This window comes from Pantoea sp. NPDC088449, assembly GCF_044753225.1.
Lineage (GTDB): Bacteria > Pseudomonadota > Gammaproteobacteria > Enterobacterales > Enterobacteriaceae > Pantoea > Pantoea floridensis.
In genome coordinates this window covers 56,065-113,485 of record NZ_JBIVMT010000009.1, presented here as the reverse complement: position 1 = coordinate 113,485, position 57,421 = coordinate 56,065, and the positions used below count along the sequence as shown (strand labels likewise).

Here is a 57,421-nt window from a genome sequence, read left to right as displayed (position 1 = left end):
TAGGGGGAGGGTTACTGGGGCTTGAAGCAGCAAATGCTCTAAAAAACTTAGGCCTTGAGACCCATGTTGTAGAGTTTTCACCAAGACTAATGGCCGTTCAGTTAGATGACATGGGCGCCAGTATGCTGAGGAGTAAAATTGAAGCATTAGGTGTGACGGTTCATACCAGTAAAAATACCCAGAAAATAATCTCGAACAACAAAGGAGGGCTAACCATGTGCTTCTCCAATGATGAAATGCTTGATACTGATCTAATTTTATTTTCTGCAGGTATCAGGCCTGAAGATAAGTTGGCACGCTTAGCTGGTCTCGAACTGGCAGAAAGGGGAGGCATAGCGATTAATGACGCATGCCAGACTTCTGATCCAAGTATTTGGGCGATCGGAGAATGCGCTGCTTGGCAAAGCCGCATTTATGGTCTTGTAGCTCCAGGATACCAAATGGCCAGAACTGTGGCTGCCAACATTATGGGGGGGCAGAGCACATTTACTGGTGCTGACATGAGTACAAAGTTGAAACTCATGGGTGTGGAAGTTGCTTCTATTGGGGATGCTCATGGAACGAGTCTCGGATGCAAAAGCTACCAGTGGATAAATGAACCTGAAGAAGTTTATAAAAAAATTGTGGTTTCCGAAGATGGTAAAACCTTACTCGGTGCGGTGCTTGTTGGGGATGCGAGCGAATACAGCGATTTGCTGCAACTTAAACTAAATGATATTGCGCTGCCAAAGTCTCCGGAGTCATTGATTCTTCCTCAACAGGCAGGCTCACCAACTAAGGCACTTGGAGTTGCTGCATTACCAGATACTGCGCAAATTTGCAGTTGTCACAACGTTACTAAGTTACAAATTTGCAATGCAGTTGGCGACGGCGCGCACACCATGGGGGCTATTAAAGAGTGTACAAAAGCGGCAACAGGTTGCGGCGGATGTACTGCGCTGGTCAAGCAGGTTGTTGAATTCCAACTGGCCGCACAGGGCTTCGAAGTTAAGAAAGATATTTGCGAGCATTTTGGATACTCAAGGCAGGAACTTCACCATCTCATCCGCGTAGGCGAAATCAAAGACTTCCGCACGCTAATTGAACGTTATGGTCAGGGCGATGGATGTGAAGTATGCAAACCGTTGGTAGGTTCTCTACTTGCATCATGCTGGAATGAATATCTGCTCAAGCCTCAGCATTTACCTCTTCAGGATACAAATGACCGTTATTTTGCCAATATTCAGAAAGATGGAACATATTCCATTGTGCCACGCGTGCCAGCAGGTGAAATCACACCCGACCGCCTCATTGTAATTGGCAACGTTGCTAAAAAGTATGGGCTTTATACCAAAATTACCGGTGGCCAGCGCATTGACTTATTTGGTGCACAACTTGCGCAATTGCCTGAAATCTGGCGAACACTTGTCGATGCAGGCTTTGAGACTGGGCATGCTTACGGTAAGTCATTACGAACAGTTAAATCGTGTGTGGGGTCGACGTGGTGCAGGTATGGTGTTCAGGACTCTACCGGTCTTGCCGTACTGCTGGAAAATCGTTACAAAGGTCTCAGATCACCGCATAAGCTTAAAATGGCCGTATCCGGATGTACCCGAGAATGTGCCGAAGCGCAAAGTAAAGATATTGGTGTCATAGCAACGGATAAGGGCTGGAATCTCTACGTTTGTGGTAATGGAGGCATGAAACCTCGTCATGCAGATCTGTTTGCAAGCGATTTAGATGATGAAACTTTGATTTCTTATGTTGACCGAATCCTCATGTTTTATATCCGTACCGGGGACAGATTGCAGCGAACCAGTGTATGGATGGACAATATGGAAGGCGGCCTTGAATATCTCAGGGACGTTGTGATTAATGATAGTCTTGGCATTAATGTTGAATTAGAGGCTGAGATGAACCGTGTGATAGGTACATGGCAGTGCGAGTGGAAAACCACGCTGGAAAGCCCTGACCGTCTGGCATTATTCAGACCTACAGTGAATAGCGATGCACCTGATGAGACAATCCGTTGGGATATCGAACGCGATCAAATTCGGCCATCTAACTCAGCTATCACAAGAAGCACCTCTGAATCGAATAGCGAATGGACTGAAATCTGCGACATTGACGCGGTTCCAGATGATGCAGGAATAGGCGCTCGGGTAGGTGAATCGCGTGTTGCACTATTCCGGCTGCATGGACAATTTTATGCACTTGATGACTATGAGCCGGGAACAAATGCCAGTGTCCTATCTCGTGGTATTTTAGGGGACGTTGCTGGTGATGCCGTAGTTATTTCCCCGTTATACAAATATAAAATTCGTTTATCTGATGGGAAAAGTTTCGACAGCGCAGATATAAGTGTGGGTAGGTGGGACACAAAAGTTGTAGATGGGAAAATTCATGTTTCACGCATTAAAGAACCAGAGATGTCATTAGCTGTTTAATTTAATGCATTCCTGACAAAGCATCATAGTGAAGGAATTCAGAATGAGTTCAGAACATTTACTAAGTACTCATATATTTAATACTCGCACTGATAAGCTTGGCGAAGTCTGGTTGATCGGTGCAGGACCTGGCGATCCAAATCTCTTGACAGTGAAAGCGCACAAACTTCTCTGTCAGGCCCAAATCGTAGTTTATGATCGTTTAGTTGGTCCCGGTGTTATGGCTCTTATTCCTGATGAAGCATTGTGTATCGATGCAGGAAAGGAAGCCGGGGATCATAAGCTTTCACAAGATGAAATTAATCAGTTGCTGGTTGATCTTGCTGGTTGCGGTCAAGATGTAATACGCCTCAAAGGAGGTGACCCTTTCATGTTTGGCCGAGGAGGGGAAGAGTTGATGTTTGTTGAAAATGCAGGCATCACTTGCCACGTTGTCCCTGGAATTACCGCGGCAACAGGATGTGCTGCGAGTAGCGGAATTCCACTGACGCAACGAAACGTGGCTCAATCAGTTCGGTTTATAACAGGGCATGAGAGCGCTGGTGAGCCCGCGTGGAAATCGCTTGAAAGTCTCAGTACCTCAGAAACGCTTGTCATTTATATGGGCGTGAAATGGTTGGCGTCTCTGGTTGCAAAACTAAGGTCTTTAGGATGTTGCGATACTCTCCCGATCGCGCTCATTGAACAGGGTACATTGCCAGAACAACGCACAACGATAACTTCACTGAGGGAGTTAACTGATTTGAAGTTTTTAAGGCGACCGCGCTCCCCATGCCTCATCATCGTTGGAGAGGTCGTGAGGATGTATCGGGGGGAAAAACTTAATAATAATTTTGAACTTCAACCGGAAACACCAAAAATAGCTGCCGCATAATTTTTATATTAAACCAGCATCTTCTTAGAAGTTGCTGGTTTAATTTTTTCTGCCTTTATTAAATTGAATATAAACCCACGTTCTCCCTCCATAAGACGCCCCTTCAGTTGAATAGGCACCTTTAGTCTATGGTCATATGTCTTTCTTATAAGCGGTTGGTGTGCGCTTAAAACATATTCTGAGTTCACTTTAACCCAAGAGTTGGTGTCATTTAACAGGTACTTTTTGTGTAAGAAACTTGTTAAGTTAACCGGAGATAAGTATGAAGAAGCGTCTAATTTTTAACTGCTTTTCAATGAACGTTCTGTCACATATTTGGCATGGATTGTGGCGTCATCCTGAAAGTAAGAGTCTTGGTTATAATGACTTAGATACTTGGGTAGAATTGGCACAAATTGCAGAGAAAGGATGTTTTGACGCACTTTTTTTTGCAGACGTCATTGGAACAGATCCTGGATATAAAAATTCAATGGACATTTACCTCAAAGAAGGTGTCCATCTGCCTTGCAACGATTCAACGACACTCTGTGCAGCTTTGATTGGTTCTACCAAAAATATTGGTCTGGTGCTAACGAGCTCAATTCTTTCTGAACACCCTTTTTCGTTCGCTCGTCGTATAAGCACGCTCGATCATTTAAGCAAAGGTCGTATTGGTTGGAACATTGTTACGAGTGTCACAAACAACGCAGCGCAGAACTTTGGCCTAAATGGCATTGTTCCACATGACGAACGCTATCGTTGGGCAGAAGAATACATGGAAGTTGTTTACAAGTTATGGGAAGGGTCATGGGATGATGGGGCGATCGCGGGAGACAAATCTGCGGGTATCTATGCTCGTCCCGAATTGGTGCATCGTATTTATCATGAGGGTGAGCGTTATAAAGTTGCTGGACCCCATATGTCGGTACCTTCTCCTCAGCGTGTTCCAGTTTTATATCAGGCAGGGTCGTCGAAATCCGGACGTATTTTCGCTTCCCGCCATGCGGAGGGTACATTTGTACTTTTCCCAACTATTGAAGGTGCGCGCAAGGGCATCGCTGATGCTCGTGCCTCTGCTGTTGAAGCTGGCAGGAACCCGGATGATCTCAAGTTCATTCAGGGTTTTAGCTTTGTCGTGGGAAGTACTGAAGAAGAAGCCTGGAAGAAATCACGGGAAATTGATGAGTGGGTTAGCTATGAAGGCCTCGCTGCACATATCGGTAAGGATATGGGTATAGACTTTGGCTTGCATGACCCAGAGGAGAGAATTGAAAATCTCAACATTGATGGTCTTCAGGGCTATGCGCGAATGTTTGAAGAATCAAATAATGGAGAGAAAGCACGTATTCGTGACCTGGTTAACGCTTTGTCTTACAGCAGTCGCATGGTTGGCACACCCGAAACTATTGCCGATCAACTCGAAGCGTGGCAGGAGGCAGGTATCGATGGCGTAAATATGATCTGCCAATTGTTCCCAGGGTCTTACAAAGACTTTATTGAACATGTAATGCCTGTCCTGCAACAACGTGGTCTGGCACAAAGCAGTTATAGCCCAGGGACACTCCGTGAAAAAATGTTCCCTGAAGGTAATGCACTTCTGCCGTTACGCCATAATGCGTCAAGCTATCGCGGTGCATTTAAATAGTTCTCTGTGTTAAGAGATTAAGTAATGTCAATTGAAATAATTATACAGAAGATACTAAAATGAATGCATTTACCCGTGAAGAAGTAACAGAATCTTTTAAAGCTGGAATGAGACAATTTCCTTCAGGTATAACTCTTTTGACTTCTGTTCATCATGAAGAGAAAGGTGGCCTTATTGCTACAGCTTTTAGTTCTGTTTCAATGGATCCTCCAACCTTACTAGCTTGCGTGAATAAAAGTGCCTCGGCCCACAATATAATTGATGGTTCCAACAGAATATGCGTTAACATTCTATCAGAAGATGACATGGATATCGTTCACAGTTTTTCTGATTCTTTAAAAAGAAGTGAACGGTTCATCGCAGGTGATTGGGATAATATGCGATCGGGTTTACCATATGTCAGAAGTTCATTGGCATCATTTGATTGCAAGATTGTTGAGAAAGTGTCCAGTGGCTCACATACAATTTTTATTGCGGAAGTGCAGGAAGTTTACAATAGCTCAGGAAATCCGGACCCCCTAGTATATGCCAATAGAGCATTTCGTTCGTTAAAATAAGTGATGAGATTTGGGTCTATCTTTTCCCGTCCAGGCTGGACGGGATTTTTTACTTTTGATTTTCTTTTCTATAATCCCGAGGGGATTGTCCAAAATGTTGTCTAAATACTTTGCTAAAATGCGATGTATCATTAAAGCCAGCTCGAAAAGCAATAGTCGAAACCGAGTCAGATTTAATATGTTTGAGCTCATTAGCACACCTCTCTAGACGTTCAGTCTGAAGAAAGCGGCTGAACGATTCTGAACCCTGTTCAAATATCTTATGTAAATATCTAGTCGAAATTCTGTAATTATTTGCTACCTTTATTGGGCTGAGGTCAGGATCGCTTAAATTTTCTCTGACGTATTTTTGTATACCTAAATAGAGTTGTTCTTGATAAGTCTGGCTTACTTCATCGTATACATTGGAATTAACACCCAAAGATAGTCCGACCAAACTGACCAAGTTATCCATCAGTTTTTTTTGGGCGATTTTGTGGTAATTAAGATCTGTTGAAGCGATTGTCTTCAAAAAATCAGCTGTGATAGTAATGATTCCACCATCAGGAGAAAATTTTGAAGTCAAAATAGCATCAGGGTGAAGCAGTAATGGTTTTAACAAGGATTGTGGGATCCTGAAAGACAATTGCTTAAATTCGTTGGTAAGGTAATCATTTATATAAGGTCGTGTTGAGTCAACAAGTGAAAACTCACCTGGGCTTATCAGTGCAGCATGACTTCCCTGCTGCATCAGACATTGACCAGAAATCTGAAGATTTAGAAAATAATATTCATTAGGCATTCTACGGATTTCATCATCACCACGAAAAATGCGCTGCGCCTGTGAACTGATATTCGTTACGTCTATGTCTGCAAGCTTCCCTGATGTGACCGTTCCTGAAAATTCTGCAGCTGAGTCTACCTTAGGGTTGAGGGCTGTGTAAGCCTGGCAAAGAACCTCTCTCCAGTAGCTAAACTTTTCCGATGGGGTGACATTGTCAGTTGACCACAGATTCATGGAAGCCTCCTCAATATGAAACTTCAATGATGCAATTTACATGCCTGCTTTGAGATTGATTAAGGTTAAATTCACAACCTTATCTTATTGACTGCATTGGTGTTTTTTTGCGATTTTGAAGCGGTCGTGATAAATGAGAATTTGGAAAAAACTTGCACGAAAAGTGTGTGTTATGCCCCATATTGGGGCATTGTTAAGAAGGGGGGCTAAGAATTTTAACATGTGTTAATTAAAAAATCTTTTAACTACATTCCCGTCATACCGCCATCAACGGTGTAGATACTGCCGGTAATGTAAGAAGCATTTTCAGAAGCAAGGAACAGTGCAACCTGAACAATTTCTTCAGGTTCAGCATATCGATTCATTGCAACTAATCCTGAAAACTGAGTTTGAACGTCTTGAGGATTGCTTTCATTCAAGCCCGATTCAATCTTTCTCATCATTTTTGTATTAACTGGTCCTGGGCAAATAGCATTAACCCTAACGCCATTGCCGGCAACTTCAAGCGCAGCTGCACGAGTCAAGCCGACTACCGCATGTTTAGAGGCAGTATATAAACCAAGTGAAGGAAAACCAATCAGACCCGCCATGGAAGCGGTATTAATGATTTAACCTGAATTTTGTTTTATCATCACTGGCAGGATATGTTTCAAACCCCAGAAAGCGCCTTTAACATTAACATTCATTAGGAGATCAAAATCTGACTCCAAGGCATCCGTTAAAGGCGATACACGCCCAATTACGCCAGCATTGTTAAAAAAAACATCAATTTTACCAAATTTATTTATTGCTTCTTTAACATGTTTTTTTACTTGATCTTCCGAACTCACATCGGCAGAAACGTTCACTACTCTATCAGAGTCAAAATTATATTTTTCAGAGGCTTTAATGATATCATTAACGTTAATATCAACAAGTACCAGATTAGCACCTTGCAAGTAAAAAGAATTAGCAGCAGTCTGACCAACACTGCCTGCGGCACCCGTGATAATAACCACTTTATTTTTAAACATTATAATCCTCATTTTTAAATTTTACTTTTATCGGGGATGTCAACGGATTTCGTTTTATAAACTACATCTCTTCTGCTATATTTCCATTTACTGTTCTCTTTTTCAAGCCAGTCGTTATAGATACAAATTCCGCCTTGTATTGCTCCATTCTTATTGTAGATGAATTGGAGGTAACACTTTTGTTGCGCTTCATTTCCTCCTAGAAGAATGATTTCATTAATGGTTAAATGATGCATTTTTCCAAATGCCTCAACTACAACATCTACAAATTTAATCAGTGCATCTCTTCCTCTAGGGGCTCTGCCAGGCAAAAGCGCGTTGAATACTCCATCTTTTGTAGAGCAATCTGCCCAAGATTCAGCATAATATTCATCTACAGAGAAGTTATACTTGGCATTTAGTTCTTTTATTTCAATTTTGTCTGCAATAGATTCAAGTTTCATTTTTATCTCCAATTAAGATTGTTTTTCATAATAGGACAGTGCTGGAGTGAGTAACTTTATTAAAAGAGAACTATTTCTTGCTTATGAGTGAATTGGTTTTTAAAAGATAAATTCATTAGTTATAGTTACGTTAAGTTATAGTAGTTGGTAACCTCAGAGTAATCTACAGTTTTAAACTCCTTATCGTCGTATTTAAGATAGTTTCATAACTTTACTAGATACAAGTATTGATGAGTTCCAGAGATCGATACAGTGAATTATGTGCTATAAGGCTGGAGTGAAACTTTTTTATTGCGGATTTAATGTTCCAAAAGTGAATAAACGCACTTTGATTTTGAGCGTCATATTATTGTTCTGTTTTATATACAAAAAAAGAAACCACAATTATTTGTGGTTTCTTTCTAATCGACATGTGTCTCGGTGGGTCTGAGTAGCGAAAAGGTTATACCTCACCATCAGTATCGAGACATTGCTGTGTTTACTCTTTAGCTGCTCCCATCCATGCCTGCGCTTTCGTTCCTTCGCGAGCAGATTTTACCTGAGCTTCTGTCACAGGCGTTGCTGCATTTCCCCAACTATTGCGGATGTAGGTCATCGCATCAGCAATATTGCTGTCTGACAGTTTCCAGGCAAACGCCGGCATACCTGCCGCCGTTGGGTTAGCATGGGTAAACGGTCCCTGGCTGCCGTTAAGTACTACATTAATCAGGCTGGAAGGATCGGCTGAGTTGACCTGCGCGTTACCGGCGAGAGTCGGGATCATGTTTCTGATCCCTGAACCGTTAGATACGTGGCAGGCACTGCACTGCGATTCATACACCTTTTTGCCCACCAGCATCGCGTTCTGCTGACTGTCGATCGCCGCAGGGACGGTGGTCTGCGATGCCGGCAGTGAGTGTAAATACTGCGCGATAGCGTGCAGATCGCTGTCACTCATATACTGCGTCGAATTTTCAACCGCTTCGGTCATCGGGCCTGATGAGGCTGTTTTGCTGTTCGCGCCAGAGCGCAGATAGCTCACAATATCTTCGTTGCTCCAGTGACCCAGACCGGTGTGCGGATTCGGCGTCAGGTCCGGCGCATACCAGCCCTGCAACGACCCGCCCTGCAGATAAGCAGAGGAATCGCCGCCAAGCAGGTTCTTGGCCGTGTGGCAGGAGGCACAGTGTCCTGGCCCCTCAACCAGATACGCGCCACGATTGATTTCGGGGCTCACTTGCGCGTTGGGTTGGAAGACCTGATCTTTAAAGAACAGCAGGTTCCAGCCCGCCAGGGTCCAGCGTTGGTTGAACGGGAAGGGCAGTTGGTTCTCCACCACTTTGTTGTTCACCGCCGGAATGGTACGGATGTAGGCCCACAGGTCGGTGAGATCCTGGTCGGTTAATTTGGCATAGGCATTGTAAGGCATTGCGGCGTACAGGTTGCCGTGCGAACCGATACCGTGGCGGACCGCGCGGTCGAACTGCTCCTGCGTCCAGCCGCCGATGCCGGTGTCCTTGTCGGAGGTGATATTCGATGACAGGATGGCACCAAACGGTGTATCCAGCTTATATCCCCCGGCAAAAGGTTGGCCGCCTTCTTTGGTGTGGCAGGCGGTACAGTCAGATAAACGCGCGACGTACTCGCCCCGTTTGATCTGATCCTTTAGGCCCGCACCTTCTTCGATCTGCACCGTTTGCGGATAGCTTTTATGCAAGCCGTACTCGACCAGCGCGGTATAGCCCAACGCTCCGGCCACTGCCACTACGCCCACCGCGAGCGCAACACGTCGTAATTTCTTCGCCATCATGTTCTCCTTAACCGACCAGTGAGCCTGGATTTTTCAGGTATTGATTGACGATGGCGTGCGCCGTCCACAACGTCAGCGCACTGAGCGTGATCGTCGGGTTATAGCCGCCGTTATTCGGATACGATGAGGCACCCAGTACGAACAGGTTGTGCGCATCCCAGTGCTGCTGATAGCGGTTCAGCACCGATGTCGCAGGGTCTGTGCCCATCACCGCGCCACCGATGGTATGCGAGCTGTCATACGCACGGAACGGTGAGTTATGTGCATCCGGGAAGGCTTCAGTCTGCCAGGTGCTGGCACCGGACACTTTGCAGATATCCTCGATGCGGTCGCGTATAAAGCGCGCCATTAAACGGTCATTCTGGTTGTAGTCGAAGGTCAGACGCAGCAGCGGCTGGCCGTTGGCATCGGTGTAGTTCGGATCCAGTGACAGGTACGAGTCACGGTGAGAGTAGGAGGTGCCTTGCCCCTGAATCTTGGCGTAGTTTTGGTAGCTTTTCTGGAAGGTTTTTTTCCAGGCTGAGCCCCACATTTTGCTGTTAGGCGGCAGACGGTCGGTCATGCTCAGCGGCGTGCCCTGATCGGACAGTGCCTGAATGCCTGCGCCGCCGAGGAAGCCCAGGCCGGTATGGTCAAAGTTGTCGCCGTTGAAATCATCAATCTGCGTCGAGAGCGCGCCGGTCGAGATGAACGGGTTCATCTGCTCATTCTCGTAGTAGAGATAGCCCATCGACATGGTTTGGTAGTTGTACGCGCGGCCCAGCGTACCTTCACCGGTGGCGTGATCGTAGGCCTTACCGATTTTCGACAGCAGCAACAGACGCACGTTGTCCAGCTGATAAGCCGACAGGCAGACGATATCCGCTGGCTGGAAACCGGTATTGCCATCGGAATCCAGGAAGGTCACCCCGGTCACCGTTTTGCCGTCTTCCGCTTTGTCGATGTACAGCGCGGTACACTCGGTCAGCAGGGTGAAATTGGTGCGATCCATTAAAGCGGGTACGACACAGATGTTCGGCGATGATTTCGACCAGTTGCCACAGCCATAGAAGCCGCAGTAGCCGCAGTAGGTGCAGGGCGCTAGGTTAATGCCGAGCGGGTTGGTGTAAGCCGCGCCTATGGTGCCAGCCGGGATCGGGAACGGGTGATAGCCCATTTTCTCGGTGATCTGATGGAACTTATCGTTCCAGTGCGAGCGGATCAGCGGTGGCGTCGGGTATTCACTGCTGCGGCTGCCTTCAAACGGGTTACCGCCCGCCTGTTTTTCCCCGTTCAGCACGCCGGCTTTACCGGAGATGCCGGCAATTTTTTCGACGCGATCGTAGAAGGGTTCCAGCTCCGCATAGCTGACGCCCCAGTCCTGGACAATCAGGCCATCGGCCAGTTTCATGTTGTGGTAGCGGTCACGCAGGCGGGTGGCCATTTCGAAATCGGACGGGTTGAAACGCCAGGCGTTCGCTGCCCAGTGTTTACCGGCACCGCCCACGCTGAAGCCCATCTGAAAGGCGTTCCAGTCACGCGCGGGCAGCGCTTTCTGGCTGCTGTCATTACGAAACGTCAGGGTTTCGACGCGAGGCGGTTTGAGGATTTCGCGGCGTACGCCATAGCGCAGTTCGTCAGCGGCAATGGCAGGGGAGAAGTTGGTCTGGGTTTGTTCCCATGGGCCACGTTCAATGGCGACAACGTTTAATCCGGCGCGGGTCAGTTCTTCAGCCATAAGTGAACCGGCCCAGCCGAGGCCGATAATAACGGCATCAGCCTTGGGTCTGGTGTAATTCATGATGTGCCTTTTAATTTAAGCTTTCAGGAGGTCAATAATGCTGATGGGTTCAATATTGAGTTTCTGTCCCTTTAACGGCGCATAGTCGCGATAGTCATAGCGTGCACCGGGGAAACCAATCATTTTCCAGCCCACCATATTACGGTTGCCACCGTATATAGGATCGGCGAGGAAACCTTCCTGAACATTACTCAGCAACTGGCCAAATAATTCTTTTGAGGAAATGGAAGGATACTTAAAGTTATCTTCTTCCATTTTTTCCAGATAGCTGTCTTTGGCGTTATCATCTAATTCAGTGAATGATTTACCCAAAAAGGTCTGGCAATGGGCGTCCACTTCCGCTAACCCTTTGCGATAGATATCGGCAGGGGATAAGGGAGACTGATTCCCTTGGGATGCAGTGCCTTTTTCGAAGGGGCCCACATTGTAGCGCCAGCTGCCACGGCCGTAGTCGCCTGCCAGCTGGTTGTCGATAAACACCACGCACCCCGCCTGCGATGCGCTGACGCTCAGCTCATCTGCGGGGATAAGACGATCAAAAATCGCCGTAACCAGCTGATATTCACTTTCGGTGAAAAACAGCCGTTTGGTGGGATCGGCAGGGGTCGGCGGGGGTGTTTGTTTTGCGCGCCATAATTTCCCACCGGATAAGACATTTTCCGCCGCACCGGCGGGTTTAAATATTGATGCAGCCGTGCCAGTTCCAACCAGAACTAACCCGGTTTTAATAAAATGACGACGTTCCATACGATGCTCCGGACAAATAGAGGCACCGACCTCATGAAATAAACTCACTGATTAAATCTCAGAGAAATGTATCCAATAGGCAGTGTTGTTTGTTATTTGAAAATACCAGTAACAATTTCTAAAAATTTTCTGTTGGTTAATATTCCTTATATCAATGGCGCCACTATCAGAGATAAGTGGCGGAAATTTTTTATTGCCTTATATGGGAATCGCGAAGTCGGAGCTCACCATGTTGCCAGCTCCCATTTTCATCCTTCGTATCGTCAATCAGACGATTGATTGCCTCCGCCAATTGCAAGTCAGCCCTCTGATTCCAGGTTGTCAGGTTCCAGGTGGAAGAATGTGCTTCGTCAACGTCGTCAAATCCCACAACACCGATGTTGAGTTGTGCATCAAAATCACGTATAGCCTGAATGGCACCAAACGCCAGCACATCATTTTCGCAGAACAACGCATCTATTCGATCATCTGGTGGCGTCTTTCGAAGGTAATCAGTCATCGTCTGATAAGAACGGTCACGATCATAATGGCCGGCTACCAAAACGGTGTTGAGCACATTGCTCGATTCATCAAGACTGGACAGATACCCCTCCAGACGAAACAGGTGATTTGACGATGTGTCTGGTCCTTTCATGTAACCAAAACGTTCATAATTCTGCCCAACGAGCACATTTCCGAGTTCAAAACCCGCTCTGAAGCCATCAATGCTGACGACCTCAACATCTGCGCTATCTGTATTACGAAATACGTGTATTGCTTTAATATGATGAAGCGTATTAGCCATAACCAATAACTCGTCACTGACGATTGTAGCCAGATAGATAATGCCATCGACCTGCATCTGTCCGGCCATCTGCAGCACAGACTGATAGTTTTCGTGCGACTCAATATTCAGCAATAACGTCATGTAACCTCGTTCATTAAGCTGACGTGTCGCTTCCTGAATCATGCGCAGAGTGTGAGGATTTCCAAACTCGTCTGCCACCAGTCCAATAATATTCGTTTTACGCTGCTTGAGACCTCGGGCTAACAGGTTTGGCCTGAATCCAAGCTTATCGGCGGCGTTAATAACTCTCTCTCTTGCAGCTGGCGATATTGATGCACCCGATTTAAAAGCCCGCAGTACCGTCCACTTCGATACACCTGCCAGGGCCGCAACATCATCAGCAGTTGCCTGTTGCGCTTTTTTAGCACTCTCGTTTTTTTTCATTCTTACTTTACACCGTGTCCGGATCCTGAATTCCCACAGCATAAAGTAACAGAGCCACATGCCCAAACCATGTTGTCAGGCGTCACCTGAAAATTAACCCACATTAACTGTGCAGATAGCAATGTTGCGATTATGTTGAACCTTGCTACCGTTGGCAATTGGAGTTTGCCAACGGTAGCAAAAAAGGATAAATATGATGTCGGTCACAAATTAGATGGAATACCAATGAAAACAGATGGTTGAGAAGGATGGGGGAGGGGATGAAATATAAGACGGTTAATTGTTAATTTTTGTAACCGGTTTGAGGGTGTGAGTTAAGTCATTGTTAGAATAGGTGGCTCTCAGGAAAGCCACCAAAAAAATGCTTAAACAAGGACCGTTTTGAAAACAACTTCCATGAATTCGTTGAGCGCGGCATCGTTCTTCTCGGCACGCATTCTCACCAAAGCACCTTCCCAGCTGTTCAGCACAAAGCCGGCAAGTAGTGCTGCTGATAAAGTTGTACGAATTTCACCAGACTCTTGCCCTTCGGCGATGCATTCTTCAATCAGTTGCGTCCAGGTACTGAGATGGAATGCGATCCTTAGACGGATGCGCTCGCTGTGGTCGGCGACTTCCAGTGAGAAATTTCCCAGCAGGCAGCCTTGAGAGAATCCGCTTTCGATAAAGCTCTCTTTTCGTGTATTGAAATAAACTTTCAACCGCTCAAGAGGAGGAAGGTCGGGATCTTCAAGTTGTCGCTTTAACTGCGGAAGAGCCTGCTCGAAGTAGTTATTAACGATTTCCTCAGCAAAAGATTCCTTACTATCGAAATGGTTGTAAAAAGAACCTTTTGGAACACCTGCCTCTTCGACAATATCTTTAATGCCGGTTGCTGAGTATCCCATGCGGTGTAGCATGCTCATACCAGCACTGATGAGGTTTTGTTTCGTACCAGGGTTCGGTTTTGGGCCTCGGCGTACTGCCGGTATGGTGCTTGTCATGTTATGGCTCTTTATCATCTCAGCAATGGGTAAAAGGACAGTCAGGCATATCCCTTTCTCAAAATAGAGCGTGTTTACCTCAAAACTGTAAAAAAGAAAACCTCCAACCCGCAAAGCAGACAAAGCGTCTGTTGACTCCTTTAGCGGCAGGAGGTCGTTGTTAGCTGAATCAGTATCCTATGGTAAACCGCTGGCGCTCATGTTCTGGTTTCTCAAGCTCGTCAACTAAAGCGATAGCGTAGTCTTCAAAGGAAATCCAATTCTTACCGTTGCTGTCAAAGATAACATCATCACCCCCCAGCCGGAACTGACCAGTACGCTCACCCAAGTCAATCATCATGGGCGGACTGAAGTAGGTCCAGTTGATTTCCGAAGCGCGCAGGGCTGCGAACGCCTTAACATGCGAACGGGCGATAGCAACATATGGCTCTGGCCAGTAGCCTGAGTCGAGCACTGTCACACCCGGTGAGAAAAAGAGTGAACCCGCACCACCGACAACCAGAAGACGGGGGATACCCGCTTTTTTAACCGCGTCAATTGCATTTTCGGTTACGCCCACCAATTGATCGGTATAGCTCTGGTCAGTTGTATAGCGCGAATCGCTGCTTGATGGCCCAAATGCGCTGACAACAGCATCTGCACCAGCGATGATTTTAGCGATTTGCTCCTGATCGTTCAGATCGGCTTGTACGCGCGTCACACTGGCAGGCAAATCCGCAGGGAGTCGGTCAAGATTGCGAACAACAGCGATAACTTCATGACCACGGCTGATTAGTTCATTAAGAATTGTGCTGCCAGCACGACCAGAGGCGGCGAGAAGGGCAATTTTCATATCTGAAAACTCCTGAGTTCAATTAAAGTAATAGGCAGATTTAAAGCGTTGCTGACAAGGTTATTATCCGCAATTATCCCGGCACATTCTCCAGTGCGGGATAATCCACGTATCCTTCTGCACCACCACCATAAAATGTCGATCGATTGTAATCATTCAGCGGTGCATGCAAGGCAAAGCGAGCGGGCAGGTCAGGATTAGCAATAAATGAACGGCCAAATGCGATCGCCTCGGCACGTCCTTCACGGACAGCTTCATCAGCGCTTTCACTGTTGAAACCACCTGCCAGTATAAGTGGGCGCTTCCAGAATGGACGAAGCTGGTCCACAGACTGTGGAACACCAATCTGCATTCCGCCGCCACCCCGTGCTTCAATGATGCTGACATAGGCAATGTCTAATTTTTCAAGCTCAGGCAGTACATAGCTATACAGAGCGACCGGATCGGAATCTCCAACGTCATTGTAAGTACCGAAAGGTGAGAGACGAACACCCACTCGATCAGCACCCCAAATTGCGGTAACTGCTTCCGTGACTTCAAGCAGTAAGCGTGCGCGGTTTTCAAAAGATCCGCCGTATTTATCGGTACGCTTGTTTGAACTGTCATGCAGGAATTGCTCCAGGAGATAGCCATTCGCACCATGCACTTCTACACCATCAAAGCCAGCAGCCATTGCATTCCGGGCACCCTGACAATAAGCCTCGATAATGCCAGGAATTTCTTCAAGGGTTAATGCATGAGGAGTTTCGTATGCGACTTTTTCCCATTTAGGCGTCAGTGAAATCTCAGTTGTGATAGGGATTGCTGAGGGGGCCACAGGAAGAACATTACCAGGCTGGAAACTGGAGTGAGAAGAGCGGCCAACATGCCATAACTGCAGGAAGATAAGACCACCTTTAGCATGTACGGCATCAGTTACTTTTTTCCACGCGGTAATCTGGTCTGGAGAGTGAATACCAGGGGTGGCCGGATACCCTTGGCCAGTAGGAGTAACTTGGGTTGCTTCAGAAATGATTAAGCCGCCTTCAGAAGCGCGCTGCCCGTAGTATTCTGGTGCAAGAACATTCGGAACGTTGCCGTCACCAGCACGCATGCGGGTTAGCGGAGCCATGACAACTCGATGTTTAAGAGTATAACGTCCCAGCTCAAGCGGGGATAACAGTGAATTTAGAGACATTCAGAAAACCTCAGTTTCTTTAAGAACCCAAGCAGTAACACAGTCGATTACCACACCTGAATTATAATATGACCAGTCGTCTTGAATAAGTCAATTACCATTTTATCCTTGGCCAAGTTCGGATGGATGTGCAGTTAGGATGAAAAACAGTGCAGGACACTTGCGTACTAGCGAAATGAGGGGTCTTGCACTCGAAATGAGCGCTTTCAATTCTCTCCTGATTTATCAGGGTGATGCATGATCGAACGTGTCCCTACTAATACACCTGGCGTTTTATGTCGCCCAGTTGCTTGACAATTTATCTCACTGGAATAATTATAAGACGACCGGTCGCATTTAAATGTCCGACATAGCCGGCGAACCCCATCTTTACGTTGTGAAGTCGCAATGACAGGGAGTCGCGAATCCCGGGTGGTAAACCCCCAGTTTTAAACGGAGTAATTCATGTCTCAATCACTAACCCCATATGCTTCTACACAGCTTTTGATTAACAACGAATGGGTGGATGCTGCAGATGGTAAAACTCAGGATGTGCGTAACCCAGCGACGGGTGAAATTATTGGTAAGGTAGCGCATGCTGGCATCGCGGACCTGGATCGTGCGTTAGATGCTTCTCTGAAAGGCTTTAATGCGTGGCGTCGTATTCCGGCCCATGAACGCGCTGCAACAATGCGACGCGCGGCGAATATTCTGCGAAATCGTGTCGAGTATATAGCCGGCCTCATGACCCAGGAACAGGGTAAACCGTTGGTGGAGTCACGTTCCGAAGTAACTATGTCAGCAGACATCATTGACTGGTTTGCTGATGAAGGCTTACGTATATATGGACGTATTGTTCCTTCACGCAACATCTCTGCGCAGGCACAGGTTCTGAAAGAGCCTATTGGTCCAGTAGCCGCATTTACACCGTGGAACTTCCCCGTTTACCAGGTGGTTCGTAAATTAGCGGCAGCGCTCACTACCGGTTGTTCAATCATTGTTAAAGCACCGGAAGAAACTCCAGCTTCCCCTGCAGAGCTGCTTCGTGCATTTGTAGATGCGGGAGTACCTGCCGGAACGGTTGGCCTGGTTTATGGCAACCCAGCTGAGATTTCTGGCTACCTCATACCTCACCCGGTAATCAGAAAAGTGACTTTCACGGGTTCAACCGGTGTTGGTAAACAGCTTGCTGCGCTGGCCGGCCAGCATATGAAGCGGGCCACAATGGAACTGGGTGGCCATGCGCCGGTGATTATTGCTGAAGATGCAGATATTGATCAGGCAGTTAAAGCATCTGCGAGCTATAAATTCCGCAATGCCGGGCAAATCTGTATTGCGCCAACACGTTTTCTGGTTCACAACAGCATCCGCGCTGAGTTTGTGCAGAAGATTGCTGCATATGCAGAAGGGATCCGTGTTGGCAATGGACTGGAAGAAGGGACGACCTTAGGTGCACTTGCGAACCCACGTCGTCTCGAAGCGATGATCAAAGTTGTTGAAGATGCTGACGCGAGCGGCGCGCGTATTGTGACCGGTGGGCAGCGCGTAGGGAATGTCGGTAACTTCTTCACGCCAACCGTCCTTGATAATGTGCCTCTTACAGCATCGGTGTTCAACGATGAACCATTTGGTCCTGTAGCTGCAGTCCGTGGTTTTGATCGCATTGAAGAGGCAATTTCGGAAGCTAACCGTTTACCGTTTGGCCTGGCTTCTTATGCCTTTACGCGGTCAATTTCAACTCTGCATAAAATTACACAGAGTATTGAGGCGGGGATGTTGTGGGTGAATCAGCCTGCGACAGCATTCCCAGAGTTGCCGTTCGGTGGAGTCAAGGATTCAGGTTATGGCTCTGAAGGTGGCCCTGAAGCCCTTGAAGCCTATCTCAACACGAAAACAGTTTCTGTACTGGCACTGTACTGAGTAATGGAGGGCCTGCGCGGTGTGCGTGGGCCTTACTCTGGATTGTTCAGTAACAGATTAACAGTCTGGCTAGTTCAGAAGTTTAAGAGGTATGAAATATGGCACTTACTCCTTTATCAAACCGGAGAGGACCAAAACCCAAAGTGCAAACGCGGGAAAACTTGCTTCGAGCAGGAACCCAGTTCTTGCATAAAGTGGGTTACAGTGCTGCTGGCGTGCAGGATATAGCGGGTGCGGCACATGTGCCCAAGGGATCATTTTATAATTACTTTGGTAGTAAAGAGGCTTTCGCAAAGGAAAGCGTAGATTTCTATTTCAAAAGTGGATTAAAAGAAATTCAGGAGATACTCGGTGACACACAAGTATCTCCGCTTAAACGCCTGCAAAACTATTTTGAACAACGTATTAATGATTTTGAGAAAGACGATTTCCTTAAAGGTTGCCTGATGGGAAATCTCAGCTTAGAAGTAGCCGATCACAGTGAAACCATACGAAAAACTATCGCTGATCATTTCAAAACCTGAAGTCACTTATTCGAAAGCTGTCTTTTAGACGCGCAGCGTCTTGGAGAAATAAACGAGGAGCTTGACGTTCAACTCTTTTCTGATTTTATAATGAACAGTTGGGAGGGGGCTTTATTGCGGATGAGGACTACAAGGAATGCGCATCCCTTAAATGAGTTTAATGAGATGATTTTCAAAGTCCTTCTTGCCAATTAGTAACTGTGGATGAGAATTTCACTTTCCTTCAATTGTCACTTGTTCGTTAGGTGGTTTTATTATCAATCCCTGTTTAGATAGGAAAATGATTTCTTGGTGGTGATTATGATAATTTATAGCGCGTTGGTGAGAGATCTCCAGATCTGGATAGTGAACCATATCAAGGATGATTTGAATATTCAGAGTGTCGCAGACAGAGCAGGATACTCACGATATCACCTTCAAAGAATATTTTCATCGGAATGTGGTAAGCCTTTAGGAGTTTACTTAAGAGAGTGCAGGTTACATCATGCGGCTCAGGATCTGTTGATTACCGACGATTCTATCTTGTCCGTCGCTGTGAAGTATAATTTCGACTCGCAACAAAATTTTACTCGCACTTTCAAGAAGCTCTATAATACATCCCCTTCTAAATGGCGACAAAAAAATAAAAAGCTAAACTATCTTGCCTATGAATGTGTTTTCCTACCTGAATATGATGATGATGAACTATGATTGCAATTTTCTCAATACTCAAGTGGCTTGAGTTTGGCGCATCATTTTCGAAGTGATATCTTTAGTTTAATAAGAAAAGCCGCTACAGCGGCCTCTCTGTATTACTATCGCGAAGTAGCAGTACGTGCTGCATGCGCAATACCATCAACCCAGTCCTGGTGAGAAAGGAGGGCTGGATTAGGCTTTTGCCGGCTCATTTCTTTTGCTGGCTTGCCCAGTAGAGACTCCTGCCATAGTATACGGGTACGTTCGCTATGCAAATCCTCAATGATCCACGCGCACCACGCATCGACGATCGTTGTACCACCAGTTTCTACCCAACCATGCCACGAAAGACGCCCTGCGACTCCCGGTGATGGAGCCTGTGATTCTGTGACCTCTGCCTGCACCGTCAAGCCCGAAATGTTAAAACTGAAACGGGTCCCTTTACTTAGAACCGGATCACTTTCATCATGAATTTCTATACCAGATAGTTCACTGTAAGCTTCATGCCAACGCCGTGTATCAGCTAAGAATGTCCATGCATTATCTGTGAGAACCCCAGAAATAATTGTTTCATTTGATACAAAGAAATCAGTTTTTCCCGGTAGATAAAGATCAGGCCAGTTTATAATACTCATAAATTTCACCTATGTAATTTATGGCGATAATGCCATGGTTAGTGGTTGTTTTTTAATGGTGTCAAGAGCTGGGTTGCTGTGGCATTAAAAGTTTTTGAATATTAGGGTCTATTTTATGACAAGCATTTTTCACCAAACATAAAAAGAAGCAATCCCATTAGCATTACGCCTAGGCCTGTATATTTCCACCAGTAGACAGGGCGTTGTACCATCTGTATCAATCCAAAACTGTCAATTAACATCCCCGCTGTAAGTTGGCCAACTATAAAAAGAAATATTGCATTTGTAATGCCAATTTTAGGTGCCATGAAAATAGTGGTAAACACAAAAATCGCCCCAATTATTCCGCCTGTCCAGCGCCACCAGGACTGTTGCGCAAATCCTGCTGCTACCTGCTGCCAATCCCCCTGAACTAGCGATACTATTCCGAGGCAGAATGCACCGATGGTGAAAGAGATAAGCGATGCAATAAGAGGCTGTCCACCAAAGCCAGCGCATAATCGACTATTCACTGCAGCCTGCACGGACAAGCCGGCACCGCCCGCAAGTGCCATTAACAGATAGAGAATATTCATTGTTTTTCCTTTTTTTGAGGAAAGTTATAGTCCCGCTTTAGAAAATAACTTAATTGGGGCTAATTGACTAAAATTAGATTTTATTCATCCTGTTTTTTAACTGAATTATGGACTTCACCTCTGTATATAAAATAGAGAGAAGCTGCCAGGCAACAAGCTGCAAAAATACGGTTCCAGGAAAGATCTATGGCATTACTGCCTAGCCAACCAAAAGTGTCAATCAGAATAGACATAAGTAGTTGGCCTAAAATAACGGCTACAGTTGCGATAGCGGTACCGATTCTCTGGACCGCATACACCATCGTCAACACATAGATTAAGCCCAGAAATGAGCCCATTAGCTGCCATTTCGGTACATCAAATACCGTTACAGTATGAGCAGGTTCCAGAAAAATAACTAATAAGCCACTGAGTATTGCGCCTACCAGAAAAGTCACAAACGTTGCACGTAATGAACCTTGAGTTTCAGCCAGTCTGGCATTCACTGCCGCCTGGATACTGAGTAACGCGCCACGGATAATTGATAATATAACCATTAAGGTAATGAACATTATTTACTCTCTGCGATGAAAATAAGGGCAACTGACGCAAAAGCGAGTGCAGCCAGTCTCTCCTTACTGATTTTCCTGCGCGCTGCACCAAACCAACCATAGTGGTCAATCAGTAAACTCTTGCTCACCTGGCCTGCTAAAACGCCAGTCATAAGCAATGTTATGCCGATAACAGGAGTTACAGCCGTCAAAATCAGCACATACAGCGGCCCCCAAATCCCACCGGTCAATTGCCATCCTGGCGATGCAAGAAAAGAAGCGGGGTTTCTTGGCCCGAAAAACAGCATGAGTAGATACGTCAAGCCGGCCTCAATGCCAAAGAGGGAAAAGCTTGCCCAATAGTGTCCGATATTAGCGCCAAGTGTCCCCAGTATTCCTGCTTCAACGGAAAGTCCCATTCCAGCGATGACAACCAAAATTAATGCGATGAGTTTCATAATTTCCCCTGTTAAACGATGCGGGATTTTATGCCTCGACTACTGTTCATAAAAGTCAAAAAAAAGCAAAATACCTATGCGAATTATGCACAGGTGAAGAATATGTATATCAATACAAGAGCTATGCAGTTGTTTGTTGCGGCGGTGAAATCAGGGAACTATTCTGAAGTTGCTCGACGTGAGGGATTGTCTCCCTCTTCGGTCTCACGCAGCATTCAGCAACTTGAGGAAACGTTGGGGCTTCAGTTGTTGTATCGAAATACGAGGGCATTGATCCCTACGGAAGCGGGGCGCATTTACCTAGATACTTTTACTCAGGTTTTTGACATTCTCAATGAGACAATTAGCCGTTTGAGCGACAGCCAGGATGAGCCTGCGGGAATTGTCAGAATCAACGCTCCTGTTGTGTTCGGTCAAAAGCATATTGCCCCTTGGCTTGCAGAATTGTCGAACCGTTTCCCCCTGATCAAAATTGAGTTGACGCAGACAGATGATTTCATCGATCCGATGGATGGAGCGGTTGATTTGTTGTTTCGTATCGGTCCACTTCTTGATTCAGGTTTACATGGGCGGATCATAGGACAAACTAACTTCTTTCTTGCCGCCAGCAAAGATTACCTTGCGCGAAACGGCATTCCTGACAAACCCGAAGATCTACTAACTCATAATTGTCTGGTTTACAGGGGGGTGCTGGGTGCACAGCGGTCCTATTTTACTCAACCGGGCTCAGATCTTCAGATACTTACGTTGAGTGGTTCACTGGTGTCGAACAATGCCGAAACACTACTCAGTGCAGCACTTAATGGCGCTGGGATAGTGATGATGCCTGACTGGTTGATAGGTGAAAAACTTTTGAGCGCGGATTTAATTCGATTACTTCCTGAATACAGAATATCTCCCCGTACTGATGAACTTTATATTGCAATGCTCTATCCACACTCACGCTATATTTCTCAAAGTATACGAAGTGTTATCGATTTTTATGCGGAAAAATTTGGATCTCCCCCCTACTGGGACTTTAATAACTAAAAATGTTCAGGATGAGTGAATTTAATGTTCATGGGAGAATTTTTGACGCCCTGATTGCTTACTCTATCATTATATGAAATTAAAATTTTTCACCTGTACTGTTACCATAAAGGCCCAGTCAGGGCCTTTAGCTGCTTCAAGCTATTTTATATCGAGCCTCTCTCTGAGTAATGTGCGTTCATCTTTATACCAGTATCCTTTTTCTGCAAGGATTGGGAGGATGAGCTGTTTGAAATCCAAAATTACTTCGTTGAGAATAGGTCCTGTGATGATAAAACCGCTGCAGCCTGCTTCTTCGACCCATTTGATTAGATTGGCTGCTACATGCTCCGCACTCCCATAAAACTCACCTTTCGGAACGGCTACCCTGAAAGCAGCCTCTCGCAAGGTAAGTTGCTGCTCTTTTGAATCTCGTTTTATCTGATCTGTAATCGATCTGAATGAATTCTCGCCTATGGTACCCAGTTCTGGGAATAATGAATCCGGGTCGTACTGTGCAAAATCATGATTATCAAAAAATCTTCCCAGATAAGCGAGTGCCTCATCAAGCGTAATTAACGACAGGAGTTTCTGATATTTTTTTTCTGCATCCGCAAATGACTGACCGACTATCGGAGCAATACTCGGAAATATAGGAATACTGCTGCGTCCGTTTTTAATGGTTTCATTTGATAACCTTTTGGCGTAAGACTGAGCTTCGGAAAATGTACGTGCGTTTGCAAATAAGGCGTCTGCTTTATTCGCTGCAAGTTGTAACCCCGCATCTGATGCGCCGGCCTGAAAGATAACCGGCTGTCCTTGAGGTGATCGTTGAATGTTAAGTGGGCCAGAAACTGAGAAGTATTTTCCTTTATGATTTAAAGTATGCATTTTCTCATGGTCAAAGAATATGCCGCTTTTTTTATCACGTATGAACGCACCATCTTCCCAAGAGTTCCAGAGTCCCTGAACAACATCAATGTATTCTGCCGCAATATTATATCGCTCGCTGTGTACCGGATGTTCCTTACCAAAGTTTTGTGCCGATCCTTCAAGAGGTGAGGTAACAACGTTCCATCCAGCCCGTCCTCCGCTCAGTAAGTCCAGTGTGGCCATCTGACGTGCGACGGTAAAAGGGTCACTGTATGATGTTGATATGGTCCCTGCCAGACCTATTTTTTTTGTGACACTCGCCAGAGCAGATAACAGCGCTACAGGTTCAAACCGGTTAAGAAAATGAGGAATAGAATTACGGGTAATATGAAGGCCATCAGCAATAAACAAAAAGTCAAAACCCGAATCTTCCGCCTCTTTAGCCAGAAACTGATACCACTCAAAATTCACGCTGGCATCTGCAGGAACGTTTTCATACCGCCAGGCATTCATATGGCTGCCCGCACCCTGAAGCATTAACCCCAGATTAATCCTCTTTTTTGACTGCCCCATACAGCACTTCTCCATAAATTAAACAGGGCATAGAGATTTTCACAAAAAATCAATGTGTCTAAATATCATAAAATCCCTAATAATTCTGATTTCCAGATAAGGAAATATGATATTTTTATTGACAGGTAAAAACGTAACCATCAAGGTTCAGTTATGGCTGCAAATACAAAAATGGCGACTGCCATTCAAATACTCTGCGTGATTACGTACAGAAAAAATCAGGGAACAACGGCGGAGGACATCGCACGAAGCCTGGAGACAAATCCCGTTGTTGTTCGACGCATGTTGAAGGACATGGAACTCTGTGGTCTTGTCGAACTTCGTCCAGGTAAGTCGGGAGGTGTCAGGCTTATGCTCGATCCCATGGACATTACTCTTGATAAGGTCTACCGTGCCATCGAGACTAACGACAAGATTTTTGCACTTCGACCGCAAGGAAATCCTCTGTGCATTGTTGACAAACACATGGACGCGTTGCTTGTGTCCATCTTTGGTATGACGAACACTGCTGTTGAAACGGTGTTAAGCCAAACTAACATCGCGACGTTAGTCGAAAATATTAAGTGAAAATCACCGTCTTTTTTATTAAATTCATAACATAACAAGTTATGTTATGAATTGGTGTCTTACTGGTTTTAAAAATTTAATCAAGTATACCTTTTTCAGGTTTTGATAAATATCAGGAGTTTACGTATGCAGATTACTGGCCAGCAAGTAGTGCTTGCGTCTCGTCCAGACGGTGCACCTAAAGCCGAAAACTTCCGCCTCGAGAAGGTCACAGTGCGGCCCCCAGGGGAAGGGGAAATACTTCTGGCTAGTCGGTATCTCTCTCTCGACCCCTATATGCGTGGTCGCATGGATGATCGCAAATCATATGCGTCACCTACCCCTGTTGATGGCGTTATGGAAGGGGAGGTCATAGCGGAAGTCATTTATTCGAATCATCCTGACTTTACCGTCGGGATGCATGTTTTATCCCGTTCAGGCTGGAGTTCTCATTGTGTTTCTAATGGAGACGGTCTGATCCCCTTGGATGACCGATTTAAGCCCATTACGACTGCTCTCGGTGTATTAGGTATGCCAGGGTTAACGGCTTACACCGGTTTAATGAACATCGGAAAGCCTGCACCAGGCGAAACGGTCGTGGTAGCCGCTGCTAGTGGACCTGTGGGATCGCTCGTTGGGCAAATTGCAAAAAAGGCAGGTGCGAGGGTAGTCGGTATTGCGGGCGGTAAAGAAAAGTGCCAATACGTCGGTGAAACATTGGGTTTTGACGAAGTCGTCGATCATCGGTCACCAGATTTTGTCAGTGAACTGGCCAAGGCCTGCCCAAACGGAATTGATGTTTACTTGGAGCTTGTGGGGGGAGAAGTATGGAATGCAGTATTTCCTTTGTTGAACCCGTATGCCCGAATTCCTGTATGCGGACTGATTGCGCAATACAACGCTAATGATTCGCAAAAAGGTACAGATCGCCTTCCTGTATTGATGCGGGAAATCCTCTCGCGCAGCATATTGTTCCGCGGGTTCATAGTGAGGGAGTACTGGGACCAAAGGCCAGAATTTCTTGATGAGGTGGCACCTTGGGTTGCCAGTGGAGATGTCAGATTTCAGGAGGATATCGTATTCGGTTTAAAGAATGCACCTGAAGCGTTTATGGGGCTTCTCGAAGGTAAAAATTTCGGAAAGCTCATCGTTCAGTTTGATTAGTGCAGAAAAAAACAAGTACAAAATTTAATAAGGAAACGAGAATGCAGGTACGATTTGTATATGACTACCGCAGTATTTATTCTTATCTGGCAAACTCGCAAATTGACACACTTGCGACGGACGTAGAATACCAACTTGTTGATATCGTGGCGGTGATGCAAGAAGTCCATAATCAACCTACACCAAAGTGCCCTGCGAAATTGACTTATTCAAAACTTGATGCTCAACGTTGGGCTGAAATCTATGGAATTGAATTGTCTCCCAATGACCAGCTCCTTGAAGCAATGAGGTCAGGGGCGATACCCAGTGGATATTTTTCACGGGTAGGTATTTCAGCTCAGCAGTTGGGTATTTTTAAAGAGGTCAATAACGCTTTATTTCGGGCTGTGTGGGCGGGTACTGATGATTTGATTACTCAAAATGGACGCAATCAATTCTCAAGAAAACATGAAATACCGCTCGTCGTTTGGGATCTCGCTGATGCCCCTGAAATACTTCTTGAACTCGCTAAAAACAATAAATCTGCTATTGAGAGCGGTGTATTTGGCGCGCCGACTTTTTATGTAGGTGACGAGATGTATTTTGGCAATGACAGGATCGATTTCGTAAGGCGAAGTATCGAAAATAAACACAAGAGAGAAATCCTATGAATAAAAAACCATCAGCTGTCGTGATTGGTGTCGGAGCAGAAGAGGGGCTGGGTGCTGCTTTATGCCGTAAATTTGCTTCTGAAGGATACCATCTCTATGTAGCGGGAAGAACGTCTCAAAAGATTAATCAGGTTGCAGATTCGATCAGAAATGCTGGTGACAGCGCTGAAGCGATCGTAACAGATACAACTGATGAAAAGAGCGTCAGCCAGCTTTTCGAGCGCGCTTTCACACCCAGCACATTCCATGAGCCTCCCGACCTGATCGTCTTCAATGCTGGAAATAATCGCAAGATAGATTTACTTGAACTGACCGCATCGCAGTTTGAAGATTTCTGGCGCGTGGGATGCTTTGGTGGTTTTCTTGTCGGCAAAGAAGCTGTGCGTAATCTCTTGCCTTTAGGCAGAGGAACAGTGCTTTTCACCGGTGCATCAGGAAGCCTTCGAGGTAAATCTGGATACGCACATTTTGCTGCTGCCAAAGCCGGATTGAGAATGATTACTCAAAGTATGGCTCGTGAGTACGGCCCACAAGGTTTACATATCGCTCACGTGATTATAGATGGCGGGATTAAAGGTGAAAGATTAAAACGTCATTTTCCTGATCGTGTGAAAGAGAGAGGGGAAGCTGGTTTGTTAGGGCTAGAGGGTATCGCCGAGACCTACTGGTTTATTCATAAACAGCAACCTACGACCTGGACACAAGAAATTGATCTGCGACCATCAGGTGAGCCATTTTGAACTGGCATATTCACTGAAAATTTATCGCAAGGTGATAGCTTGCTATCTGAACAATATCTATTTTTTAAGTGAGGCTTAACTGTAGGGGAGGATCAATTTATATTTCTGACTAATCCTTAAAAGATTATTGGGGATTCTATAAGAATATGGAAATCCGGCATCCATTTTAACAGCTGATGCCGGGATTCTTTCTGCTGGTTTAATTATCAATCCATTGATTTTTCCCAAGCTCCGCGTGTATTAACACCTGCTTCACGGGATAGTTGTTCGAGCAGTTCAATTTCATCTTGATTTAGAGTAATTTCAATTGCTTTTGCAGCATCACTGACATGGTAATTTTTCGTAGCACCAATAATAGGTAAAGTTCCTTTGCTGATTGCCCAAGCTATTGCCACTTGGGCAACGCTTCCCCCTTTTTTCTCACCAATAGCTTTCATTGCATCAGTTAATGCCTGTAATTGTGGCAGCACTTTATTGTATGTCTCAGCGCGTTTACTACCTTCAGGCATGGGATTTTCTGGGTTGTATCGACCACTCAAAGCTCCTTGCTCCAGCACCATGTAAGCGAAGAATGTGATGCCATTTTCTTTGCAGTAATCCAGGATACCGGCATCTTCCGAAGAACGATAAAGCAGGCTGTAGTGATTCTGTGCTGCACTGACAGAATAGCCAGCAGCCCCTAGGATCTCATTCGCACGTTTAATTTGTTCAAGATTATGATTAGAGACACCAACACTTTTAACTTTACCAGTCTGTAATAAAGGGATAAGCCCTGGTGTCCATTTTTCAACATCCTTCGGGCTGTGTATCCAGTATATATCGATATTGTTAACACCAAGCCGTTTAAGACTTTCTTCCAGCATTGCACTGACGGGGTGAGCCGCCTGTTCGTCAGCAATGTTTGGTGTAAATTTAGTGGACAGAATCAGGTCTTCGCGAGGGTATCCATGGATAAGCTTGCCAAGGGCATTTTCTGAACTCCCCATACCATAAACAGCCGCAGTATCCCACAAATTGAGACCTGCCTGGATTGCGGTATCAAAAACCGACTTCATTTGATCATCAGACAGGGAGTTACCAAAGACGGCATCTCCTCCATTCGCTCCGGCTCCCCATGACCAGGTTCCCAGCGCAATTTTTGGTAATTTTTTCATCTTTCCATTCCCCGCTTTAACAGTTATATCGTCAGGAAGTTATTTTCTGGCTTAACTTAATGGCGTTTGTGTTTTTTTACCCAGTCCAGAACAAATCCAGCATAGGCATCAGCTGCATCCTCCCACACCAGATGTCCGCTATTTACAATCTCCAGATGTGAAACCGGAACCCGTTCGACGACATACTGCCCATTCGATACCGGAACGAAAGGATCGTGCTGACCTGTGATAACGAGGACAGGGGTCTTAATGTCAGGCAAACGATCCTTGAGAACCTCCAGCTCTTTAGGATAGAGGCGAACGAAACGGGCAGATTCAGCGAATCGTCCTTTTCCACTGTAGGAAGAGATGTAATCCTCACGCACAAAATCAGGAACTTTATAGTGCTGTAGCGTACTCAGAGTGGCATTGATCTTTGCCGGAATGTCGATGTTCTGAAGTGGTTCTAATGTTGGATAATCAATCCACTCTTTTAGGCTGCTTGTGACGTCTAGTGGATAAGCTACGCCCCCACTACCAATAGTTATGGAAGAGAATATCCCCGGATTATTCGCTGCTGCAAAGAGAAGGGTGGAGGTTCCAACATCAGGCCCGACGACATGCGGACGGTTCAGACCGAAGTGTTTCACTACTTTAACAATAAACTCTCCCATTGCCTCTGGTGCAATCACATCAGGGCGTCCTTCAGAATGACCGAAGCCGGGGAGATCGATAGCTATCACATCGTAATTCTTGGCAAACTGGGACCAGGTTGGTAAAAAGGCCATCAGGCTTTCAGGCCAAGGACTGAGGAGCAGAAGTGTTTCTGCTCCAGCACGTTCTGAACGCGCATACCGTATCTTCAGGCCATCAATTTGCGTCGTTTCAATTGAGGCAGGGAACTGCTTATGTGAAGCCGCATCGAGAGCTGGTTTGTGATGAGTCATAAACTATCTCCGGTTAACGTTGATTTTTGCTGTCGGTCCGCTTGGTCTGTTTCAGTTTATGCCCCAAAACGTGGCTCATTGAACCAAGCGACTGGGAAATTAACTACATTACACCCGCTGAATTCATGATGTTTACGAACGGCTTTAACATCTTCAAATGTTCGTTTTCATCATTAGCTCTGCGCACACTGGAGTGCTTTCATTTTAGGAGCTTAGAAGGTATTCATGACTTATTCCTGAGGATGAGGTACCGAATTCGAATCCTACTTGCGGAATATTGACAATAAGCTCCCCAATAAAAATATGACCGGTCGTTTTGTATTCTATGTCTCATGATTACTATGTCAACCAAACTTACGCTTTAGCACACCTTATGTGCATAACCAAAACTGAAGAGGTAAGGGTTGATTTTGAAATTTTGGGTTTTAATTACATAAAAAACATGAAGTTAGTAATCTTTTGACGATTGTCTGTATAACAAAATAAGGTACGTTCTTTACATTCAATTGTATGTAACCGGTACTGGATGGAGTTTTATTAGGCAAATTGGCAACTTTTAGATGGCGCGAACCTGCAATTAAACGGTATGTCAGCGGTGTTGGGCTCTTCCCAGAAAATTGGGATGTGAAGGGATATTTTTAACGCAAAAAACCGGTCAGTTTGGTGACCGGCATCGTAATCAGGACAGTTATCTAATGTGAAAATGTTATTTGTATAGTTCAGCTGTCATGTGCACATGGTTGTTAGTGTTGGCCTCGGTAATTTTATATTGATCACCATGCTGTGCAGCTTGAGCGGCGATTTGTGCTTCTGCACCGTCTAGTGTGTCTGAAGTAACAGATACGCTTTGGGCGAAGCTGGCTGCTGATAATAGTGACAGAGTTGCGGCTGCGGCGATGGTGAGAGCTTTGATAGTTTTCATAGTGTTATTCCTTAGTTTGAACCGGGGAGAGCTTATGCCCTCAATGGAATTAATGATAACCATGGAAACTGTTAGCATGTTAACAATAAATGCTGGGTATATGATCAGGTTAACTATCGTGGCGATAGGCAGGGTTAATCACTCAAAGTTGACATATTGGTAAATGATCGACTTCATCTAACCTAATGGTGTAATCATCAGATGAAGAGCGGCTATACACCAAATAGGTATGTGATAAGATTGATAAAACGTCATTTCCTAACTTAAAGTAGAGGTAAGGTCATACACTTTATATGCAAGCCTTTTATCAATTCGGCTGAAACGGTGTGTTTTATTTGGTTGTTTAACGATAAGTATTGAGTTACTTCCTTTTGAAAGAAATAAGGCGGGGTTATGTTATCAAGGATTGAGGTAAATGACTTTACCATTCAGATGGACAAGTATAAATATGGGGATTTCTATGATTTTGATTCATTATCATTGGTTGTAGGAAAGAATGGTTCTGGAAAAACCCGTGCTTTAAGTGAAATCATTAACCATCTTATATCATATAAAAAAGAGAGCGCATACTATTATAACTGCAGGTTCTACGATGAAGAAGGACTAGAATTAAACCATTATGGAATGAGCAAGATTGGTATGGTTTACTTTACATCACTGCCCTTCAAGCCTACCTTTGAAAGTGGGAATGAAAATTTCATTGACGCGTCTGGTAAGATTACTGGTTATTCGGCTAACTTTGACATTCATAAGTATGAAGAGATTCTCACTTATTTTAAAATAAACCCGAAAGTTACAGCTTCATGTGTGGTCAATTACACTAACGTCTCCCGTATAATAATTGAAGTTATGATGAAGTATGTTGACTCTAAGGATGGCTACCATACTGATTATTTTAACTTTTCCACAATAAAATCTCTCAGAGAGGAAGCAGAAGAACTTGAGTCAAGAAGGAATAGATTAAAAAAAGAAGATAAGGATTATGATATATCATCTTTTGAAATTAAAAAGTTTCAAGGTGAGATTGAAACGATTTTAGACAGGGTGTGCAGTCAATTCATTAAAGATCTCTTAGATGAAAATGAAGAGGAGCGAGTGTTTGTTGTGTTTGCAGTTTTAGATAAACTTTCAAAGACAAATGACTTCGATTTCAGGGTTGCTCAGTTAGTTACTCAACATTTAAGGTTGCCTATTTCACTGCCATTCTTTATGAATGAGAATAGATCTGCCAGGATTTTTAAAGATGTTAATACATTATTTAGCTTTGTACGAAAGAACAGAAGACACCTTGAATTTAAGTTGAAGAGAGGAAGATTAAACTCCAAGATTTTGAGTTGCATGTAACTATAGACCCATTTGTGAGTGGCTCTAATCAAAATTACACTGGAGTAGGGAAGTATCTATCCCTGGGTTTCGAAAATGTAAGTTCAGGTGAGATGGCTCTAATGAGCCAGATTGTTCACATTTCTGAATCGGTCAAGGCTTTAAGTAAAAATTTTAAGGAGATTGTTGTCCTCATCGATGAGGGAGACGCTTTCCTACATCTTCAATGGCAACAATCCTATATTAATACATTAAATGAAATCATGAAAAATTTGAAGGTTAACGAGGGTTTATCTTCTCTTCAAATCATTCTTGCCAGTCACTCTCCAATTTTAGCAACTGATGTTCCTAAAGATTTCATTTGTCGAATGGATGAAAACACCAACGGTAACTTATCGGGATTTGCTGCACCTTTATACGCCTTGCTTAGTGACTCGTTCGGGACAAACACCATTGGCGAGTTTTCAGCAAAGAAAATAACTCAGGTTATTGAAAATATTAAAAACGGACGATTATCAGAGATGGATGAAATGATTATTTCAGTTGTTGATAATCCTGTCATTAAGGCAGAGTTGCATAGACTTATTAATGAACGCAAAAGGGATGCGCGCTAGTGATTATTTCAATAAAAGATAACTGGAAGAACGCAGAGAAAGAGCATGCTCTTTTTCTGAAAAAAATAATCAGTTCATATCTTGAAAAAGACAGGTCCCGTAGTGATGGTAAGGTGAGAGCAAGAGAATTTATTGAGGATACTTATCACTTACTGATACTTTGTGGAGAAAAAGATATTGAAGAAAGCATTTCTAGATTTGAATATTACAAGGGTTTATTATCATATGATATAGTTCAGCAAAAAGCATACATTAAAAAAATAAAAGAGCTGTTTAAATATGATGATTTTGTCAAGAAGAAAGGTGAATGGAACGCGTACAAGTTATGCAAGATGTCTCTGGCGAGGACCTGCCCGTATTGTAATCAATCCTATGCTTTTACAATCCAGGTTGATAAAAGAGGTTTTAGACCTACTTTAGACCATTTTTACTGTAAGAATAAATATCCGCACTTGGCTCTGGTTCTTAATAATTTAATTCCATGCTGTAGCACTTGTAATTCAAGCTTGAAAGGCCAGGTTGACTTTTATACTAAACATCATCTAAATCCCTTATGGGATGATGAGAATATATCTTTCAGCATTTCTCATATAGAAGGTCCTGCAGGATTAGCCGTCAAACTTAAAGAGAAATCAGAAGGTGCTGTTTTGTCTCTAACGGCATCGACACTTTGCGAAAAGACGAAAAGGTCAATGAAAACGTTTATGCTTCAGGACCGATATGAACTAATGGCTTTTGAAGCTGTAGACTTTACGCTAAGTAAGGAGAACTTCAAAGAAGCTAGAAGCACTGGAATCCGTCATTTTGCAGACGAAGACGAAGCCTTGATCATTCGGTTTGATAAAACAAAATACAGGCAATACCTGCTGGGCAGGATGTTTCATGACATTTCTGAACAAATCGACAAGGGTTAGATATTCCATTGTTTATCCATGAGGATTTTCATCCTATCTCAGTTAACAACCGGACATCACCAGAGTGAGATAATGAGGTATCGGATCTCTGGTGAACCTGATTAAAATCGAGCGGGAATCCATCAAGTTGATGTTTATCCCTCTTTTCTTTCAATATATCAGACTATAATAGTCTCTCTACTGTGATTATACAGGCAAAGCTAATTAAATAAAGTATGACTACGGCGTGATGTGTGCAAGGTTAATTATAGGAAATGGCATTCCGTGCTTATAAAGTCTGACTTTATAGCAGCAATTGCTGACAAATTAGTTGTAATTTTCAATATGTGATTTGAACATCTTTTTGGCTGCCTCATACACCAAGATGTTAAGCTTAAAATCAAAAAAAGTTTTAAAGTAGATACTCAATCCCTGTATTAAGGACTATAGAGTGCCTTATTCAAGACGTACTTTAATCAAAGGTTTTGCAGTGCTATGTACCATGAATGTGCGCATGAGCATCGCCGCTATACCGACCATAAAACTCGAATTAGCCCTTCAGTCACCCTGGATGGCTAATCAGGTCGCTATCACGCGCAATAATCGACTTTTTCTTGGTTTACCGCGCTACTCTGCCGAATTCTCGACTCCCTCACTGGCGCGCCAAGCCGCGGATGGCAGCCTACAGCCATTTCCGGGTAACAGCTGGAACACATGGAAACCAGGTGACGATGGTAGAGAAGCTTTCGTGTACCTCAATTCCGTGCATGTCTTTAATGATGAGACCGTTTGGTGTGTCGATCAAGGCTCATTGAGCGCGGGCGTTTTTGGTGAACAGTACAGTAAACCCGCACCCGGTGCCCAAAAAATTGTCCAGCTAGATGCAAAAAACGGAGCAATACTGAGAATATTACGCTTCGACGATCACATCTTACCGCCTGGTGCGCAGTTAAACGATCTACGTTTCCATGGTTCGCTGATGTACGTATCCGATTCTGGTTTAGGCGGCATCATTGTGCATGATCTTGAAAACGGCAAAACGATCAGACGGTTATCTGGTCTGTCTGTTGTCAAAGCCAGTGATAAAGCCCCTCCCGCGATGCTGGCGCATGTCAAAGGTGGCACCACTTTTCATCCACCCAACAGCGATATGATTGAGATTACCGCTGATGGTAAATGGCTCTACTGGGCGGCACCCACTGGACCTCTCTATCGTGTTGAAACGCGAATCTTACGCGACATGACTCGATCTGATGCTGAAGTAGCTTCACAGGTTGAGGCGGTCTACGACAACAACTTTTCCGGTGGCTGCGCGATGGACTCGGAGGGGAACGTCTATTTCTCTGAAACCGTGACGCACAACATCACGGTATGGTCACCGACAGGGAAGACAGCAGTGTTAGTGAGCGACCCACGTCTTGTGCGGCCAGACGGTTCATTCATCTCGCAGGATCGCAAGCTTTACATCCCTGTGAAACAACCTGTTAACACAGTGACGGCTAACGGTAAATCAGAGCAACGTTTTAACATTTATAGTATCAACCTTCCTCGTCACCTCGACGGAATAGACTTGGGGCGGGCCATTACCGGCGTATAGTGCATATCGTGGCTACCTTACAGGTGGCCAAAAATTCGTCTGCATGATCACAATTCTAACATTATGCTCACATTTTAGCTTGCCTGATATATCAGATTTGATACTTATAATATCAATCTAATTCATTCAGGATTTGCCTATGTTGCACGTTTCAGCATCACCTGAACTTTTTCTCGACTGCAAAAACGTATTAGGGGAGAGCATCCTCTGGGACGATCGTAGCGGGCAGCTATGGTGGACCAATATCCACGCCCGGGAAGTGTGGCAGTGGGACCCAAACCAAAACGTCTTGCCCACTATTTTTCCCCTGCAAGAGCGGGCGGGGGCCATTGCTCTGTCAGAAGGCTCGGACATTATGCTGGCGCTGGAGAAAGGATTCGGTCGGCTGAATCCGTTGACGGGGGCAATCGAATTGTGCGCAAGCGTCGGTCAAGACCAGGCGGATACACGACTTAATGACGGAAGGGTCGATCCTGCCGGGCGCTTTGTGTGTGGCGGAATGCATGAGGGGACGCCGCAAATGCCTCTTTCAGCGCTCTGGTGTTGGGAGGGCGGTATCAATGTGAAGCGGATACTGCCTGAAGTGGCGTGCGCGAACTCGATTTGCTGGAGCCCAGACGGAACCCTCCTTTATTTCACTGATATGCCGCAAGGGACGATAAAAGTCTTTCCTTACAATCCCTTGACCGCAGAAATCGGTGAACCACGCATTTTTGTCGATCTGGCGGGTCAACCCGGTCTGGCAGACGGCTCGGTCGTGGATGAAGAGGGGTATTTATGGAATGCGCAGTGGGGCGGTGCACGCGTAGTGCGCTATGCACCTGACGGCAGCATTGACCGCATTATTCCTCTGCCCGTTGATAACCCAACGTGCCTGACATTTGGGGGCCAAGATCGTGATGTGTTGTTTATCACCACAGCCTGGTGGGGACTGACAGAAGCACAACGTCAGCAGCAACCTTTAGCGGGCAGTCTATTCGCTTTAAGGCCTGGCGTGCGGGGTCAACGCGAGTATCGCTTCAGAGGATAAGGTCCGGTGTCTTCCCTCTTTCTATAAATATGAGTGAGCAATAATGAAAATTAAATCAGTGAGTTCTCACCTTTTGCGCGTGCCGTTGGGTGATAAAACATTTTATTCCTCCCAGGCGTCGTTTCCGGAGCGAAACAGTTACTTGGTGCGAATTGAGACGGATACGGGGCTAGTAGGATGGGGAGAGGGCGGCCAATACGGTCCAGCGCAACCGGTGGCAGCCGTCGTTGACCATGTCTTCACACCGCGCATCTTGGGCCGTGACCCAACAGAACCCGTGCGGATTTGGGAAGAGTTATATGCATATTCACGTGATTTTGGTCAGCGTGGAACCTATATCGAAGCGTTATCGGCCATTGATATCGCATTATGGGATATTGCCGGACAAGCGGCGGGGTTACCAGTCTGGAAGCTACTGGGTGGGCGCTTTCGCGACAAAATTACCGCCTATGCCACGGGATGCTATTACCCAGAGGATTTCAGTCATCTCCCTTCGCTGCTCACGGCCTTGCATGACGAAGCCGCGAGTTACGCTGATGCGGGCTTCGGTTTGCTGAAAGTCAAAATCGGTTTGCTCTCGCTCGAGGACGACATCGCCCGTTTACGCACCATCCGTGACGCGGTTGGCCCGCACATCGGCTTACTCGTTGATGCGAACCATGCCTACAACGCGGCGACAGCCGTGCGTATGGGCCGAATGATGGAAGAGTTGGGTGTACTGTTCTTTGAGGAACCGGTGGTGCCAGAAGATCGCGACGGCTATCGCAAAGTACGCGCGGAAAACCCGGTGGCTATTGCCGGAGGGGAGTGTGAATTCACCCGCTACGGATTCCGGGATTTCATTGCCAGCGGTTGTGTTGACATTGTGCAACCCGATCTGGCCGTCAGTGGCGGTTTCACCGCCTTTACCCAGATTCTCACGCTGGCGAACAGTTGGGGGGTGGCGACGGTGCCCCATGTCTGGGGCTCGGGCATTGCTGTGGCAGCTGCTCTGCATGCTGTCGCCGCCATCCCGCCGTTTCCCTTTACGGCCAACGGTGTCCCGCTGCTCAACCAGCCGGTCATTGAATTTGACCGCAAACATAATCCACTGCGTGACGACCTGCTACACCAACGCTTTGAACTCCATGAGGGTTGCCTGGCGGTACCCGATGCGCCCGGTCTTGGGGTGACTGTACGTGACGACATACTTAACCAGTATTCATATTGAGGAAAACCATCATGCGATATCAGGGAAAAAACGTATTAATCACCGGCGCTGCAGCAGGACTGGGGCAGACGATCGCAACGGCGTACGCGCGCGAGGGGGCTTCCATCGCCATCATTGATTTTGCCGATGCCAGCGACACCGTGGCGAAAGTACAGGCCAGCGGTCAAGAGGCTGTCGCTTTCAGGGCTGATGTTCGCGATCAAGAGGCGGTGCAGTTAGCCGTGAAGCAGGCAGCCGACAGCTTTGCTGGCCGCATTGATGTACTGATTAACAATGCAGGATTCAATGGTCACTACAATCTGGTGGAAAATATGCCACTGGTGCAGTGGAGAGAAACGTTAGACATCAACCTCACCGGAACCATGCTTGTGACCCAAGCAGTGATCCCCTTTATGAAAGCGCAAGGGGGCGGCGCGATTGCTATTACCGCGTCCAATGTGGCAAGGCGCGGTTTACCCTATCGCGCCGATTACGTCTGTTCAAAGTGGGCCCTGTTAGGGTTGAACCAGACACTGGCGCTGGAACTGGTTGATGATCATATTCGCGTCAATGCCGTTTGCCCGGGGCCGATTGAGGGCGATCGTATTGAAGATGTGATGGTACGTCAGGCAGAAGCTGAAGGTAAAAGCCTGAAAGAGATGCGTAAAGCCTGGGAAGAGGCTGCGCCGATGAAACGCTTTGTGACGGCAGAAGAAGTCACCGCTGCGATGATGTTTTTAACCAGTGATGCGGCCAGTGCCATGACAGGCCAGGCGCTCAATGTCACCGGTGGATTCTTAATGACCTGACAACACTCCCAATTACAAACCTCACCCTACAATCGAGGAAGTCAAAATGAAAACAACTAAAACATACGCCCTCGCTGGCGCAATGACACTCGCCCTGCTTTCGGCTCCGGCTGCCAGTTGGGCAAAGGAACTGGTGGCCTTTTCACAGGCGGGTATGGAAAACGAATGGCGCGTCATGGATACCAAGGACATGGAGAAAACCTTCAAGGACGCGGGCTACGGCTTTGTCTGGACCAATGCTAACTCGGATCCGGCGAAACAAATCTCTGACATTGAGGATTTACTGGCTCGCCAGCCCGCACTGCTGATAGTGGCACCTATCGAGTATGAACCCCTTGCCCCCGTGCCTGAGATGGCCACGAAAGCGAATGTGCCATTGATTGTGGTGGATCGCGCCCTGCCTGGTGAACCGGGTAAAGGTCAATGGCTGGCCTTGCTGACCACCAATTTCGTCGACACCGGTGAGCTGGTAGGAAAAGACGTGGTGAAAGGATTAACGGAAAAGAACGGTGCGCCGAAAGGAAACTTGCTGCATATCACCGGTAATAAAGGCGCTTCACCGGTGGTGGATGAGCAGAAAGGGTTAGATAACGTACTGAGCAAATACCCTGATATCAAATTCGTTGCCAGCTGTGATGGACTCTATTCGCGCGAACCGGGACGGAAATGTGTGGAGGATCTGTTCCAGGCTTTTCCTAAAGGAAAGATTGACGGCATTGTTTTTGACAGCGATGACATGATGACAGGCGGTATTCAGGCCATTAAAGCGGCTGGCAGAAATGAGCTTTTGGGATATCTGTGGGGCAAAGACGGCACGGTTGATGGCCTGCAAGCGATGATCAACGGTGAGGCGAGATTCAGTGTGCAGACTCCGCCGTTCTTTGGAGCAAAAGCGCTGGAGGTCTTCAAACTGTTCAAAGCTGGCAAACCGATTGAGCCCAAAATTCAGTATGTACCAAAAGAGATTTTCCAGCGGGATACCGATCAGAACCGAGCGCGCCTACCGCTGCGTATTCAGGAGTTAAAAGCGATGGGTGTCGGCTGCTGCTAACCCCGGTCAATGCAGGTGACCGAGATGGCTGCCTGCTTTCTCATTGACGTCAACACCAGGGAATACGATATGCAACCTCTCTTGCAACCCATGGCCCGACTTGAAGGTATCACAAAGCGTTATCCGGGCGTGAACGCACTCAGCGGCATTAATTTTGATCTGGTACCCGGAGAGATCCATTGTCTGGTCGGCGAAAACGGCGCGGGAAAATCAACGTTGATGCGTGTGCTGACCGGCGCCACACAGCCAGACAGCGGTACGATTTATATTGATGGGAAACCCACCGTGCTGGATGCCAAAACGCGTCTCGACCACGGCATTGGTATTGTCTGGCAGGAACTGGATCTGATCCCTGCCATGAGCGTTGCTGAAAATATCTATCTTGGGCATGAACCCCTGTTAAGTATGGGACGTATTAACCACGAGGCATTGCGTGAGAACACGCAAAAGCTGCTCAGTCACTTTGACCTGAATGTTTCTCCTGATACGCGGGTCGACCGACTGGCTCCTGCTCAGCAACAGTTAGTGCAGATTGCCAAAGCGCTTAGCTATAACAATCGCATCCTGATCCTCGACGAACCCACGGCTTCGCTGACCAACAATGAGGTAGCCAACCTGTTTGTTCTGCTGCGCAAGTTACGCCAGCAGGGGTTGGGGATTGTGTATATTTCTCACCGCCTGGAAGAGCTCACCGCGCTGGGCGACCGGCTCACCGTGTTGCGTGACGGTCACTACATTCTTACCGCTGCGGTTGCGTCGCTCAGCCACAGCGACATCATCAAAGCGATGGTGGGCCGACCCCTTGCAGAGCAGTTTCCTCGAGCTTCGCGTCGCACCGAGTCGGCCGGGTTAACCGTACAAGGATTAGCCCGCCATGGCGAGTTTGAAGACATCAGCTTTAGTGTTAATAAAGGCGAAGTGCTGGCAATTGCCGGCATTATTGGCGCGGGGCGTAGTGAACTGCTCGAAACGCTGTTTGGCTTGCGCAAACCCGATAAAGGCAGCGTCAGTATTGAAGGGCAGGTGGTCAATATCCGACACCCTCGCGATGCGGTTCGCTTTGGTTTGGGGCTGGTGCCGGAAGAGCGTCGCGACAGTGGACTGATCCTTAACCGCGCGATCAACGACAATCTTATTTATCCCATCATCAATCGGCTGGGCAATATTTTGCACTTTAGCCGGGGACAAATGCGGTCGGTTAGCGACAAGTTCATCAAACAGTTATCAATAAAAGCGCCTTCTGGGGAGGTGCTGGCTGGGAGTTTGTCGGGGGGTAATCAGCAAAAGATCGTGATAGGCAAATGGTTGGCTGCAGGGGTGAAAGTGCTGCTGCTGGACGAACCTACGCGCGGTGTCGATGTGAATGCCAAAGCGGAAATCTATCGTCTGATTGATGAGCTCGCGCAAACCGGGGTTACTGTGGTGGTGGTGTCATCCGAATTGCCTGAAGTGTTGGGGATTTCTGATCGCGTCCTGATTATAGCTCAAGGTCGCCAGACCGCACTGCTGACGACGGCAAACACCAGCCAGGAAGAGATTATGTCTTTTGCGGTTGCCGCTAAAGCCGTGCCGCAGCAGGAGGAAGCATGAATTCAACGCTTTTAAACAAAAAAGAGTCACTCTCTTTGCATCGTCCACTTGGCGAAAGTGTGCTGAGGAAGTTGTTCTCTACCTGGGCGCTGGTATTGATTTGGCTAGCGATGGCGATGGTGGCTTCGATCATCTCTCCGGTTTTTCTGACCAGTCTTAATATCACCAATATTCTCAATCAGGCCTCAATTCTCGGCATTCTGGCGTGTGCGCAGTTTCTGGTGGTGTTGATTGGCGGTTTTGACCTCTCTGTGGCGGCGATTCTGGCGCTTTCATCGGTGATCTTTTCCAGCGTGGTGCCGGTTTCAACCGGGCTGGGGATGGTTGCAGGTTGCCTGGCGGGAGCCGCATTAGGACTGTTGAGTGGCCTTGCGGTCACCTGGGGGCTCGTGCCGCCGATGATAGCCACCCTTAGTGTGATGGGCATTGCCCGCGGTCTGGCATTCGTGGTGTCGGAGAAGAGCGTGGCTGTACCGATGGCCAAACTGGCGAGCTTCAAATTCAGTTTCTCGGTGTTTTCGCTGCCGGTACTGACATGGCTAATCGCGGCAGCGGGACTTTACTGGCTGCTGAGTTCGCTGCGTTTTGGCCGAAATCTGTATGCCATTGGCGGTAACGAACGTGCGGCCAGCCTCGCGGGGATTGGGGTGCGCAGCCACAAGATTATTGTTTATACCCTGGCGGGTGCGTTGTCGGGTCTGGCGGGGCTGATGCTGGTGGTGCGAACCTCATCAGGGGTTCCTCATGTGGGGCAGGGCTGGGAGTTAGATTCTATCGCCGCCATTGTCATTGGTGGGGCGCGCCTTTTTGGAGGAGAGGGCAACATCCTGAAGGCCATGATGGGAGTGATTATCTATCAAACCATTGCCAACATCATGAATCTGGCGAGCCTTGATCCTTTCTACCAGGACATTGTCAAAGCGCTGGTCATCATTATCGTCGTCGGTGCTACCGTCATGCGTGCAGAAAAGGTGTAGGAGAAATTAATGACAAGCCAAACAGTTAAAACAGGCCTGAACCTGCGCAATCCCGCTTTCTGGCAAGATAATGGAACAGTGGTGGTGCTGGTGGTTTTTATCCTGCTGGCTACGGCGGTGTCCGGCGGGGTATTTATCCGACCGGATAATCTCATCACCATTGCTTATCAGGCGTCAATTGTGGGCGTGCTGGTGCTGGGTCAATCACTGGTGGTGATATCGGGCGGATTAGACCTCTCTATGGTCGGTATTTTGATTTTGTCTGCAGTGATCATGGGCGGAGCGGGGTCAGAGCAGCAGTCGATGATGTTGCTTGGCGGCTTGCCTTATATCGGCTTATGGCCCGCCATCATCGCCGGCTTTATGGTGGCGCTGCTGTTTGGCCTACTTAATGGACTGATGGTGACCCGACTGCACATTCCGGCATTTATCGCCACGCTTGCCAGCACATTACTTTTGAGTGGCATTATTTTACTCACGACTGGCGGCGCGCCAATTTACTATCCCGATCCTTTTTTCACCCATTTTGGTAACAGCATTTGGTTTGGGCTGCCCGCGCCGATTTATCTCTTCATCCTGATGACCGTCATCGCCTGGTGGATGCTGAATCAGACCCGCTTTGGTAGAAAACTCTACGCCATCGGCGCGAATGCCCGTGCCAGCCATTATTCCGGCATGAGTGTGAACAATGTGCGCTTGTGCGTATACATGCTGAGCGGTTTAGCGGCCGGGGTGGCTGGATTTATGTTCCTGAGTCGGACCGGTTATATCGCTGCGGCTTCTGGCGGGGATATGCTCATGACCACGATTGCCTCGCTGGTGGTAGGAGGTATTAGCTTGTCGGGCGGATTTGGCGGCATCAAGCATGCTATCTCGGGTGTGCTTTTGTTGGCCGCCCTCAGTAATTTAATGAATATTTTGCTGATCTCACCCTATGTTCAAAATGCGATAAATGGATTTGTGATCCTTATCGCCGTGTCAGTCTACAGCCATATTCATCACCATCGGGCTTAAGCAAAAGGAGTGGACTTGTTTCACCCCCCTTCGCTACGTAGACTGATATATAAGATTTCAGCACCTTACCTGTTAGCTGCTTAATGAGCGATGTATTGGATGACCATAATGACGCAGACCAAAACTGAGGCGCTGCCCGCGATCTCTCTGGAAACACTCGGCAACCAGATTGTCGATGCACTGAGTCAGGAAATTATTTCAGGTCGGTTAACGCCAGGCCAGCGTGTTGACCTGAGTTACTATGCGGCACAATGGAATATCAGTATCACGCCTGTGCGCGATGCCGCGCGAAAATTAGAAGCTCTGGGTTTGATGGAGATTTTTCCTCGTCGCGGCGTATTTGTCGCGACGCTGAATGCCCGGGATGTGAAAGAGCTGTTTGACGTGCGTATTGCGCTGGAGAGCGCCACGATCCGTCTGGCAACACCGAATATTCCGCGCGAGGAGGCGGAGCAAACCCGCGCGCTCTACCTTCAGGCGGGCGAAAAATTGCATCAAGAGGGTGTTGAGCAATCTTTGCCAGCCGTTGATTTACTGGTGCATAAACTGGCTCTGCACTATTGCGACAATGCCAGATTAAGCAAGATGATGCAGGAGATGTGGAGCCAGATTGAGTGGTGTCAGAACACCGTCGCCTCTCAGTTGCAGGAACCCTTTTTGACGACATTACCCGAACATATTGCAATCTGTGATGCCGTGATTGCTGGCGATGCGGAGGCGGCCTCAAAGGCAATGTATCGCCATCTCTCATTGACGTCTGAACGCATTCAGCGCTTGCTGATACAGTCTAGTTAGCTGGCCTTACAACAAGCCCCAGTAGGCGCCAAATTCAGGCAGTATGTGACCTTGTAATGCGTCGAGAGCAGTGTCGTAATCATTCTCTCGCATGGCCTTCACAATGGTCACATGCTGCTGATAAGAACGATTCATATGCTCATCGTTGCTGCCCATATAGTGACGAATGGTGGCCATACGAGATGAGATAAGCGAATAGGCCTGAGTGAGATAAGGGTTCTGGCACCAGTTGAACAGGGCTTCATGGAACAGGTTATCCAGTCGAATGTATTCAACAGTTGAACCATTACTGATGCAGTAATCCATATTGTCGAGAATGGCGGAAATCTCTTGCACCAGCTGTTTAGGATTCTTTTTCAGTGAAAGTGACATCGCTTTCGCTTCAACATAAAAACGAAACTCAAGCAGGTCTTTAAACTCCACGTCGCTCAGGCTAAAGACGAAGGTGCCACTTTTCGGTTTGATTTGCACCAGACCTTCACTTTGCAGGCGTCGCAATGCATCGCGCACCGGCGCTTTGGTGGCTGCGAGACGGGTGGCCAGTGCAGATTCCGACAGTTTACCTCCCATCGGCAACGAACCGTTGATAATCATGTCCTTGATTCGCTTATACACTACGTCTTTCAGAAGGTCCTGCGCCATGCTGTGTGACTTCTCCATTACCTGCGATTGCCTAAACGGCAGAAGCTGTCTTTATACCAGATAACCTCTTGGTCGGACACGCATTGAAAGGAGATCGCGCATCCTGTTGAATGCGCGCGAGCCATTAAGACAGAGAAGCAATAAAGGTTTCTACACGATTGCGGCCAGGGATGGGGGCTACCGCACCATAGCCTGTGGTGGTGAGTGCCGCGGCAGCATTGGCATAGTTTAATGCATCAGCAGGTGTGCTTCCGGCAAGAAACTGTGTCAGAAATGCACCGGAGAAGCAGTCGCCTGCACCCGTGGCATCTACAGTTTCAACACGGTGTCCCGCCACGCGTAAACGCTGGTCCGAGCTGGCATACATCGCCCCGTCACTGCCCATTTTCAACACCAGATGTTTTACGCCGAGTGCAAGGTAGAAATCGGCGATGTTATCGGCATCTTCCAGACCGGTAAGCAAACGCGCCTCATCCAGGCTGGGCAGGCAGATATCCACTAAACGCGCGACTTCATGGATCACCGCACGCGCACGCGCAAGTGGCCACAGTTTAAGACGCAGATTGGTGTCAAATGAGACCAGCGTGTCATGCTGGCGCGCCGTATCAATGGCGGCAAATACGCTATCACTGGCAGATTCGCTGATGGCCAATGTGATGGCCGAGGTATGTAACAGGCGCGCTTGCTGGATCGCAGCCTGCGGTAAATCATTGGGGCGAATAAGTGACGCTGCCGATCCCTTACGATAAAACGTAAAGTGGTGTCCTGCGTCATCATGGGTAATAAAGTAAATCCCGGTGGGCGCATCAGGATGGCGTAACACGAAGTCGGTATTTACCGCTTCCTGCTGCCACAGGGCGATAAATTTATCGCCAAACACATCATTTCCCAGTTGCGTCAGCATGGCGACTTTTGCGCCTTGTCGGGCAGCGCTGACGGCAAAATTTGACGTGTCACCGCCGAAGCCGCTGAGATAGCGCGTTGGGATTTCGCCCTGCGGTAACTCGCTGAACTCATACAGCGGCTCGCCAAAAGAAAGAATATCGAAAGTTTTCATAAAAGAGATCCTGTGGAGAACGCCCTGAACAGCCTCAGGGCGTTGAAATGCAGGGGATCAGATACGGCCGTACTTCGCCAGACCTTCGCGCAGTGAACCTGACGCGATGATCAGTTTTGCCTGTTCCAGCTCACGGTTATCGATTGAAATGGACAGCTCAAGCACCGCTTCAACATGTGCCTGTGGCACACAAACCACGCCGTCTACATCACCCACAATCAGGTCACCGGGGTGAACCGTGACGTCACCCATCTGCAGCGGCTTGTTGGAGGCGAGAGTTTTAAAACGGCCCAGCGTGGTACCCGGCGTCACGGTTTTGGCAAATACCGGGAAGTCGTAATCGCGGCGAATTTCAATTAAATCACGCACGCCGCCCATTAACACCGCGCCCTCATGTTTATTGGCCACGGCGCCGGCTGTCATCAGTCCACCCCACACGGCGACCGTTTCCAGCGCCGTGCAGCCGCCAATCACAATGACTGAACCGGCTTCTGATTCATCAATGGCATCAAGCGCGTGTTGTGGCGGCACTTTTTCCTCAGTGACATCTTCAAGAATGGTTACTGCGGGCCCAACGATCTTTTTATCGTTGATGCGGTTCTTCACCTCGAAAGGTAAAAACATGGTTTTACCGACAATCTGGTCGCAGGCATCGGCAATAGAGGCTGTGGAGAAAATCGCGCGATAACCGTCAATAATGTCTTTGCTGTACATGGTGTGCTCCTTGGAAACGGAAATTTATGGGTTAACCCAGTTCAGGGGTTTGTTGCCTTCGAGAATGCGCAGGACTTCCTGCGCGGCTTTTCGCTGCAGTTCAATAACGGATTCCTCCGTGAACCAGGCGGTGTGATCGGTACAAATCACATTGGGTAAGGTGAGTAGAGGGTGGTCCAGACGAACCGGTTCCTGCTCGAATACGTCCAGCCCGGCGGCAAACAGGCGTTTTTCAACCAGAGCCTGATAAAGCGCCGTCTCGTCGATCAGGCCACCGCGCGAGGTGTTGACCAATATTGTGGTGGCTTTCATGAGTGCCAGTTGTTCAGCACCGATCAGATGGCGCGTTTTATCAGACAGTGGCACATGCAGTGAGATAAGGTCGGCCTGCTGACACAATGCCTCAAGGGACACCTTCTCAACGCCTGCCGCGAGGGCATCGGCTTCGCTGAGCAGCGGATCGCACACCAGCATGCGGCTAAAGCCGATGCCGCTGGCTTTGGTTGCCAGGCAACGGGCAATACGGCCAAAGCCGACGATGCCCAGGACTTTGCCGCTCAGGCGATACATCGGTTCTGCCTGACCAATGTTCCACTGACCTTCATGAACCTGCTGGTTGCGTGAGGTGATGCGACGTGATGCTGCCAACAGCAGGGCCAGCGCGTGCTCAGCGACATCCTCTGAACCGTAATCGGGCACGTTCGCGACATAAATGCCCTTCTCTTTCGCTGCGCCAAGATCAACGTTATCGACACCCACGCCATAGCGCACAATCGCCTGACATTTATCCAGTAATGCGATGTATTCCTGCGGCAGTGGCGCTTCACGGATCATTAATGCATCTGCCTCCAGCAGTGCTCTGGCGCGTTCTTCCTGCGAGGCACTTTTGGGTACCACGATGAATTCAGGATTGAATGCAGCCAGCACATCGATCTCTTCCTGGTAGTGCTCATAGCCTGGTTCGAGAACCACAATCTTTTTCATGATTATCTCAATCTGACATGTTAGTTTTAATTTATGGTGACGAATACACAGTGAGTTAACAATGGTTGTTAACTTAAAGGGTGATATTAGTCACATATATTTTCTTTATCTGAAATGTTAGTTGGTCGCTGGAGTGGCGGTAGATGGTGCACCTTTACGTTGCAACCATTTGATGATCATTACGGTACAGACCCCGCCGACCAGCATGACAATCGCCAGATAAACCATCGGAGCAGAGGCGCTCTGCATCTGATCACGTACCAGGGGGATAGTATTTTGCGCGAAGAATCCACCCAGGTTAGCCAGTGAGTTAATAGCGGCCAGGCCTGCGGCAGCGGAAGCGCCGGAAAGGAACTTGGCCATGTTCCAGAAGCAGGGCTGAATGGCAAACACTGATAACACCACGCCGCAGATAAAGGCAAAGCTGATGGCAGGTTGAGAGAAGAAGTAAACGGAGCCAACCAGACATAACGCGGAGGTAAACATTGGCATAGCGACGTTAATCAGCGGGTTGTTGGTGCGGTCCGGATTTTTTGTCAGCCAGCGCAGCAGCAACATAACAAGTGCCCATGGGATCATATTCAGGAATCCATTGGCCATGTCGGAAACGCCAAACGACTTCACGATAGTGGGCATCCAGTAACTGATGCCATAGGCACCAAAGCAGATAAAACCGTAAACCAGCGCCAGCGCTAACACGCGGGTGTCAGTGAGTGATTTGAACAGGGTATCAACCGATTTATCCGTTTGCTCACGTCGTTCGGCTTCCAGACGTTGCAGCAGCCACTTTTTCTGGTCTGCTGATAAGAAACGTGACTCTTCAGGTGTACCTGGGAAGAAATAAAGCACCGGTACCACCAGAATCAGCGCCAGCAGACCGGTCACCAGGAACAGCCACTGCCAGCCCTCATACCCCATGATGCCGTGCATACTGAGCAGAGAACCATTCAGAGGGGCGCCAATCATGTTAGCGAACATACTGGCCGTAACCAGATAACCCACGATGCGCGGACGGTATTTGGTGGGGAACCACTGTGTAGAGTAAAAAATCAGTCCCGGATAAAAGCTGGCCTCAGCCAGACCCAATACAAAACGCAGCGAGTAGAACATCGTCAGGCTTTGTGTAAATGCCAGCGCGATGGTGATGATCCCCCATGCACACAGGCTGAGTGCGAACCAGCGTTTAGCGCCCACTTTCGACAGGATTAAATTTCCCGGTACGCTGAAGAGCAGATAGCCAATGAAAAAGAGCGATGCGCCCAGGCCAAAGGCGGACTCGCTCCAGCCGAGGCTGCTCACCATCTGCAGTTTGGCGAAGCTGATATTCTGCCGGTCGATGTAAGCGACAACGTACATCGCGAGCATCAGTGGAACCAGCATCATGATGGTTTTTCGTATGGTCGATTTTTCAATCTCATCAGCGACGTCGGGCGCTGACTGGCGTGTAAGTGAACTCATGATGGAAACCCTGCTTCTTATGTTGTGTTGAGAGCCCGATCAGAGTGGAGGTCTGATTCATTGCTCCAAAGGTATTGCTGGACAGGTAAAGCTAACAGCTAAGCATGAATAACTGACATGTTAGATAATCTATCAATTGGGAGGGTTTGCGCATGATGATTGTTGTGTTTATGTAACGCCATTCACAATAACGTGATGAAATAGCGAAATATTGTGATGTTTGTCACGAATGGGTGGCGGGTTGGCGTACAAGTTGCTAACGAAACTGCTGAAGATGGTTTTTGACATCTAACATGTTAGTGGTGATTGCATGAATTTTCATTGTTTATCAGTGCATTGGGGAATGTTGGACGAGTGAATTGATTTCATTTATTCAGTGAAACGATGTTTAGAAAGCGAGGTTATTGGTCGAAATTTAAAAAATAATCACCCTGGATATAAATTATTTTTATGGTGGTTATAAATCAAGCTTATAATTACCTGGGGCTGGGCGTTAATTAATTTTAAATAAATTAAATTCATGTTAATCAGTGTCTTATATATTTTATATATCTATGCTAATGAGTGGTAATTACATCCAAAACTCTTTTACCGAGCATCGCCTGTATCGTTGAATATGTTTTATGTGAAGCAGCGTGGGTTTTAAAAAAATAATTATCGGGGAAATAAACTTTTCAATGCTAGATTCTGACATGTCAGAAGTGTCTGGCAAATGACAGGGGAATATCAAATGGTTACCGATAAATTAGCTACACATACTGCAATATTACCGATGCTGGTGGCTGGCGTTCTCGCAGCCGTACCGATGATGGCAATGAGTGCGGCACAACCAAAACTGGAGGTCGTTGCTGAATGGAACCGCCTTCCTTACGACCTCGGCAATGCTGCCGCTGAAGCCGCATGGCAAAAGAACGATACCAAAGCGATGCTGCACGGCGTAAAGGTCGATGCACAGGGTAATATTTATGTCAGTACGGCACGCTGGGGCGGCGCCGAGGTCCCCGCGACCTTATCCCGCCTGGTTAAAAAAGAGGGCAAATGGCAGCTCCAGCCGTTCCCAAGCCTTGAAATGAATGATGTGAAAAATCCGTTAGGTCTGAAAGCGGTGTTGGGGTTTGAAATTGACCGCAACAACGTGATGTGGATTCTGGATCAAGGACACATTGCAGGCGCGCCCAACAAAGCGGGTGATGAAAAGCTCATTGCATGGGATTTGAACACAAATAAAGAGGTTGCACGTTATACCTTTACCAGCGACCAGGTCGATTTTACCTGCTCGTTCCTCAATGATGTGGCGGTCGATAACGACCACGGTGTCGTATACATCACCGATTCCGGCATCATGTGCCACCCACTCAAAGGCGCATTGCTGGTTTACAACATGAAGAGCGGGCAGGCTAAAAAGGTGTTAACCAATCCAGAATGGGTTAATGACCAGCCAGGCTTCACCTTCAGTATTCACGGTGAGAAAGTCCTGAAAGATAAAGACGGTAAGCCCAATGCCATGCTTACAGGCGCGGACGGGATTGCACTTTCCGGTGATAAAAAAACGCTGTACTGGACCAATCTGACGGGCAACCGCCTGATGAGTGTGCCTGCCGCGCTGTTACGTGATTTTTCCAAAACCGAAGCGCAGATTGAAAAGGGTATTAAAGTGGCGAATACGCTGCCATCGAACACTGACGGGATGACAGCAGATCGGGCCGGTAACCTTTATATGACGGCGTTGACTTTGAATGGTCTGATGAAGCGCGATGCCAAAACCGGCAAGGTGGCCCCTTACGTGACTGATAATGCGATTGCCTGGCCAGATACCATTGGTTGGGGAGGTAAGGGCGATCTCTACTTCGTGAGTAATCATCTGAACTCATGGGTGGGAGGAGAGATGAATTTTGATAATCCGGCGGTGCCAAACTTCCGTATCTATAAAGTACACGTTGGTGGGGAACCCTATACCGCGAAGTAAGGAACAGAAAAGGCAGGTAAAACCTGCCTTCTCACCAGCACTTTCAGTGACTTTGCACAGCCTGGTTTGCCGCTGCAGAGTGCTCATCGTAACGAACAATCGGTTTCCGCACCATAAACCAGTAGCACAGCCCGCTTAACGCCGCGATCACACCGCCACTGACAAATGCCATCGAGTAGGATCCGGTGACGTCGGCAATATAACCCGTTACCAGCGGGGATAAGGCTCCCGCAAAGAAGCCGCCAAAGTTTTGAATCCCGCACACGGTTCCCACTATATCGTTTGATGCGACATCGCCGGGAATCGCCCAGCACGTGCAGGAAACCGCAGAGAGAAAGAACATGGCAACAGTCATCATCGTGAGAGCAGCAACCAGAGAGTCACAAAACGGTACTGCGACCGTGGTCGCACCGCTGATCAAAGCGGCCACCATGATGACGATCTTCTTAGCCTTGAGGGGTTCTGCTACGTGGCGTCCATCAATCAGTCGTTTAACCGCATAACCTCCCAGGGCTGCACCGACAATGCCGGCTAGATAGGGGATGCTGGCATAAATACCCATGCTGCTTAACGTCAGGTTTTGCGTTTTCATCAGGTAAAGCGGCAGGAAGGTGACAAAGATATTGAACAGCCAGATATAGCAGAACCAGCCCAGCATCATGCCCCACATGGAGCGATAACGGAAAAGTTCGCTCCACTTTACCCGCTCCCCGTCGGTTTGTTGCGGCAGGCTACCACCGCCATCAGCCAGGATGTAATCACGCTCCGCAGCGCTGATGCTGCTGTGATTCTCCGGGTGACGATAAATCATAAAAAACACGATACCGAACAACACGCCCAGACTGCCAGCAAGGTAAAAAAGCGCCCCCCAGCCAAAATGAATGCTCATAAACACCAGCAATGGGGGGGCGAAGGCAAGCCCCCATCGGGATGAGGCATCCCAGACAGAACTGGCCAGTGCCCGCTCTTTACGGGGAAACCAGATTGACGTGATTTTGGCAGAAGTTGGCCAGCCGGGGGCTTCCGTCATCCCCAGTAATCCGCGAGCGACCAAGAGTGCGGGCAAGGTGCTGCATAAACCTGTCAACATCGTGGATAAGCCCCACAGTGACGCTGCAGACGCGTAGACCTTTCGGGGACCAAAGCGATCGGCCAGCCAGCCTGCGGGCAACTGGCTGAATGCAAAGCACAGTGAGAATACCGAACCCATTAAGCCAATATCAGTATTGGTTAAATGGAGATCGCTCATCATTGAAGGTGCCGCCACGCCGAGACTGGCACGGTCGAGATAGTTGATAAACCCACCTATCAGCAAAATAAAGGCCACGCTCCAGCGTTTGTTTCCCCGTTGAGCCGGTGGTGAAGTATTGAGAAGTTTCATCACATTATCCTGTTTTTAAATGTCATCTGACATGTCAGAATAACTAGCATTGGTGAGAGTAACCCAAAAGAGGTTTATTCAAATGATTAGATTTCGATCACGAATATAGATTTTACTACGGTTTTCATTCTAAAAACCCGCCCATCAACAGTCGGGCATGATATATCAGTCATGATTTATGACATGTCAGAATGAATGTGGTCTATAACAGGAGTGATAAATGTCCGACGTACAGTTAACCGCTTTAAACGTGATGCAACAGGGGCCGGTGATCCCGGTACTGGTCATTGAAAAGGTTTCCCAGGCAGTTCCCCTTGCCAGAGCCCTGTTGGCGGGGGGGATTAAGGTGTTGGAGGTGACGTTGAGAACGGATTGCGCACTGGATGCTATCGCCCAAATAGCTGAGCACGTGCCGGAAGCTATCATCGGAGCGGGTACGGTCATTACCAATCAGCAATTCAGGGAAGCCGAGGCGGCAGGCGCAAAATTTGTGATCAGCCCCGGCATCACGGATGCGCTTTTACGCCACGCGGTAAGCCGGGGGGTGCCATTCATACCCGGTATCAGTTCGGTTTCGGAACTGATGATGGGCATGGAAATGGGCCTGACGGAGTTCAAATTCTTTCCTGCTGAAGCCAACGGCGGTGTACAGGCGCTGAAAGCAGTAGCAGGTCCCTTTTCGGCCGTGCGTTTCTGTCCGACCGGCGGCATAACGGCGGCCAATGCCCGGCGTTATCTGGATTTGCCTAACGTCGTTTGTGTGGGGGGATCGTGGCTGGCGACACCACAAATGCTGCACGATGAAAACTATGCTGCCATCACCCAACTTGCCCAACACACGTTGAGTTTAAAAGACTAAGGGCATACAGCATTGCGTCACCATTTATAACGCAATGCTGCTGCATCTCTATCTGTAATCCCATGCCATTGATCTGGCTATTTAGTGAACTTCCCCACAGTTTTACGCAGTTGATATTGCCAGCTTTTTAAATCCTGGCCTTAATGCATTCATATTGTGGATTTACTATCCACAATATGGACAACTAATGAGGCTATGATGAGCAAATCAGAAATCAAACAAGATGCAGAAACCCTGCGCCGTATGCCCTATCAATTTAATCAACCTACTGACATGGTGCCTGATTTAGTGGTGCCGAATGCCGTGCCCGATGATGAACGCATTTGGGTACCTCAGGCCGAGAATGTGTGGTTCAGACCATTGTGTCTGAATCGTTCGGCGGGTTACTGGATGAACCTTCTTCGGGTCAGGAAATCAGGCGTATTGAGTCGTCACCGTCATCCGGCTCCGGTCCATGCTTACGTCATCAAAGGGCGCTGGCGCTATCTTGAACATGACTGGGAAGCCGTGGAGGGGGGGTATGTTTTTGAACCCCCGGGTGAAACGCACACGCTGGTGGTCGATGAAGATGTGGAAGAGATGATCACCATGTTCCAGGTGCATGGATGCATGTACTACGTCGATCCCTGGGGCGAACATATTGGTTTTGAGGATGTGTTCACCAAAATTGATATGTGTCGTAAACACTACGAATCCGTTGGCCTTGGGGCAGATTACGTCGACCAGTTTATTCGCTGACACACGGCAATGTGAGCCTCAACCCTACAGTCTCATACACCTGCAATCCGATAATAAGAGACGAAGATTATGCCTGTTCATGCAAAAACGGCCACTGTGGCGCGGATACAGTGGGTTGCGCTGCTGTTCCTGACAGCCGCTGGCATCATTAACTATATCGATCGCAGTGCACTGTCGATTGCCAATACGGCGATACGTGAAGAACTCCACATCTCACCCACCGAAATGGGATGGCTGCTATCGGCCTTTTCGCTCTCCTATGCGTTTGCGCAGTTGCCGGTTGGTGCACTGTTAGACCGTTTCGGTTCTCGCATCATGCTTGGGCTTGGCATGTTTTTCTGGTCGCTGGCGCAAGCCGCCTGTGGTCTGGTAAATAACTTGTCCATCTTCCTGCTGTCACGTGCTGTATTAGGGGCCTGCGAAGCGCCGTTATTTCCCGCCGGAGCCAAGGTCATCAGTGAATGGTACAACCAACGCGAAAGAGGCACGCCCACTGGAATTTTTATCGCTTCAAGCTGTATCGGACCCTGCATTGCCCCTCCTTTACTGACGGTCATTATGCTGACTATCGGCTGGCGCTGGATGTTTATCCTCACCGGCGTGCTGGGCATGATGTTGGCTATTGGCTGGTATCTGATTTACCGCAATCGTCAGCAGGTGCCGTTATCGGCTGCTGATGTGGCCTATTTGGAAGAGGGCGAACGCTTTCGGGTCAGTGAAAAAAGTATCAGCGGTAAGGAGTGGCGCGGTCTGTTTGCCCATGCCACCACATGGGGCATGTTAGTGGGCTTCATGGGCGTGATCTACATGGTATGGCTCTATCTTACCTGGCTGCCGAGCTATCTCGAACATCAAAGGGGTTTGTCCGTAGCACACATACTGGCTGGCTGGTCGCGGTGCCTTATCTGTTTGGGATGGCCGGCATGATGGGGGCAGGCCGCATTGTCGATTTTTTGGCGGCGCGGGGCATGCCGCTGATTGCCAGTCGTAAGTGGCCGGTGTGCGTCGGTCTGCTTGGCGGGGCGGCCTTTACGCTTCCTGCCATCTTTGCCAGCAGCAATGGCGTTGCCATCGGTTGTATATGCGTGGCGATGTTTTTTATCAACATGTCGAGCGCCGCCTGCTGGACCATGGTCAGCGTGATCGTCCCCAAACGTCTGGTGGCTTCACTGGGCAGTATCCAGAATTTTGGCGGTTATTTTGGCGGCTCTTTTGCCCCGATTGTCACCGGTTGGGTGGTGGAGCATACCGGCCGCTACGACAACGCGCTGATGGCCAGTGCGGTTATCGCGGTTATCGCCGCGCTTGTTTACTTCTTGCTGGTGAAAAAACCGTTACCTGAACAAACAGATATTTCCCCTCATATTGATGAAAAAGGTCAACACTATGACGTTTCACACTGATTTATTCGCCGGAAAAACTGCCTTAATTACGGGTGGAACCACGGGAATTGGCGCGGGTATCGCTGCCACGCTGGCTCAACTGGGCGCAAAGGTGATTGCTGCAGGCGTGCAGAGCCAATCTCACCAACTCCCAGCCGAATCGGCCATCGCTGTTCAGGAGTTAGATGTGCGCGATAACGCAGCGATAATATCTGTTATCAACGAGTTGCCTCAGCTTGACCTGCTCGTCAATTGCGCGGGAATTATCAGCAGGGAGAAGGAGCATCAGGTTGACGTGTTCGAGAACGTCATTGATATTAACCTCACCGGCACGCTACGTTGTTGCGCTGCTGCACGCGAAAAGCTTGCGCAGAGTAGAGGATGCATTGTGAATACCGCCTCCATGCTGAGTTTTTTTGGCGGCGGTTTGGTGCCGGCTTACAGCGCAAGCAAAGGGGGCATTATGCAACTCACTAAATCTCTTGCGATTGCCTACGCAGCCGAAGGGATCCGGGTGAATGCGGTGGCCCCCGGCTGGATTGCGACATCTTTGACGCAGGCGCTGCAAGATGACCCATTGCGTGCGGAGCCGATTCTATCCCGCACCCCCCTCAAACGCTGGGGGACCCCAGCGGATGTGGCTAAAGCAGTGGTTTTTCTGTGCAGTCCTGCAGCTTCGTTCATTACGGGTACGATTTTGCCGGTGGACGGGGGTTACTTAACGGCATAACGATTAATGGACAAGTCTTCTTCAGTTCCTGGCACCGCGGCTTTTCAAAAATTTATGCGGGCGCTTCAGGTTGTTTCTGACCAACCACACAGTCTTACCATTGGCACGCTGGCGAAGACGCTGGCGTTGCCGCGCCCCACAACCCACCGCATTGTCGAAGCATTATTGGCGGAAGGTATGCTGGAGAGCGATCACCTTGATCGTCTGGGGCTTGGGCCTCGCTTTGTGGCGTTAGCATGGCGTTCGCTTGAAACCAGCGACATTCGTGCAGTCGCTCAATCTTGGTTAATCCAACTGAGAGATGCTCTGGATGAGACGGTCCATCTGGCGGTGCGTAATGGGCTGGAGATGGTTTATATAGATAAACTCGAAGCGCATCGCACGGTGCGCATGGCTTCACGAGTCGGCACACGAGTCAGTCTTTACTCCAGTTCGGTGGGAAAAGCCTGGCTGGCAGCGCAACCTCTGGACGCGCTTGACGGCTGGCTTGAACAACTGGATCTGCGCCCCTTCACCGAGCACACGCGGGTGAGCCGTGAGGCTATCCATAATGAAATTGCCACCACGCGCCAGCGCGGCTATGCGATTGACGATCAGGAAAATGAGTTGGATATCTGCTGCTATGGCTGTGCCATTCTTGATCCGCGAGGCGCCGTCGCGGGCTGTATCAGTGTCAGTATGCCGACTTATCGTTTTGTTGAGAAAGATAAAGCTGCGACGCTAACGGTCATACGACATTGTGTGAACCAGATACATCAACGTTTACTTTAAATGGCAATCGAAAACAGCAATTCACGCAGCCAGCGATGCCCGGCATCGCGGTGTGTGCGCTCATGCCACACGACGATCTTATTGAAGCCTTGAATCGCCACTGGCGGCGTTAAAACGCTTAAGCCGGGTAAATTATGGGTTAGTCGACGGGGAACCACGCTAATTAAATCACTCACGCGCAAAATCTCTGGCAGCACCAAAAAGCTGCAAACAGAGAGCGTAACGCGTCGCGATCGCCCGAGCGCAGCCAGGGATTTATCCGTGACGCCACTAAAGCTTCCGCCCACATAAGACACCAATGCATGGTCCTGGGCGCAGAAGCTGTCCAGCGTTAAGGCGTCAGGTTGCGCGAGGGCATGGCCTTCTCGCAGCAGGCAAACATAGTCTTCGTCATACAAGGATCGAGCATGTAGGTCGGCCGGAGCCGTGTCCGGCGTAATGAGGGCAAAATCGATGTCTCCTCGCTCAAACTGCGCGGTGAGTTGTTCATTGTTCACAGGCAAAACGGCCACCCTAATACCGGGCGCTTGCAGGCGCAACGCCGCCATAAACGGCACAACGACCGCGCGCAAGGCATAATCTGTGGCGGCGATCTTGATGGTGATATCCGCCGTGGAGGGATCGAACGCTTTTGGCTGTAACAGTTCCCCCACTTCAGCCAAAATCGTTTTGACGGGCTGCGCCAGTTCCAGAGCGCGTAATGTCGGGATGATCCCCCGCTGCGTGCGGGTAAACAGGGGATCGTCAAAACACTCGCGAAGGCGTGTCAGCATCCCGCTGACAGCAGGTTGCGTCAGCGATAAGCGCTCCGCGGCACGCGTGACACTGCGCTCATCCAGCATTGCATCCAGTGCTTTGAGAAGATTAAGATCCAGCGTGCGAATATCAGTTTTCATAGGCCCTTACGCTAACAATAAAACCCGTTGTTGCCCCAATCAGCACGCCTTTCACTCCTGGATTTAAGCGCCCAACAGTTGCTGGCGCAAAGCCTCGCCTACGGCAGTGGCCGATTGTGGGTTTTGCCCGGTGATGAGTGTTCCATCGGTGACCACATTACAGTGCCAGTTTTCAGCAGGCTGGTGGTGCGCGCCACGTGATTTCAGGGTCGCTTCCAGCATAAACGGCACAACATTCGCCAGTCCGACTTCCATCTCTTCCGTATCCGTAAAGGCCGCAACGCGCTTGCCTTTCACCAGATACTGGCCGTCACTCAGCTTTACATTGACGAGTGCTGCAGGGCCGTGGCAAACCGCGGCAACGGGTTTATTCTGTTCATATAATTTGCGCGTCAGTGTTTTCACTGCATCATTATCGGGGAAATCCCACATGGTGCCATGGCCCCCGACGAACAGGATTGCACTGTAATCTTCACTCTTGACCGCCGCGAGCGGCAAGGTGTGGTTTAACCGCTGTTGAAAGTCACCATCATCCCAATAGCGTTCATTAATTTCATCATCACCGATGCCATACACTGGCGGCTTTCCACCCATTATGGAAGCAAGTACAACGGGAATGTTGGCTTGCTCTAATACGTGCAGCGGGTGCGTTAATTC

Annotated in this window: 54 protein-coding genes and 3 pseudogenes (2 of these 57 running past the window's edge); 31 read left to right on the top strand and 26 right to left on the bottom strand. The window is 47.8% G+C overall.

Annotated elements, in window-relative coordinates; all coding sequences use genetic code 11:
* The 4 genes and pseudogenes from nirB to ACIP6T_RS24810 form a co-directional block, all read left to right on the top strand.
* Positions 1-2,426 (top strand): annotated as a pseudogene (nirB, locus tag ACIP6T_RS24825) (nitrite reductase large subunit NirB); its annotated part reaches 445 nt to the left of the window's first position; the annotation flags it as partial.
* A 43-nt stretch (positions 2,427-2,469) separates the two neighbouring features.
* The gene (gene cobA, locus ACIP6T_RS24820) at positions 2,470-3,300 is read left to right on the top strand and encodes a uroporphyrinogen-III C-methyltransferase (protein ID WP_400460038.1); all 831 of its coding nucleotides are present in this window, start codon (positions 2,470-2,472) and stop codon (positions 3,298-3,300) included.
* Positions 3,301-3,562: 262 nt separating this feature from the next.
* On the top strand, positions 3,563-4,924 hold the full coding sequence (locus tag ACIP6T_RS24815) for an LLM class flavin-dependent oxidoreductase (protein ID WP_400460035.1): 1,362 nt from the start codon (positions 3,563-3,565) through the stop codon (positions 4,922-4,924).
* Between the two features lie 59 nt (positions 4,925-4,983).
* Positions 4,984-5,481: a flavin reductase family protein gene (locus tag ACIP6T_RS24810; protein WP_400460032.1), complete on the top strand. Its 498-nt coding sequence runs from the start codon at positions 4,984-4,986 to the stop codon at positions 5,479-5,481.
* A gap of 49 nt (positions 5,482-5,530) precedes the next feature.
* On the opposite strand, the gene ACIP6T_RS24805 is transcribed toward ACIP6T_RS24810, so the two are convergent.
* The 10 genes and pseudogenes from ACIP6T_RS24805 to ACIP6T_RS24760 form a co-directional block, all read right to left on the bottom strand.
* The gene (locus ACIP6T_RS24805; protein ID WP_400460029.1) at positions 5,531-6,478 is read right to left on the bottom strand and encodes a helix-turn-helix domain-containing protein; all 948 of its coding nucleotides are present in this window, start codon (positions 6,476-6,478) and stop codon (positions 5,531-5,533) included.
* Between the two features lie 245 nt (positions 6,479-6,723).
* A pseudogene (locus ACIP6T_RS24800) lies at positions 6,724-7,491 on the bottom strand (SDR family NAD(P)-dependent oxidoreductase).
* Positions 7,492-7,505: 14 nt separating this feature from the next.
* Positions 7,506-7,934 (bottom strand): nuclear transport factor 2 family protein, encoded by a 429-nt coding sequence (locus ACIP6T_RS24795; protein ID WP_400460026.1) that lies wholly within the window; start codon positions 7,932-7,934, stop codon positions 7,506-7,508.
* Positions 7,935-8,412: 478 nt separating this feature from the next.
* Positions 8,413-9,720, bottom strand: a complete 1,308-nt coding sequence (locus tag ACIP6T_RS24790; protein WP_400460023.1) for a c-type cytochrome — start codon at positions 9,718-9,720, stop codon at positions 8,413-8,415.
* A 10-nt stretch (positions 9,721-9,730) separates the two neighbouring features.
* A complete protein-coding gene (locus ACIP6T_RS24785) occupies positions 9,731-11,503 on the bottom strand; it encodes a GMC family oxidoreductase (RefSeq protein ID WP_400460020.1) in 1,773 nt (590 codons plus the stop codon).
* 15 nt (positions 11,504-11,518) lie between these two features.
* Complete coding sequence (locus ACIP6T_RS24780; RefSeq protein ID WP_400460017.1) at positions 11,519-12,250, bottom strand: gluconate 2-dehydrogenase subunit 3 family protein; 732 nt, start codon at positions 12,248-12,250, stop codon at positions 11,519-11,521.
* Positions 12,251-12,440: 190 nt separating this feature from the next.
* Complete coding sequence (locus tag ACIP6T_RS24775) at positions 12,441-13,460, bottom strand: LacI family DNA-binding transcriptional regulator (RefSeq protein WP_400460015.1); 1,020 nt, start codon at positions 13,458-13,460, stop codon at positions 12,441-12,443.
* A gap of 365 nt (positions 13,461-13,825) precedes the next feature.
* Positions 13,826-14,566, bottom strand: a complete 741-nt coding sequence (locus ACIP6T_RS24770) for a TetR family transcriptional regulator C-terminal domain-containing protein (protein ID WP_400460012.1) — start codon at positions 14,564-14,566, stop codon at positions 13,826-13,828.
* A 46-nt stretch (positions 14,567-14,612) separates the two neighbouring features.
* Positions 14,613-15,275 (bottom strand): NAD(P)-dependent oxidoreductase, encoded by a 663-nt coding sequence (locus tag ACIP6T_RS24765; protein ID WP_400460009.1) that lies wholly within the window; start codon positions 15,273-15,275, stop codon positions 14,613-14,615.
* A gap of 73 nt (positions 15,276-15,348) precedes the next feature.
* Positions 15,349-16,452, bottom strand: a complete 1,104-nt coding sequence (locus ACIP6T_RS24760; RefSeq protein ID WP_400460006.1) for an alkene reductase — start codon at positions 16,450-16,452, stop codon at positions 15,349-15,351.
* Positions 16,453-16,896: 444 nt separating this feature from the next.
* Between ACIP6T_RS24760 and ACIP6T_RS24755 the strand changes: the two genes are divergently transcribed.
* From ACIP6T_RS24755 to ACIP6T_RS24745, 3 genes and pseudogenes are all read left to right on the top strand, one after another.
* A complete protein-coding gene (locus tag ACIP6T_RS24755) occupies positions 16,897-18,351 on the top strand; it encodes an NAD-dependent succinate-semialdehyde dehydrogenase (protein WP_400460003.1) in 1,455 nt (484 codons plus the stop codon).
* Between the two features lie 98 nt (positions 18,352-18,449).
* Positions 18,450-19,070 (top strand): annotated as a pseudogene (locus ACIP6T_RS24750) (TetR family transcriptional regulator C-terminal domain-containing protein).
* Positions 19,071-19,175: 105 nt separating this feature from the next.
* Complete coding sequence (locus ACIP6T_RS24745; RefSeq protein WP_400460127.1) at positions 19,176-19,565, top strand: helix-turn-helix transcriptional regulator; 390 nt, start codon at positions 19,176-19,178, stop codon at positions 19,563-19,565.
* Between the two features lie 104 nt (positions 19,566-19,669).
* Here the strand turns inward: ACIP6T_RS24745 and ACIP6T_RS24740 are convergent, their stop codons facing one another.
* The 4 genes from ACIP6T_RS24740 to ACIP6T_RS24725 all read right to left on the bottom strand — a co-directional run bounded on the left by ACIP6T_RS24740 (position 19,670) and on the right by ACIP6T_RS24725 (position 21,748).
* A complete protein-coding gene (locus tag ACIP6T_RS24740; RefSeq protein ID WP_400460000.1) occupies positions 19,670-20,185 on the bottom strand; it encodes an SRPBCC domain-containing protein in 516 nt (171 codons plus the stop codon).
* Between the two features lie 113 nt (positions 20,186-20,298).
* Entirely contained in the window at positions 20,299-20,760 is a 462-nt protein-coding gene (locus ACIP6T_RS24735; protein ID WP_400459997.1) for a DMT family transporter, read from the bottom strand.
* An 80-nt stretch (positions 20,761-20,840) separates the two neighbouring features.
* Positions 20,841-21,311, bottom strand: coding sequence for a DMT family transporter (locus tag ACIP6T_RS24730; RefSeq protein ID WP_400459994.1), 471 nt, complete (start codon positions 21,309-21,311; stop codon positions 20,841-20,843).
* Positions 21,311-21,748, bottom strand: coding sequence for a DMT family transporter (locus ACIP6T_RS24725; protein ID WP_400459991.1), 438 nt, complete (start codon positions 21,746-21,748; stop codon positions 21,311-21,313). The genes ACIP6T_RS24730 and ACIP6T_RS24725 overlap by 1 nt, the downstream gene beginning before the upstream one ends.
* Positions 21,749-21,778: 30 nt before the next feature.
* On the opposite strand from ACIP6T_RS24725, the gene ACIP6T_RS24720 reads away from it, so the two are divergent.
* Positions 21,779-22,777, top strand: coding sequence for a LysR family transcriptional regulator (locus ACIP6T_RS24720; protein WP_400459988.1), 999 nt, complete (start codon positions 21,779-21,781; stop codon positions 22,775-22,777).
* A gap of 141 nt (positions 22,778-22,918) precedes the next feature.
* On the opposite strand, the gene ACIP6T_RS24715 is transcribed toward ACIP6T_RS24720, so the two are convergent.
* Positions 22,919-24,202, bottom strand: coding sequence for an LLM class flavin-dependent oxidoreductase (locus tag ACIP6T_RS24715; RefSeq protein WP_400459985.1), 1,284 nt, complete (start codon positions 24,200-24,202; stop codon positions 22,919-22,921).
* A gap of 153 nt (positions 24,203-24,355) precedes the next feature.
* Here ACIP6T_RS24715 and ACIP6T_RS24710 point away from each other — a divergent pair, with 153 nt between their 5' ends.
* The 4 genes from ACIP6T_RS24710 to ACIP6T_RS24695 all read left to right on the top strand — a co-directional run bounded on the left by ACIP6T_RS24710 (position 24,356) and on the right by ACIP6T_RS24695 (position 27,302).
* On the top strand, positions 24,356-24,769 hold the full coding sequence (locus ACIP6T_RS24710; protein ID WP_400459982.1) for an RrF2 family transcriptional regulator: 414 nt from the start codon (positions 24,356-24,358) through the stop codon (positions 24,767-24,769).
* A gap of 126 nt (positions 24,770-24,895) precedes the next feature.
* Positions 24,896-25,912, top strand: coding sequence for an NADP-dependent oxidoreductase (locus tag ACIP6T_RS24705; RefSeq protein WP_400459979.1), 1,017 nt, complete (start codon positions 24,896-24,898; stop codon positions 25,910-25,912).
* A 41-nt stretch (positions 25,913-25,953) separates the two neighbouring features.
* The gene (locus ACIP6T_RS24700; protein WP_400459976.1) at positions 25,954-26,562 is read left to right on the top strand and encodes a DsbA family protein; all 609 of its coding nucleotides are present in this window, start codon (positions 25,954-25,956) and stop codon (positions 26,560-26,562) included.
* Complete coding sequence (locus ACIP6T_RS24695) at positions 26,559-27,302, top strand: SDR family NAD(P)-dependent oxidoreductase (protein WP_400459973.1); 744 nt, start codon at positions 26,559-26,561, stop codon at positions 27,300-27,302. Before ACIP6T_RS24700 ends, ACIP6T_RS24695 begins: the two co-directional genes overlap by 4 nt.
* Before the next feature lie 206 nt (positions 27,303-27,508).
* Here ACIP6T_RS24695 and ACIP6T_RS24690 read toward each other — a convergent pair whose 3' ends face one another.
* From ACIP6T_RS24690 to ACIP6T_RS24680, 3 genes are all read right to left on the bottom strand, one after another.
* The gene (locus ACIP6T_RS24690) at positions 27,509-28,456 is read right to left on the bottom strand and encodes an aldo/keto reductase (protein WP_400459970.1); all 948 of its coding nucleotides are present in this window, start codon (positions 28,454-28,456) and stop codon (positions 27,509-27,511) included.
* A 56-nt stretch (positions 28,457-28,512) separates the two neighbouring features.
* Complete coding sequence (locus ACIP6T_RS24685; protein ID WP_400459967.1) at positions 28,513-29,382, bottom strand: alpha/beta fold hydrolase; 870 nt, start codon at positions 29,380-29,382, stop codon at positions 28,513-28,515.
* A 706-nt stretch (positions 29,383-30,088) separates the two neighbouring features.
* Positions 30,089-30,304: a YdgH/BhsA/McbA-like domain containing protein gene (locus ACIP6T_RS24680; RefSeq protein WP_400459964.1), complete on the bottom strand. Its 216-nt coding sequence runs from the start codon at positions 30,302-30,304 to the stop codon at positions 30,089-30,091.
* Between the two features lie 393 nt (positions 30,305-30,697).
* On the opposite strand from ACIP6T_RS24680, the gene ACIP6T_RS24675 reads away from it, so the two are divergent.
* The 12 genes from ACIP6T_RS24675 (at position 30,698) to ACIP6T_RS24620 (ending at position 43,186) form a co-directional block, all read left to right on the top strand.
* Positions 30,698-31,648, top strand: a complete 951-nt coding sequence (locus ACIP6T_RS24675; RefSeq protein WP_400459961.1) for a hypothetical protein — start codon at positions 30,698-30,700, stop codon at positions 31,646-31,648.
* Between the two features lie 14 nt (positions 31,649-31,662).
* The gene (locus ACIP6T_RS24670; protein ID WP_400459958.1) at positions 31,663-32,241 is read left to right on the top strand and encodes an AAA family ATPase; all 579 of its coding nucleotides are present in this window, start codon (positions 31,663-31,665) and stop codon (positions 32,239-32,241) included.
* The gene (locus ACIP6T_RS24665; protein ID WP_400459955.1) at positions 32,241-33,155 is read left to right on the top strand and encodes a hypothetical protein; all 915 of its coding nucleotides are present in this window, start codon (positions 32,241-32,243) and stop codon (positions 33,153-33,155) included. The genes ACIP6T_RS24670 and ACIP6T_RS24665 overlap by 1 nt, the downstream gene beginning before the upstream one ends.
* A 493-nt stretch (positions 33,156-33,648) precedes the next feature.
* Positions 33,649-34,731: an SMP-30/gluconolactonase/LRE family protein gene (locus tag ACIP6T_RS24660; protein ID WP_400459952.1), complete on the top strand. Its 1,083-nt coding sequence runs from the start codon at positions 33,649-33,651 to the stop codon at positions 34,729-34,731.
* Positions 34,732-34,870: 139 nt separating this feature from the next.
* Entirely contained in the window at positions 34,871-35,761 is an 891-nt protein-coding gene (locus ACIP6T_RS24655; protein ID WP_400459949.1) for an SMP-30/gluconolactonase/LRE family protein, read from the top strand.
* A gap of 142 nt (positions 35,762-35,903) precedes the next feature.
* Positions 35,904-36,971 carry a mandelate racemase/muconate lactonizing enzyme family protein gene (locus ACIP6T_RS24650; protein WP_400459946.1) on the top strand — a complete coding sequence of 356 codons (1,068 nt, stop codon included), beginning with the start codon at positions 35,904-35,906 and terminating at the stop codon, positions 36,969-36,971.
* Between the two features lie 11 nt (positions 36,972-36,982).
* Positions 36,983-37,759, top strand: a complete 777-nt coding sequence (locus ACIP6T_RS24645) for an SDR family NAD(P)-dependent oxidoreductase (RefSeq protein WP_400459943.1) — start codon at positions 36,983-36,985, stop codon at positions 37,757-37,759.
* A 46-nt stretch (positions 37,760-37,805) separates the two neighbouring features.
* A complete protein-coding gene (locus tag ACIP6T_RS24640; RefSeq protein ID WP_400459940.1) occupies positions 37,806-38,810 on the top strand; it encodes an ABC transporter substrate-binding protein in 1,005 nt (334 codons plus the stop codon).
* Positions 38,811-38,879: 69 nt separating this feature from the next.
* On the top strand, positions 38,880-40,400 hold the full coding sequence (locus ACIP6T_RS24635) for a sugar ABC transporter ATP-binding protein (RefSeq protein WP_400459937.1): 1,521 nt from the start codon (positions 38,880-38,882) through the stop codon (positions 40,398-40,400).
* Positions 40,397-41,377 (top strand): ABC transporter permease, encoded by a 981-nt coding sequence (locus ACIP6T_RS24630; protein WP_400459934.1) that lies wholly within the window; start codon positions 40,397-40,399, stop codon positions 41,375-41,377. Before ACIP6T_RS24635 ends, ACIP6T_RS24630 begins: the two co-directional genes overlap by 4 nt.
* A 9-nt stretch (positions 41,378-41,386) precedes the next feature.
* A complete protein-coding gene (locus ACIP6T_RS24625; protein ID WP_400459931.1) occupies positions 41,387-42,391 on the top strand; it encodes an ABC transporter permease in 1,005 nt (334 codons plus the stop codon).
* Between the two features lie 108 nt (positions 42,392-42,499).
* Positions 42,500-43,186 (top strand): GntR family transcriptional regulator, encoded by a 687-nt coding sequence (locus ACIP6T_RS24620; protein WP_400459928.1) that lies wholly within the window; start codon positions 42,500-42,502, stop codon positions 43,184-43,186.
* Positions 43,187-43,192: 6 nt separating this feature from the next.
* Here ACIP6T_RS24620 and ACIP6T_RS24615 read toward each other — a convergent pair whose 3' ends face one another.
* The 5 genes from ACIP6T_RS24615 to ACIP6T_RS24595 form a co-directional block, all read right to left on the bottom strand.
* Positions 43,193-43,828 carry a GntR family transcriptional regulator gene (locus ACIP6T_RS24615; RefSeq protein ID WP_400459925.1) on the bottom strand — a complete coding sequence of 212 codons (636 nt, stop codon included), beginning with the start codon at positions 43,826-43,828 and terminating at the stop codon, positions 43,193-43,195.
* Positions 43,829-43,952: 124 nt separating this feature from the next.
* The gene (locus ACIP6T_RS24610; protein ID WP_400459922.1) at positions 43,953-44,885 is read right to left on the bottom strand and encodes a sugar kinase; all 933 of its coding nucleotides are present in this window, start codon (positions 44,883-44,885) and stop codon (positions 43,953-43,955) included.
* 57 nt (positions 44,886-44,942) lie between these two features.
* Complete coding sequence (locus tag ACIP6T_RS24605; RefSeq protein ID WP_400459919.1) at positions 44,943-45,599, bottom strand: RraA family protein; 657 nt, start codon at positions 45,597-45,599, stop codon at positions 44,943-44,945.
* Positions 45,600-45,623: 24 nt separating this feature from the next.
* A complete protein-coding gene (locus ACIP6T_RS24600; RefSeq protein WP_400459917.1) occupies positions 45,624-46,583 on the bottom strand; it encodes a C-terminal binding protein in 960 nt (319 codons plus the stop codon).
* Positions 46,584-46,700: 117 nt separating this feature from the next.
* On the bottom strand, positions 46,701-48,041 hold the full coding sequence (locus tag ACIP6T_RS24595; protein ID WP_400459914.1) for an MFS transporter: 1,341 nt from the start codon (positions 48,039-48,041) through the stop codon (positions 46,701-46,703).
* A gap of 730 nt (positions 48,042-48,771) precedes the next feature.
* On the opposite strand from ACIP6T_RS24595, the gene ACIP6T_RS24590 reads away from it, so the two are divergent.
* Positions 48,772-50,007, top strand: a complete 1,236-nt coding sequence (locus ACIP6T_RS24590; RefSeq protein ID WP_400459911.1) for an L-dopachrome tautomerase-related protein — start codon at positions 48,772-48,774, stop codon at positions 50,005-50,007.
* A gap of 43 nt (positions 50,008-50,050) precedes the next feature.
* Here the strand turns inward: ACIP6T_RS24590 and ACIP6T_RS24585 are convergent, their stop codons facing one another.
* A complete protein-coding gene (locus tag ACIP6T_RS24585) occupies positions 50,051-51,388 on the bottom strand; it encodes an MFS transporter (RefSeq protein WP_400459904.1) in 1,338 nt (445 codons plus the stop codon).
* Positions 51,389-51,608: 220 nt separating this feature from the next.
* On the opposite strand from ACIP6T_RS24585, the gene ACIP6T_RS24580 reads away from it, so the two are divergent.
* The 6 genes from ACIP6T_RS24580 (at position 51,609) to ACIP6T_RS24555 (ending at position 55,868) form a co-directional block, all read left to right on the top strand.
* Positions 51,609-52,247 carry a bifunctional 4-hydroxy-2-oxoglutarate aldolase/2-dehydro-3-deoxy-phosphogluconate aldolase gene (locus tag ACIP6T_RS24580; protein ID WP_400459901.1) on the top strand — a complete coding sequence of 213 codons (639 nt, stop codon included), beginning with the start codon at positions 51,609-51,611 and terminating at the stop codon, positions 52,245-52,247.
* A gap of 198 nt (positions 52,248-52,445) precedes the next feature.
* A complete protein-coding gene (locus ACIP6T_RS24575) occupies positions 52,446-52,985 on the top strand; it encodes a 2,4'-dihydroxyacetophenone dioxygenase family protein (RefSeq protein ID WP_400459898.1) in 540 nt (179 codons plus the stop codon).
* A gap of 69 nt (positions 52,986-53,054) precedes the next feature.
* Positions 53,055-53,912, top strand: a complete 858-nt coding sequence (locus ACIP6T_RS24570; RefSeq protein ID WP_400459895.1) for an MFS transporter — start codon at positions 53,055-53,057, stop codon at positions 53,910-53,912.
* Positions 53,798-54,388, top strand: a complete 591-nt coding sequence (locus ACIP6T_RS24565) for an MFS transporter (protein WP_400459892.1) — start codon at positions 53,798-53,800, stop codon at positions 54,386-54,388. Before ACIP6T_RS24570 ends, ACIP6T_RS24565 begins: the two co-directional genes overlap by 115 nt.
* The gene (locus ACIP6T_RS24560) at positions 54,372-55,097 is read left to right on the top strand and encodes an SDR family NAD(P)-dependent oxidoreductase (RefSeq protein WP_400459889.1); all 726 of its coding nucleotides are present in this window, start codon (positions 54,372-54,374) and stop codon (positions 55,095-55,097) included. The genes ACIP6T_RS24565 and ACIP6T_RS24560 overlap by 17 nt, the downstream gene beginning before the upstream one ends.
* 6 nt (positions 55,098-55,103) lie before the next feature.
* The gene (locus tag ACIP6T_RS24555; RefSeq protein ID WP_400459886.1) at positions 55,104-55,868 is read left to right on the top strand and encodes an IclR family transcriptional regulator; all 765 of its coding nucleotides are present in this window, start codon (positions 55,104-55,106) and stop codon (positions 55,866-55,868) included.
* On the opposite strand, the gene ACIP6T_RS24550 is transcribed toward ACIP6T_RS24555, so the two are convergent.
* Complete coding sequence (locus ACIP6T_RS24550; RefSeq protein ID WP_400459884.1) at positions 55,865-56,764, bottom strand: LysR family transcriptional regulator; 900 nt, start codon at positions 56,762-56,764, stop codon at positions 55,865-55,867. The genes ACIP6T_RS24555 and ACIP6T_RS24550 overlap by 4 nt on opposite strands.
* A 63-nt stretch (positions 56,765-56,827) precedes the next feature.
* A protein-coding gene (locus ACIP6T_RS24545; protein WP_400459881.1) for a type 1 glutamine amidotransferase domain-containing protein crosses the window boundary here: on the bottom strand, positions 56,828-57,421 show its 3' portion. It continues 102 nt past the right edge of the window; only the last 594 of its 696 coding nucleotides appear in the window; its start codon lies beyond the right edge, outside the window — the gene reads right to left on this strand; the stop codon is at positions 56,828-56,830.

What these genes read in the sequence shown, in the direction of transcription:
- cobA (WP_400460038.1), top strand. Translation starts at nt 2,470, where the DNA reads ATGAGTTCAGAACATTTACTAAGTACTCATATATTTAATACTCGCACT.
- ACIP6T_RS24815 (WP_400460035.1), top strand. Translation starts at nt 3,563, where the DNA reads ATGAAGAAGCGTCTAATTTTTAACTGCTTTTCAATGAACGTTCTGTCA.
- ACIP6T_RS24810 (WP_400460032.1), top strand. Translation starts at nt 4,984, where the DNA reads ATGAATGCATTTACCCGTGAAGAAGTAACAGAATCTTTTAAAGCTGGA.
- ACIP6T_RS24805 (WP_400460029.1), bottom strand. Translation starts at nt 6,478, where the DNA reads ATGAATCTGTGGTCAACTGACAATGTCACCCCATCGGAAAAGTTTAGC.
- ACIP6T_RS24795 (WP_400460026.1), bottom strand. Translation starts at nt 7,934, where the DNA reads ATGAAACTTGAATCTATTGCAGACAAAATTGAAATAAAAGAACTAAAT.
- ACIP6T_RS24790 (WP_400460023.1), bottom strand. Translation starts at nt 9,720, where the DNA reads ATGGCGAAGAAATTACGACGTGTTGCGCTCGCGGTGGGCGTAGTGGCA.
- ACIP6T_RS24785 (WP_400460020.1), bottom strand. Translation starts at nt 11,503, where the DNA reads ATGAATTACACCAGACCCAAGGCTGATGCCGTTATTATCGGCCTCGGC.
- ACIP6T_RS24780 (WP_400460017.1), bottom strand. Translation starts at nt 12,250, where the DNA reads ATGGAACGTCGTCATTTTATTAAAACCGGGTTAGTTCTGGTTGGAACT.
- ACIP6T_RS24775 (WP_400460015.1), bottom strand. Translation starts at nt 13,460, where the DNA reads ATGAAAAAAAACGAGAGTGCTAAAAAAGCGCAACAGGCAACTGCTGAT.
- ACIP6T_RS24765 (WP_400460009.1), bottom strand. Translation starts at nt 15,275, where the DNA reads ATGAAAATTGCCCTTCTCGCCGCCTCTGGTCGTGCTGGCAGCACAATT.
- ACIP6T_RS24760 (WP_400460006.1), bottom strand. Translation starts at nt 16,452, where the DNA reads ATGTCTCTAAATTCACTGTTATCCCCGCTTGAGCTGGGACGTTATACT.
- ACIP6T_RS24755 (WP_400460003.1), top strand. Translation starts at nt 16,897, where the DNA reads ATGTCTCAATCACTAACCCCATATGCTTCTACACAGCTTTTGATTAAC.
- ACIP6T_RS24745 (WP_400460127.1), top strand. Translation starts at nt 19,176, where the DNA reads ATGATAATTTATAGCGCGTTGGTGAGAGATCTCCAGATCTGGATAGTG.
- ACIP6T_RS24740 (WP_400460000.1), bottom strand. Translation starts at nt 20,185, where the DNA reads ATGAGTATTATAAACTGGCCTGATCTTTATCTACCGGGAAAAACTGAT.
- ACIP6T_RS24735 (WP_400459997.1), bottom strand. Translation starts at nt 20,760, where the DNA reads ATGAATATTCTCTATCTGTTAATGGCACTTGCGGGCGGTGCCGGCTTG.
- ACIP6T_RS24730 (WP_400459994.1), bottom strand. Translation starts at nt 21,311, where the DNA reads ATGTTCATTACCTTAATGGTTATATTATCAATTATCCGTGGCGCGTTA.
- ACIP6T_RS24725 (WP_400459991.1), bottom strand. Translation starts at nt 21,748, where the DNA reads ATGAAACTCATCGCATTAATTTTGGTTGTCATCGCTGGAATGGGACTT.
- ACIP6T_RS24720 (WP_400459988.1), top strand. Translation starts at nt 21,779, where the DNA reads ATGCCTCGACTACTGTTCATAAAAGTCAAAAAAAAGCAAAATACCTAT.
- ACIP6T_RS24715 (WP_400459985.1), bottom strand. Translation starts at nt 24,202, where the DNA reads ATGGGGCAGTCAAAAAAGAGGATTAATCTGGGGTTAATGCTTCAGGGT.
- ACIP6T_RS24710 (WP_400459982.1), top strand. Translation starts at nt 24,356, where the DNA reads ATGGCTGCAAATACAAAAATGGCGACTGCCATTCAAATACTCTGCGTG.
- ACIP6T_RS24705 (WP_400459979.1), top strand. Translation starts at nt 24,896, where the DNA reads ATGCAGATTACTGGCCAGCAAGTAGTGCTTGCGTCTCGTCCAGACGGT.
- ACIP6T_RS24700 (WP_400459976.1), top strand. Translation starts at nt 25,954, where the DNA reads ATGCAGGTACGATTTGTATATGACTACCGCAGTATTTATTCTTATCTG.
- ACIP6T_RS24695 (WP_400459973.1), top strand. Translation starts at nt 26,559, where the DNA reads ATGAATAAAAAACCATCAGCTGTCGTGATTGGTGTCGGAGCAGAAGAG.
- ACIP6T_RS24690 (WP_400459970.1), bottom strand. Translation starts at nt 28,456, where the DNA reads ATGAAAAAATTACCAAAAATTGCGCTGGGAACCTGGTCATGGGGAGCC.
- ACIP6T_RS24685 (WP_400459967.1), bottom strand. Translation starts at nt 29,382, where the DNA reads ATGACTCATCACAAACCAGCTCTCGATGCGGCTTCACATAAGCAGTTC.
- ACIP6T_RS24680 (WP_400459964.1), bottom strand. Translation starts at nt 30,304, where the DNA reads ATGAAAACTATCAAAGCTCTCACCATCGCCGCAGCCGCAACTCTGTCA.
- ACIP6T_RS24675 (WP_400459961.1), top strand. Translation starts at nt 30,698, where the DNA reads ATGTTATCAAGGATTGAGGTAAATGACTTTACCATTCAGATGGACAAG.
- ACIP6T_RS24660 (WP_400459952.1), top strand. Translation starts at nt 33,649, where the DNA reads ATGAGCATCGCCGCTATACCGACCATAAAACTCGAATTAGCCCTTCAG.
- ACIP6T_RS24655 (WP_400459949.1), top strand. Translation starts at nt 34,871, where the DNA reads ATGTTGCACGTTTCAGCATCACCTGAACTTTTTCTCGACTGCAAAAAC.
- ACIP6T_RS24645 (WP_400459943.1), top strand. Translation starts at nt 36,983, where the DNA reads ATGCGATATCAGGGAAAAAACGTATTAATCACCGGCGCTGCAGCAGGA.
- ACIP6T_RS24640 (WP_400459940.1), top strand. Translation starts at nt 37,806, where the DNA reads ATGAAAACAACTAAAACATACGCCCTCGCTGGCGCAATGACACTCGCC.
- ACIP6T_RS24635 (WP_400459937.1), top strand. Translation starts at nt 38,880, where the DNA reads ATGCAACCTCTCTTGCAACCCATGGCCCGACTTGAAGGTATCACAAAG.
- ACIP6T_RS24630 (WP_400459934.1), top strand. Translation starts at nt 40,397, where the DNA reads ATGAATTCAACGCTTTTAAACAAAAAAGAGTCACTCTCTTTGCATCGT.
- ACIP6T_RS24625 (WP_400459931.1), top strand. Translation starts at nt 41,387, where the DNA reads ATGACAAGCCAAACAGTTAAAACAGGCCTGAACCTGCGCAATCCCGCT.
- ACIP6T_RS24620 (WP_400459928.1), top strand. Translation starts at nt 42,500, where the DNA reads ATGACGCAGACCAAAACTGAGGCGCTGCCCGCGATCTCTCTGGAAACA.
- ACIP6T_RS24615 (WP_400459925.1), bottom strand. Translation starts at nt 43,828, where the DNA reads ATGGCGCAGGACCTTCTGAAAGACGTAGTGTATAAGCGAATCAAGGAC.
- ACIP6T_RS24610 (WP_400459922.1), bottom strand. Translation starts at nt 44,885, where the DNA reads ATGAAAACTTTCGATATTCTTTCTTTTGGCGAGCCGCTGTATGAGTTC.
- ACIP6T_RS24605 (WP_400459919.1), bottom strand. Translation starts at nt 45,599, where the DNA reads ATGTACAGCAAAGACATTATTGACGGTTATCGCGCGATTTTCTCCACA.
- ACIP6T_RS24600 (WP_400459917.1), bottom strand. Translation starts at nt 46,583, where the DNA reads ATGAAAAAGATTGTGGTTCTCGAACCAGGCTATGAGCACTACCAGGAA.
- ACIP6T_RS24595 (WP_400459914.1), bottom strand. Translation starts at nt 48,041, where the DNA reads ATGAGTTCACTTACACGCCAGTCAGCGCCCGACGTCGCTGATGAGATT.
- ACIP6T_RS24590 (WP_400459911.1), top strand. Translation starts at nt 48,772, where the DNA reads ATGGTTACCGATAAATTAGCTACACATACTGCAATATTACCGATGCTG.
- ACIP6T_RS24585 (WP_400459904.1), bottom strand. Translation starts at nt 51,388, where the DNA reads ATGAAACTTCTCAATACTTCACCACCGGCTCAACGGGGAAACAAACGC.
- ACIP6T_RS24580 (WP_400459901.1), top strand. Translation starts at nt 51,609, where the DNA reads ATGTCCGACGTACAGTTAACCGCTTTAAACGTGATGCAACAGGGGCCG.
- ACIP6T_RS24575 (WP_400459898.1), top strand. Translation starts at nt 52,446, where the DNA reads ATGAGCAAATCAGAAATCAAACAAGATGCAGAAACCCTGCGCCGTATG.
- ACIP6T_RS24570 (WP_400459895.1), top strand. Translation starts at nt 53,055, where the DNA reads ATGCCTGTTCATGCAAAAACGGCCACTGTGGCGCGGATACAGTGGGTT.
- ACIP6T_RS24565 (WP_400459892.1), top strand. Translation starts at nt 53,798, where the DNA reads ATGGCTCTATCTTACCTGGCTGCCGAGCTATCTCGAACATCAAAGGGG.
- ACIP6T_RS24560 (WP_400459889.1), top strand. Translation starts at nt 54,372, where the DNA reads ATGACGTTTCACACTGATTTATTCGCCGGAAAAACTGCCTTAATTACG.
- ACIP6T_RS24555 (WP_400459886.1), top strand. Translation starts at nt 55,104, where the DNA reads ATGGACAAGTCTTCTTCAGTTCCTGGCACCGCGGCTTTTCAAAAATTT.
- ACIP6T_RS24550 (WP_400459884.1), bottom strand. Translation starts at nt 56,764, where the DNA reads ATGAAAACTGATATTCGCACGCTGGATCTTAATCTTCTCAAAGCACTG.